The 56472-nt window shown below is 74.9% G+C and carries 48 protein-coding genes, 1 tRNA gene and 1 pseudogene (1 of these 50 cut by a window edge); 20 read left to right on the top strand and 30 right to left on the bottom strand.

The annotated features are described in order from the left end of the window. Nucleotides 1–103 precede the first annotated feature (103 nt). Nucleotides 104–4113, top strand: a pseudogene (locus ACTSKS_RS06015) (Pls/PosA family non-ribosomal peptide synthetase). After that, complete coding sequence (locus ACTSKS_RS06010; RefSeq protein WP_036337490.1) at nt 4110–5450, top strand: M1 family metallopeptidase; 1341 nt, start codon at nt 4110–4112, stop codon at nt 5448–5450. The pseudogene ACTSKS_RS06015 and the gene ACTSKS_RS06010 overlap by 4 nt, the downstream one beginning before the upstream one ends. Before the next feature lie 18 nt (nt 5451–5468). On the opposite strand, the gene ACTSKS_RS06005 is transcribed toward ACTSKS_RS06010, so the two are convergent. From ACTSKS_RS06005 to pheS, 3 genes are read right to left on the bottom strand one after another with little or no spacing between them, the layout of a single operon-like run. Further along, complete coding sequence (locus ACTSKS_RS06005) at nt 5469–6089, bottom strand: 4'-phosphopantetheinyl transferase family protein (protein ID WP_036337488.1); 621 nt, start codon at nt 6087–6089, stop codon at nt 5469–5471. A 2-nt stretch (nt 6090–6091) separates the two neighbouring features. Further along, a complete protein-coding gene (gene pheT / locus ACTSKS_RS06000; RefSeq protein ID WP_442927366.1) occupies nt 6092–8671 on the bottom strand; it encodes a phenylalanine--tRNA ligase subunit beta in 2580 nt (859 codons plus the stop codon). Between the two features lie 3 nt (nt 8672–8674). Next, the gene (gene pheS, locus ACTSKS_RS05995) at nt 8675–9757 is read right to left on the bottom strand and encodes a phenylalanine--tRNA ligase subunit alpha (protein ID WP_012750956.1); all 1083 of its coding nucleotides are present in this window, start codon (nt 9755–9757) and stop codon (nt 8675–8677) included. Between the two features lie 86 nt (nt 9758–9843). Here pheS and ACTSKS_RS05990 point away from each other — a divergent pair, with 86 nt between their 5' ends. Together ACTSKS_RS05990 and ACTSKS_RS05985 are read left to right on the top strand one after the other, a co-directional pair. Next, nucleotides 9844–10251, top strand: coding sequence for a CHY zinc finger protein (locus ACTSKS_RS05990; RefSeq protein WP_073117126.1), 408 nt, complete (start codon nt 9844–9846; stop codon nt 10249–10251). Further along, complete coding sequence (locus ACTSKS_RS05985) at nt 10248–10697, top strand: hypothetical protein (RefSeq protein ID WP_073117125.1); 450 nt, start codon at nt 10248–10250, stop codon at nt 10695–10697. Before ACTSKS_RS05990 ends, ACTSKS_RS05985 begins: the two co-directional genes overlap by 4 nt. A 12-nt stretch (nt 10698–10709) precedes the next feature. On the opposite strand, the gene ACTSKS_RS05980 is transcribed toward ACTSKS_RS05985, so the two are convergent. Then, complete coding sequence (locus tag ACTSKS_RS05980; protein WP_228062965.1) at nt 10710–11372, bottom strand: pyroglutamyl-peptidase I family protein; 663 nt, start codon at nt 11370–11372, stop codon at nt 10710–10712. Between the two features lie 92 nt (nt 11373–11464). On the opposite strand from ACTSKS_RS05980, the gene ACTSKS_RS05975 reads away from it, so the two are divergent. Then, nucleotides 11465–12538: an Rv2578c family radical SAM protein gene (locus ACTSKS_RS05975; protein WP_041104195.1), complete on the top strand. Its 1074-nt coding sequence runs from the start codon at nt 11465–11467 to the stop codon at nt 12536–12538. A 34-nt stretch (nt 12539–12572) separates the two neighbouring features. Here the strand turns inward: ACTSKS_RS05975 and ACTSKS_RS05970 are convergent, their stop codons facing one another. Beyond that, nucleotides 12573–13085: an NUDIX domain-containing protein gene (locus tag ACTSKS_RS05970; RefSeq protein ID WP_442927365.1), complete on the bottom strand. Its 513-nt coding sequence runs from the start codon at nt 13083–13085 to the stop codon at nt 12573–12575. Nucleotides 13086–13135: 50 nt separating this feature from the next. Here ACTSKS_RS05970 and ACTSKS_RS05965 point away from each other — a divergent pair, with 50 nt between their 5' ends. Both ACTSKS_RS05965 and ACTSKS_RS05960 read left to right on the top strand, forming a co-directional pair. Continuing rightward, nucleotides 13136–14458: an MFS transporter gene (locus tag ACTSKS_RS05965; RefSeq protein WP_044659789.1), complete on the top strand. Its 1323-nt coding sequence runs from the start codon at nt 13136–13138 to the stop codon at nt 14456–14458. Between the two features lie 141 nt (nt 14459–14599). Further along, on the top strand, nt 14600–14872 hold the full coding sequence (locus ACTSKS_RS05960; protein WP_036315639.1) for a GlsB/YeaQ/YmgE family stress response membrane protein: 273 nt from the start codon (nt 14600–14602) through the stop codon (nt 14870–14872). Between the two features lie 88 nt (nt 14873–14960). On the opposite strand, the gene ACTSKS_RS05955 is transcribed toward ACTSKS_RS05960, so the two are convergent. The 4 genes from ACTSKS_RS05955 to infC form a co-directional block, all read right to left on the bottom strand. Continuing rightward, nucleotides 14961–15857, bottom strand: coding sequence for a TrmH family RNA methyltransferase (locus ACTSKS_RS05955; protein ID WP_041104199.1), 897 nt, complete (start codon nt 15855–15857; stop codon nt 14961–14963). A 138-nt stretch (nt 15858–15995) separates the two neighbouring features. Then, nucleotides 15996–16382 (bottom strand): 50S ribosomal protein L20, encoded by a 387-nt coding sequence (gene rplT / locus ACTSKS_RS05950; RefSeq protein WP_041105250.1) that lies wholly within the window; start codon nt 16380–16382, stop codon nt 15996–15998. Between the two features lie 89 nt (nt 16383–16471). Continuing rightward, on the bottom strand, nt 16472–16666 hold the full coding sequence (rpmI, locus tag ACTSKS_RS05945; RefSeq protein WP_002853699.1) for a 50S ribosomal protein L35: 195 nt from the start codon (nt 16664–16666) through the stop codon (nt 16472–16474). 104 nt (nt 16667–16770) lie between these two features. Further along, complete coding sequence (gene infC / locus ACTSKS_RS05940) at nt 16771–17745, bottom strand: translation initiation factor IF-3 (protein WP_220482387.1); 975 nt, start codon at nt 17743–17745, stop codon at nt 16771–16773. Between the two features lie 376 nt (nt 17746–18121). On the opposite strand from infC, the gene ACTSKS_RS05935 reads away from it, so the two are divergent. Beyond that, nucleotides 18122–18493, top strand: a complete 372-nt coding sequence (locus tag ACTSKS_RS05935) for a DUF1844 domain-containing protein (protein ID WP_036313345.1) — start codon at nt 18122–18124, stop codon at nt 18491–18493. Between the two features lie 68 nt (nt 18494–18561). On the opposite strand, the gene ACTSKS_RS05930 is transcribed toward ACTSKS_RS05935, so the two are convergent. Continuing rightward, a complete protein-coding gene (locus tag ACTSKS_RS05930) occupies nt 18562–19038 on the bottom strand; it encodes a hypothetical protein (protein ID WP_134377024.1) in 477 nt (158 codons plus the stop codon). A 367-nt stretch (nt 19039–19405) separates the two neighbouring features. Between ACTSKS_RS05930 and ACTSKS_RS05925 the strand changes: the two genes are divergently transcribed. Further along, on the top strand, nt 19406–19654 hold the full coding sequence (locus tag ACTSKS_RS05925) for a WhiB family transcriptional regulator (protein ID WP_002854852.1): 249 nt from the start codon (nt 19406–19408) through the stop codon (nt 19652–19654). Between the two features lie 62 nt (nt 19655–19716). Here ACTSKS_RS05925 and ACTSKS_RS05920 read toward each other — a convergent pair whose 3' ends face one another. Genes ACTSKS_RS05920 through ACTSKS_RS05910 form a run of 3 tightly spaced genes read right to left on the bottom strand, consistent with a single transcriptional unit; the run spans nt 19717 to nt 23428 of the window. Then, a complete protein-coding gene (locus tag ACTSKS_RS05920; RefSeq protein ID WP_134415753.1) occupies nt 19717–21225 on the bottom strand; it encodes a sensor histidine kinase in 1509 nt (502 codons plus the stop codon). Then, the gene (locus tag ACTSKS_RS05915) at nt 21195–22778 is read right to left on the bottom strand and encodes a tyrosine-protein kinase family protein (protein ID WP_123244130.1); all 1584 of its coding nucleotides are present in this window, start codon (nt 22776–22778) and stop codon (nt 21195–21197) included. The genes ACTSKS_RS05920 and ACTSKS_RS05915 overlap by 31 nt, the downstream gene beginning before the upstream one ends. A 2-nt stretch (nt 22779–22780) precedes the next feature. Continuing rightward, nucleotides 22781–23428 carry an SAF domain-containing protein gene (locus tag ACTSKS_RS05910; protein ID WP_123244131.1) on the bottom strand — a complete coding sequence of 216 codons (648 nt, stop codon included), beginning with the start codon at nt 23426–23428 and terminating at the stop codon, nt 22781–22783. 225 nt (nt 23429–23653) lie between these two features. On the opposite strand from ACTSKS_RS05910, the gene ACTSKS_RS05905 reads away from it, so the two are divergent. Continuing rightward, nucleotides 23654–23878 (top strand): helix-turn-helix domain-containing protein, encoded by a 225-nt coding sequence (locus tag ACTSKS_RS05905; protein WP_123244132.1) that lies wholly within the window; start codon nt 23654–23656, stop codon nt 23876–23878. 15 nt (nt 23879–23893) lie between these two features. Here ACTSKS_RS05905 and ACTSKS_RS05900 read toward each other — a convergent pair whose 3' ends face one another. Continuing rightward, nucleotides 23894–24451, bottom strand: a complete 558-nt coding sequence (locus ACTSKS_RS05900; protein WP_036383497.1) for a hypothetical protein — start codon at nt 24449–24451, stop codon at nt 23894–23896. A gap of 156 nt (nt 24452–24607) precedes the next feature. On the opposite strand from ACTSKS_RS05900, the gene ACTSKS_RS05895 reads away from it, so the two are divergent. Both ACTSKS_RS05895 and ACTSKS_RS05890 read left to right on the top strand, forming a co-directional pair. Further along, a complete protein-coding gene (locus ACTSKS_RS05895) occupies nt 24608–25360 on the top strand; it encodes a LysM peptidoglycan-binding domain-containing protein (protein WP_044659782.1) in 753 nt (250 codons plus the stop codon). Between the two features lie 50 nt (nt 25361–25410). Next, entirely contained in the window at nt 25411–25923 is a 513-nt protein-coding gene (locus ACTSKS_RS05890) for an Rv3235 family protein (RefSeq protein ID WP_052833459.1), read from the top strand. Nucleotides 25924–26010: 87 nt separating this feature from the next. On the opposite strand, the gene secA is transcribed toward ACTSKS_RS05890, so the two are convergent. From secA to ACTSKS_RS05830, 12 genes are all read right to left on the bottom strand, one after another. After that, complete coding sequence (gene secA, locus ACTSKS_RS05885) at nt 26011–28746, bottom strand: preprotein translocase subunit SecA (protein WP_225348556.1); 2736 nt, start codon at nt 28744–28746, stop codon at nt 26011–26013. A 174-nt stretch (nt 28747–28920) separates the two neighbouring features. Continuing rightward, nucleotides 28921–29598, bottom strand: coding sequence for a ribosome hibernation-promoting factor, HPF/YfiA family (gene hpf, locus ACTSKS_RS05880; protein ID WP_225348557.1), 678 nt, complete (start codon nt 29596–29598; stop codon nt 28921–28923). Between the two features lie 149 nt (nt 29599–29747). Then, entirely contained in the window at nt 29748–30545 is a 798-nt protein-coding gene (locus ACTSKS_RS05875; RefSeq protein WP_182488667.1) for a ComF family protein, read from the bottom strand. Nucleotides 30546–30654: 109 nt separating this feature from the next. Next, nucleotides 30655–32400: an LpqB family beta-propeller domain-containing protein gene (locus tag ACTSKS_RS05870; protein ID WP_442927362.1), complete on the bottom strand. Its 1746-nt coding sequence runs from the start codon at nt 32398–32400 to the stop codon at nt 30655–30657. Then, nucleotides 32397–34331: an MtrAB system histidine kinase MtrB gene (mtrB, locus tag ACTSKS_RS05865; RefSeq protein ID WP_442927361.1), complete on the bottom strand. Its 1935-nt coding sequence runs from the start codon at nt 34329–34331 to the stop codon at nt 32397–32399. The genes ACTSKS_RS05870 and mtrB overlap by 4 nt, the downstream gene beginning before the upstream one ends. Before the next feature lie 4 nt (nt 34332–34335). After that, nucleotides 34336–35016, bottom strand: a complete 681-nt coding sequence (gene mtrA / locus ACTSKS_RS05860) for an MtrAB system response regulator MtrA (RefSeq protein ID WP_069942056.1) — start codon at nt 35014–35016, stop codon at nt 34336–34338. Nucleotides 35017–35168: 152 nt separating this feature from the next. Next, the gene (locus ACTSKS_RS05855; protein WP_095353697.1) at nt 35169–36284 is read right to left on the bottom strand and encodes a hypothetical protein; all 1116 of its coding nucleotides are present in this window, start codon (nt 36282–36284) and stop codon (nt 35169–35171) included. Continuing rightward, nucleotides 36277–36666, bottom strand: coding sequence for a chorismate mutase (locus ACTSKS_RS05850; protein WP_060974202.1), 390 nt, complete (start codon nt 36664–36666; stop codon nt 36277–36279). The genes ACTSKS_RS05855 and ACTSKS_RS05850 overlap by 8 nt, the downstream gene beginning before the upstream one ends. A gap of 9 nt (nt 36667–36675) precedes the next feature. Then, the gene (mnmA, locus tag ACTSKS_RS05845; RefSeq protein WP_069942006.1) at nt 36676–37812 is read right to left on the bottom strand and encodes a tRNA 2-thiouridine(34) synthase MnmA; all 1137 of its coding nucleotides are present in this window, start codon (nt 37810–37812) and stop codon (nt 36676–36678) included. Between the two features lie 39 nt (nt 37813–37851). After that, the gene (locus ACTSKS_RS05840; RefSeq protein WP_061873071.1) at nt 37852–39054 is read right to left on the bottom strand and encodes a cysteine desulfurase family protein; all 1203 of its coding nucleotides are present in this window, start codon (nt 39052–39054) and stop codon (nt 37852–37854) included. Between the two features lie 37 nt (nt 39055–39091). Next, entirely contained in the window at nt 39092–39781 is a 690-nt protein-coding gene (locus tag ACTSKS_RS05835) for a potassium channel family protein (RefSeq protein WP_063189522.1), read from the bottom strand. Beyond that, nucleotides 39774–41132 (bottom strand): TrkH family potassium uptake protein, encoded by a 1359-nt coding sequence (locus ACTSKS_RS05830; protein ID WP_166437547.1) that lies wholly within the window; start codon nt 41130–41132, stop codon nt 39774–39776. Before ACTSKS_RS05830 ends, ACTSKS_RS05835 begins: the two co-directional genes overlap by 8 nt. 65 nt (nt 41133–41197) lie before the next feature. Here ACTSKS_RS05830 and folP point away from each other — a divergent pair, with 65 nt between their 5' ends. The 5 genes from folP to ACTSKS_RS05805 are packed head-to-tail and all read left to right on the top strand — an operon-like array spanning nt 41198 to nt 45967. Beyond that, entirely contained in the window at nt 41198–42190 is a 993-nt protein-coding gene (gene folP, locus ACTSKS_RS05825; RefSeq protein WP_061867008.1) for a dihydropteroate synthase, read from the top strand. Beyond that, nucleotides 42187–42978: a dihydrofolate reductase family protein gene (locus ACTSKS_RS05820; RefSeq protein WP_061867009.1), complete on the top strand. Its 792-nt coding sequence runs from the start codon at nt 42187–42189 to the stop codon at nt 42976–42978. Before folP ends, ACTSKS_RS05820 begins: the two co-directional genes overlap by 4 nt. Beyond that, a complete protein-coding gene (locus ACTSKS_RS05815; RefSeq protein ID WP_061867010.1) occupies nt 42975–43928 on the top strand; it encodes a J domain-containing protein in 954 nt (317 codons plus the stop codon). Before ACTSKS_RS05820 ends, ACTSKS_RS05815 begins: the two co-directional genes overlap by 4 nt. A gap of 40 nt (nt 43929–43968) precedes the next feature. Continuing rightward, nucleotides 43969–44529 carry a tRNA (cytidine(34)-2'-O)-methyltransferase gene (locus ACTSKS_RS05810; protein ID WP_061867011.1) on the top strand — a complete coding sequence of 187 codons (561 nt, stop codon included), beginning with the start codon at nt 43969–43971 and terminating at the stop codon, nt 44527–44529. 7 nt (nt 44530–44536) lie between these two features. Then, on the top strand, nt 44537–45967 hold the full coding sequence (locus ACTSKS_RS05805; protein ID WP_442927359.1) for an anti-sigma factor domain-containing protein: 1431 nt from the start codon (nt 44537–44539) through the stop codon (nt 45965–45967). 63 nt (nt 45968–46030) lie between these two features. Here the strand turns inward: ACTSKS_RS05805 and ACTSKS_RS05800 are convergent, their stop codons facing one another. After that, nucleotides 46031–46810 (bottom strand): PIG-L deacetylase family protein, encoded by a 780-nt coding sequence (locus ACTSKS_RS05800; RefSeq protein ID WP_061867174.1) that lies wholly within the window; start codon nt 46808–46810, stop codon nt 46031–46033. Further along, nucleotides 46807–48087, bottom strand: a complete 1281-nt coding sequence (locus ACTSKS_RS05795; protein WP_061867013.1) for a S1C family serine protease — start codon at nt 48085–48087, stop codon at nt 46807–46809. Before ACTSKS_RS05795 ends, ACTSKS_RS05800 begins: the two co-directional genes overlap by 4 nt. A 258-nt stretch (nt 48088–48345) precedes the next feature. On the opposite strand from ACTSKS_RS05795, the gene ACTSKS_RS05790 reads away from it, so the two are divergent. From ACTSKS_RS05790 to ACTSKS_RS05780, 3 genes are all read left to right on the top strand, one after another. Beyond that, nucleotides 48346–50478, top strand: a complete 2133-nt coding sequence (locus ACTSKS_RS05790; protein WP_063189530.1) for a TPM domain-containing protein — start codon at nt 48346–48348, stop codon at nt 50476–50478. Nucleotides 50479–50594: 116 nt separating this feature from the next. Further along, nucleotides 50595–51413, top strand: coding sequence for a PspA/IM30 family protein (locus ACTSKS_RS05785; RefSeq protein WP_036341166.1), 819 nt, complete (start codon nt 50595–50597; stop codon nt 51411–51413). 179 nt (nt 51414–51592) lie between these two features. After that, nucleotides 51593–52993, top strand: coding sequence for a sodium/glutamate symporter (locus ACTSKS_RS05780; RefSeq protein WP_036314362.1), 1401 nt, complete (start codon nt 51593–51595; stop codon nt 52991–52993). A gap of 125 nt (nt 52994–53118) precedes the next feature. Here ACTSKS_RS05780 and ACTSKS_RS05775 read toward each other — a convergent pair. Together ACTSKS_RS05775 and ACTSKS_RS05770 are read right to left on the bottom strand one after the other, a co-directional pair. Then, nucleotides 53119–53192: transfer RNA gene (locus ACTSKS_RS05775), tRNA-Met, on the bottom strand. Between the two features lie 176 nt (nt 53193–53368). After that, a protein-coding gene (locus tag ACTSKS_RS05770) for a UPF0182 family membrane protein (protein WP_095694745.1) crosses the window boundary here: on the bottom strand, nt 53369–56472 show its 3' portion. It continues 40 nt past the right edge of the window; the window shows 3104 of its 3144 coding nt (coding positions 41–3144); its start codon lies beyond the right edge, outside the window; its stop codon occupies nt 53369–53371.

The raw sequence follows: 56472 nt of genomic DNA, 5'->3' as shown, positions 1-56472 counted from the left end.
CTTCCAGGCGCCCCGCGCGGCCGCGGGCGGGGCATAGAATGTCCCGCTGCGGCCTGGTCCGCGTCCGACCCTCGGTTTGCCGCTCACACCCCCGGAGGCCCCTGTGTCCCTTTCGTCCGCCGCGCCCACCCCGCCCTCCGTCCCCCTCGACCCCGCGGGCGCGCCGCATCGGCCGCAGCTGCCCGGCTCCGAGCGCACCCCGCCCGCCCGGACGCTCGTGGAGCTCTTCGACGCCACGGCGCGCGAGCACCCGGACGCGACCGCCCTGGACGACGGCGTCGAGCCGCTGACGTACGCGGAGCTGCGGGAGCGCGTCGACGAGACCGCCCGCCACCTGTGGGCCGCCGGCGTGCGGGCGGGAGACCGGGTCGGCGTGCGGATCGCCTCGGGCACGGCCGCGCTGTACGTCTCGATCCTCGGCGTGCTCGCCGCCGGCGCGGCCTACGTCCCCGTGGACGCGGACGATCCGGAGGAGCGCGCCCGCCTCGTGTTCGGCGAGGCGAAGGTGGCCGGCGTCCTCACCGACGAGCGGGTCTACGCCCCGCACCCCGAGCACACCGCGGACCCGGCCGCGGAGGCCCGCGCCCCCGGGCTCGAGGACGACGCGTGGATCATCTTCACCTCTGGCTCGACGGGCACCCCCAAGGGCGTGGCGGTGAGCCACCGCTCGGCCGCGGCCTTCGTGGACGCCGAGGCGCGGATCTTCCTGGCGGACGATCCGCTCGCCCCGGGCGACCGCGTGCTGGCGGGACTGTCCGTCGCGTTCGACGCCTCGTGCGAGGAGATGTGGCTCGCCTGTGGCGTCACGGTGCGTGCCTGGTCCCGGCCCCCCGCTCGCTCGTGCGCTCCGGCATGGACCTCGGCCCGTGGCTCGCCGAGCGGCGCATCACCGCCGTGTCCACCGTGCCGACCCTCGCCGCGATGTGGCCCACCGAGGCCATGGACAACGTCCGGCTGCTGATCTTCGGCGGCGAGGCCTGCCCGCCCGAGCTCGCCGCGCGCCTGGCGGAGGACGGCCGCGAGGTCTGGAACACCTACGGCCCCACGGAGGCCACCGTCGTCGCGTGCGCGGCCCCGCTCACGGGTCTCGGCCCGGTCCGCATCGGCCTGCCCCTGGACGGCTGGGACCTGGCCGTCGTCGACCCGCAGACCACGCTGCCCGTGGCCGAGGGCGAGACGGGCGAGCTGATCATCGGCGGCGTCGGCCTGGCCCGCTACCTCGACCCGGCCAAGGACGCCGAGAAGTACGCCCCCATGCCCTCCCTCGGCTGGGAGCGTGCCTACCGCTCCGGTGACCTCGTGGTCTTCGAGCCGGAGGGCCTGCTGTTCGTCGGCCGCGCCGACGACCAGGTGAAGCTCGGCGGCCGCCGCATCGAGCTCGGCGAGGTGGACGCGGCCCTCCAGGCCCTGCCCGGCGTCCACGGCGGCGCCGCGGCCGTGCAGACCACCCCGGCGGGCCACCAGATCCTCGTCGGCTACCTCGTCCCCGCGGACCCCGAGGCCGAGCTCGACCTGCACATGGCCCGCGAGCACCTCGCGGCGGAGCTGCCGGCCGCCCTCGTGCCCCGGCTGGCCGTCGTGGACTCCCTGCCCACGAAGACCTCCGGCAAGGTGGACCGCCACGCGCTGCCGTGGCCCCTGCCCGGCGCCGAGGTGGACGAGGACGCGCCCCAGCCGAACGAGGACACCGCCGACGGCTGGGTGCTGCGCCAGTGGGCGGACGTGCTCGGCGCGCCCCCCAAGGACGCCGACACCGACTTCTTCGAGGCCGGCGGCGGCTCGCTCGCCGCTGCCCAGCTCGTGGCCCGCCTGCGCCTGCGCCACCCGGCCGTGACCGTCCAGGACGTCTACCGCAACCCCACCGCCGGGGCCCTCGTGGCCGCCGTCGTGGGCGACGACGGCCCCCGCGGCATCGAGGTGCACGACCGGCACGTCGACCGCACCCGCCACCGCACCCAGTGGGTCCAGACCCTCGTGGGACTGCCCGTGTTCGTCCTGCCCGCCCTGCGCCTGGGCGTGTGGACCGGCCTGGCCCTGAACCTGCTGACGCTCTCCGGGCTCGCGCCCGGGCTGCCCACCGTGCCGTGGTGGGTGCTGATCGTGGCCGGTCTGCTGGTGGTGACCGTGCCCGGCCGCATGCTGCTCACCGCCGCGACGGCCCGGCTGCTGCTGCGCGGCGTGAGCCCCGGGTCCTACCCGCGCGGTGGCCGCGTCCACCTGCGCCTGTGGCTCGCCCAGCAGATCAGCGACCTCGTGGACCCCTACTCGCTGGCCGGCGCCACGTGGGTGCCCGCCTACGCGCGACTGCTGGGCAACCGGATCGGCAAGGACGTGGACATGCACACCGTGCCACCGGTCACCGGCATGCTCACGGTCGAGGAGGGCGCCGCGATCGAGCCTGAGGTGGACCTGTCCGGCTACTGGGTCGACGGCGACGTCGTCCGGCTCGGCGAGGTGCGCATCGGCGCGGACGCCGTCGTGGGCGCCCGCTCCACGCTCCTGCCGGGCGCCCAGGTCGGCGCCGGGGCGCACGTCGAGGCCGGGTCCACCGTCGCCGGGCGGGTGCGCGGCGGCCAGCGCCACGCCGGCTCCCCCGCCGTCAAGGTGGGCAAGGTGAAGTCCCGCGGCCCCGCCGAGGCGCCGCGGGAGACCCCGGGCTGGCGCCTGATGGCGACCGTCCTCTCGACCCTCATCTCCCTCCTTCCGCTCGTCTCCGCCGCCGCGGCGGCCGCGGTGGCCGCGTGGTCGCTGACCTGGTGGCCGCCGGCCCCGGAGGCGGGGCCGCTGGCCGCCGTCGGGACCACCGCGGCGCGCCTGCTGGCCGCAAGCCCCCTGGTGGCCGGCGTCTGGTTCCTGACCCAGATGCTGCTCGTGCTCGTCACCGTGCGCCTGCTCGCGCTCGGCATCACGGAGGGGCACCACCCCGTGCGCTCCCGGGTCGGCTGGCAGGTGTGGGCCACCGAGCGCGTCCTCGACGCCGCCCGCGACCAGCTGTTCCCGATCTACGCCTCCCGCTTCACGCCGACGTGGCTGCGCCTGCTGGGCGCCGAGGTGGGCCGCGGCGTCGAGGCCTCCACCGTGGTGCTCCTGCCCTGCATGACCCGCGTGGGCGACGGCGCGTTCCTCGCCGACGACACGATGGTCTCCTCCTACTCCCTCGACGGCGGGTGGATGCACGTGGCCCCCGCGAAGGTCGGCAAGCGCTCGTTCGTGGGCAACTCCGGCATGGTGCCCGGCGGCCGCACCCTGCGCCGCGACTCGCTCGTGGCGGTGCTGTCCACCACCCCGGCCAAGACCAAGGCGGGCACGTCCTGGATGGGCTCCCCGCCCGTGCGCCTGCGCCGCAACGAGGTCACCGCAGACGCCGCCCTCACCTACGACCCGCCGGCCCGACTCAAGGCCGCCCGCACCGCCTGGGAGCTGCTGCGCGCGATCCCGGTGTGGCTGCACGTGGCCCTGTCCCTCGCCGTCGGCGCGACGCTGGCCGCCCTCATCGCGGTCGGCACGTGGGCGCTGGCCTTCGTCCTGGGCGGCGTCGTCCTGCTCGCGGCCGGCGCGGTCGCGGCGAGCCTGACCGTGCTCGCCAAGCGGGTCTTCGTCGGCCGGATCCGCGCGGGCGAGCACCCGCTGTGGTCCTCGTTCATCTGGCGCAACGAGGTCGCGGACACCTTCACCGAGTTCCTCGCCGCCCCGTGGTTCAGCCGGGCCGCGGCCGGCACCCCCGCCCTGGTCTGGTTCCTGCGCGCGATGGGCGCCCGCATCGGCCACGGCGCCTGGGTCGAGTCCTACTGGCTGCCCGAGGCCGACCTCGTGGAGCTCGGCGACGGCGCCACCGTGAACCGCGGCTGCGTCGTCCAGACCCACCTGTTCCACGACCGCGTGATGTCCCTGGACGCCGTCGTCCTGGAGGACGGCGCCACCCTCGGCCCCCACTCCGTGGTGCTGCCCGCCGCCCGCCTGGGCCGCGGCACCACCGTCGGTGCCGGGTCCCTCGTGATGCGCGGCGAGGAGCTGCCCGCCGGCACGTGGTGGCTCGGCAACCCGGTCTCCCCGTGGCGTCGTCCCGACGGCGACCCCGCCGCCGCGGCCACCCCCTCCCGAGAGGAAGCATGAGCACCGATCCCTACGTCCCGGGCGTCGGCACCGACGCCGCCACCGTCGAGCACATCGCACTGGACCTCGACGTGCGCCTGGCCGCGAACCGGGTCTCCGGCACCGCCGTCCTGCGCGTGCGCCTGACGAAGCAGAGCCGCCGCATCGAGCTGGACCTGTACCGGCTGCGCGTGTCCCGGGTGGACGCCGTCGTCGACGGCCGCGCCGTCGCCTCCTCGTTCACCCAGCCGGGCCGCGCCCCGAGCCGCCTCGTCGTCGACCTGGACGAGAGCCGGCCGGAGGGCACGCTCGTGGAGCTGACCGTGGTCTACGCGGGCACGCCCACGCTGCGGCGCAGCCCGTGGGGCACGATCGGCTGGGAGGAGCTCACGGACGGCGTGCTCGTGGCCGGGCAGCCCCACGGCGCCTCCACGTGGCTGCCGTGCGTGGACTCCCCCACCTCCCGCTCGACGGCGGAGATCACCCTCACCTGCGACGCGGGCTACCTGCCCGTCGCCAACGGCGTGGGCGCGCCCGTGCGCACGCGCGGCTCGCGGGTCACGTGGCGGTGGCGGCTCGACCAGCCCGTGCCCGCCTACCTGCTCAGCGTGCAGATCGGCCGCTACCGGCTCGTGGACGCCGCCCCTCCCGCCGAGGGCCTGCCGCCGCTGCGCCTCGTGGTCTCCCCGCGGACCGAGCAGCGGGCCCTCCGGGCCCTTGCCCCCCAGCCGGCCATGATGGCCACGTTCATCGACGCCTACGGGCCATACCCATTCGAGGACTACACCGCGGTCGTGGCCGACGAGGAGCTCGAGATCCCGCTCGAGGCCGCGAGCATGTCGCTGTTCGGCACCAACCACCTGGACGGCTCGTGGGAGTCCGAGCGGCTGATCGCCCACGAGATGTCCCACCAGTGGTTCGGCAACGCCGTGACCCTGGGCCGCTGGTCCGACCTGTGGCTGCACGAGGGCTTCGCCTGCTGGTCCGAGTGGCTGTGGGCCGAGGCCTCGGGGCGGTCCAGCATCACCTCGATGGCGCGGCGGGCCTGGCAGAAGCTGGCCGCGCACCCGGTGGAGCAGGCGCTGGCCGAGCCCGGGCCGGAGGAGATGTTCGAGGACTGGGTGTACAAGCGCGGCGCGCTCACCGTGGAGGCGCTGCGGCACCTGCTGGGCACGGACCTCTTCGGCTCCATGCTGCGCGCCTGGGTGCGGGAGCACCGGTTCGGCACCGTCGACTCCCTGGGGCTGCGCACGCACGTGCACGCGTGGGCCCCGCACGCCGGGGTGAGCCGAGCGCAGGTGGACGAGCTCTTCGACGCGTGGACGCTGCGGCCCGAGCTGCCGCCGTTCCCGGGCTGAGGCGCCCGCGCGGTCGACTCAGCGGCCCCGCAGCGCCAGCGCCCCGAGGAGACCGCCCGGCAGCCGGTCGGTGAGGTCCACCAGCACGACGTCGGCCGGCACGGTCAGTGCGTCGACGGCGGCGGGGTCGCCCGTGAAGCCGGTGCCGGCGGCCTTCACGAGCGCCTCCTTCCGCGTCCACAGCCGGGCCCGCGCGGCGGGCCTCTCGGGGGCGGGAAGCTCCCGCACCCGGGCGCGCTCCGCCGTCGAGAAGCCCACCCCGCCCAGGCCGTCCTCGTCCGCGAAGGCCGCGGCGTCCGCCCGCTCGACGTCCACCCCGAGGCCGAGCCCGTCGGCGGGCCGTGCCGGCGCCCACCACGCCCCGATCCGAGCCCGGTCCTCAGTGCCGGGCATCCGGACGCGCGTGAACGAGACGAGGGCGACCCGGCCGGGGGGCAGGCCGGTCAGCGCGGGGACGCCGTGCGCGGCCGAGCCGCAGCGCGGGCAGGCGTGCCGGAGCCCGAGCGGCCCCACCGGCACGCCCCAGGCCGCCGTCAGGGCGGTGCGCACCTGACCGAGCAGCGCGGAGACGGCGTCGGCCGCCCCCGCCGAGGCGGGGACGGCCGAGGTCAGGCCCCACGGGCCGGTCGCGACGGACACGGTCAGCGCTGGACCGCCCCGTGCCGCTGCGCCGCGAGCGCGGTGGCCGCGGCGCGGGCCTCGGAGACCTCCTCCGCGGTGAGCGTGCGGTCAGGGGCGCGGAAGCGCAGGGAGAACGCGAGGGACTTCCGCCCCTCCGGCACGCCCGCGCCCCGGTAGACGTCGAACAGCTCGACGGCCTTGAGCAGCTCCCCGGCACCCTCGGCGAGGGTCGCGCGCACGTCCCCGGCCACGACGGCCTCGTCCACCACGAGCGCCACGTCCTGCGTGCTCACGGGGAACGTGGACAGCGGTGCGGCGACCACGATCTCGGGGGCCGCGGCGCACAGCGCGTCCAGGTCCAGCTCCCACACGCTCGTGCGGGCGGGCAGGTCCTCGGCCTCGAGCCACTGCGGGTGCAGCTCGCCGGCGACGCCCACCACCCGGTCCCCGTGCTCGGTCACGACGACGAGCTCGGCCACCCGGCCCGGGTGGAACGCGTGGTGCCGGCCCTGCCGGACGGTCAGCTCGACGCCGAGGACGTCGGCCACGTCGAGGGCCCCGGCGATCGCGTCCTGCCAGTCCACCGGGCGGGGGTCGTGGTCCGGCCCGGGCGCCGAGTCGTGCCCGGCGTACAGACCGGCCACGTGCCACGGCTGAGCGGGGATGCCGGCCTCGAGGTCGGCGAGGACCTCGGCGGAGGGGTGGACCGCGCGCGGGGGGATCGTCGCCGAGCCCAGCTGCGCGCCGGGCAGGAAGACCAGCCCCATCTCGTACAGCGCCAGATCGCGGAAGCCGCGTCCGAGGTTGCGGCGCGCGGTCTCGACGAGGCCCGGCAGCAGCGACAGGCGCAGGTACCGGTACTGGGAGGCGATCGGATTGGCCAGGGCCACCATCGCCAGGGCCTGGCCCTGCGCGTCCGAGTCCGCCCCGAAACGCCGGTTCTGCTCCTCGGAGACGAACGGGTAGGCGAGCACCTCGGTGAGTCCCGCGGCCGCGAGCGCGGCCGACACGCGGCGACGCTGGGCCTGGCGGCGGGTGAAGCCGCGGCCCGGCGGGGCCACGGGCACCACGGAGGGGATCGCGTCGTAGCCGCGCAGGCGCGCGACCTCCTCGGCGAGGTCCTCGGGGATGCGCAGGTCCGTGCGCCACGACGGCGCGGTCACGGTCAGCCGCGGGGCGACGTCGGCGGCGGCCTCGGCGACGGTCACCTCGGCCCCCAGGGCCCCCAGCGTCACCACGACCTCGTCGGTCGTGTACGCCACGCCCACCAGGGCGGAGGGGAAGTCGGCGGCCATCTCGACGACGGCCGGCTGCGGCCGCGTCCCGACGTCGGTGACCCCGGGCTCGGCGGTGCCGCCGGCGAGCTCGACGAGCATCTGGACGGCCCGCTCGGCCGCCTCGTCGGCGATCTCCCAGTCGACGCCGCGCTCGTTGCGCTTCGACGCCTCCGAGGGCAGGCGGTGCCGGCGCCGCGTACGCGCGATCGACACGGGGTCGAAGTTCGCGGACTCGACCACGATCGTGGTGGTGGCGTCCGTGACCTCGGTGGCGGCCCCGCCCATGACGCCCGCCAGGCCGATGGGGCCGGAGTCGTCCGTGATGAGCAGGTCCTCCGCGTCGAGCTCGCGCTCCTTGCCGTCGAGGGTGGTCAGAGTCTCTCCGGCCCGCGCGCGGCGCACCACGATCTCGCCGGAGAGCGTGTCCGCGTCGTAGAAGTGCAGGGGCTGGCCCAGCTCCCACATGACGTAGTTGGAGATGTCCACCGGCAGGGAGATGGTGCGGATGCCGGCCAGGCGCAGGCGCGCGGCCAGCCACGGCGGGGTCGGGCGGGTCGCGTCCACGCCGGAGACCGTGCGGGCCACGAAGCGGGTGGCCCCGGGCTCGCCGTGGATCGGCGCGTCGTCGTCGATGCGGACGGCCGGGCCGGCGTCGTCGGCCGCGGGCGGGTGGACGGCGGCGGCCGGGTCCGTGAAGGGCACGCCGGTGGCGTGCGCGTACTCGCGCGCGACGCCGCGCATCGAGAACGCGTAGCCGCGGTCGGGCGTCACGTTGATCTCGGCGGCCTCGCCGTGCAGGTCCAGGACGTCCCGGGCGTCGGTGCCCGGCTCGGGGTCGAGCCCGAGGTCGCCGAGCACGATGATCCCGTCCGTGCCGTCGTCGCCCATGCCCAGCTCCGTGCTGGAGGCGATCATGCCGGCCGAGACGTGGCCGTAGGTCTTGCGGGGGCTGATGCGGAAGTCGCCGGGCAGCACCGCGCCGGGCAGGGCCACGACGACCTTGTCCCCGACCTCGAAGTTGTGGGCGCCGCACACGATGCCCTGCACGCCGGAGGACTCGATCCCCTCGCCGGTGAGCGGCTGGGCGGCGCCCTCGGGAACCACCCGCACGGAGCACCAGTTGATGGTCTTGCCGTTCTTCTGCGGCTCGGGCTCCTTGGAGAGCACCTGCCCGACGACGATCGGGCCCTGCAGCTCGGCGGCCGGACGGTGGACGTCCTCCTCCTCGAGGCCGACGCGGACGAGGTCGGCCATCACGTCCTCGGCACGGTGCTCCGCGGGCACGGGGACGAACTCCCGCAGCCAGTCCAGGGGGATGCGCATGGATCAGACCTCCATTCCGAAGTGCTGGGAGAAGCGGACGTCGCCCTCGATCATGTCGTGCATGTCCGGGACCTCGTTGCGGAACATGAGCGTGCGCTCCACGCCCATGCCGAACGCGAACCCGGAGTACTCCTCCGGGTCCAGGCCCGCGGCGCGCAGCACATTCGGGTGCACCATGCCGCAGCCGCCCCACTCGATCCAGCGGGGCCCGCCCTTGGCGCCGGGGTGCCAGATGTCCAGCTCGGCGCTGGGCTCGGTGAACGGGAAGAAGTTCGGGCGCAGGCGGATGGCCGCCTCGGCCCCGAACATCTGGCGGGCGAAGTACTCGAGGGTGCCGCGCAGGTGGGCCATGGTCAGGCCCTTGTCCACGGCCAGGCCCTCGAACTGGTGGAACACCGGGGTGTGCGTGGCGTCCAGCTCGTCCGTGCGGAAGGTGCGACCCGGGCACAGCACGTAGGTGGGGGCGCCCCGCTCGAGCAGGGAGCGCATCTGCACCGGGGAGGTGTGGGTGCGCAGCAGCAGGTGGGCCTCGGCCGGGGCCACGAAGAAGGTGTCCTGCATCTCGCGGGCCGGATGGTCCGGCGCGAAGTTGAGGGAGTCGAAGTTGAACCACTCGGACTCGAGCTCGGGGCCCTCCGCGATCTCCCAGCCCATGCCGACGAAGATCTCCGAGACGCGGTCCATCGTCAGCGAGAGCGGGTGACGGGCGCCGACGCGGCGGCGACGGACCGCGGTGGTCACGTCCACCGTCTCCTCGCGCAGGATCCGCGCGGCCTGCTCCGCCTCGAGCACCTCGGTGCGGGCGGCCAGGGCCTTGCCCAGGCGGCCGCGTGCGGCGCCCATGAGCTTGCCGGCCTCCGCCTTGCGCTCCTTGGGCAGGGCGCCGATCGCCTTGTTCGCGAGAGTCAGGGGGGCCCGGTCGCCGGTGTGGGCCAGGCGGGCGGCCTTGAGCTCATCGAGGTCCGCCGCGGCCTCGTACGCGGCGAGCGCGGCCTGCACGGCGGCCTCCACCGCCTCCGCGTCCACGGGGGAGATCTCCGCCACGGGCGCGGTGGGCTCCGCGCCGGTCTCGGGGCTGGGTGTCATCAGGGCAACGACCTTCGCATGGGGGACGGTGGGACGCCCGTCAGTCTAGTGTCCGCCCCGGGCGCGCTCGGCCTAGGCTGAGGCGCATGACCGCCCCGGACTCCCTCGACGGCACCGACCCGCTGCTGCGGGGCGTGGGCCTGGACGCGCAGACCCGCTGCGCCCATTACGCCACGGCGCGGGACGTCGTCGCCCTGCGCTTCGCCTGCTGCCCCGCGTACTGGTCCTGCCACCGCTGCCACGCGGAGCTCACCGACCACCCGGCCGTGCCGGTGCCCGCCGACGACTTCGACCGGCCGCATGTGCTGTGCGGGGTGTGCCGCACCGAGCTGAGCGTGACCGCGTACCTCTCCCTCGAGGCCACCGCCGATCCCGCGTGCCCGGCCTGCGGGGCGCCGTTCAACCCGGGCTGCGCCGCCCATGCCCCGCTCTACTTCGACGTCCCCGCGTCTGGGTCCCCCGCCTGTGGCACCGGACCCACGGCGCGGCCATGACCGCGGCCCCCTCCCGGCCGTCGCCTCCGGCGCACGTGCGGGCGCGCGGGCTGTGGAACCTGGTGAACCTGGCGACGCCGCTGGGGCTGGTGGGCGCCGTCGTCGCCGGCTGCGCGCTGCAGCCCGGGCCGCACGGGCTGGTCGAGGCCCGCGGCTGGACGCACCGGTTCCCGGGCGGGGCCGCGTTCACGGTCGGCGACGTCGTGTTCACCCGCCCCGGCCTGCGCATGACGCCCGCGCTGTGGCGGCACGAGGCCGGCCATGCGGACCAGTACGCCCTCCTGCTGGGTCTGCCCTTCCTGCCGGCGTACGCGCTGGCGGCGGCGTGGTCGACGTGGCGGACCGGGGACCCGGCGTCGCGCAACGTCTTCGAACGACGCGCGGGCCTGGCCCTGGGCGGCTACGTCGAGCGGCCCGTGGTCCGCGGCCTGCGGCGCCGCCGCTGACGGGTCCGGGGGTCAGTGCAGGGTGCCGCCGGGGACGTCGAGGTCGGGGCCGCCGGCCAGCGCCGTCAGGGCGGCCTCGGCCACCGCGCGCGCCAGGTCGGCCGCGGGCAGGGCCGGGGTGTCCGGCGTCGGGCGGTGCTCGGCGTCCCACGGCACGTGGATGAAACCGGCGGCCCGGGCGGTGCCGGGGGCGTCGAGGAGCGAGTACATGACGTGGTTGCACACGAACGCGCCCGCGGACAGGGACGGCTCCGCGGCGACGCCGGCCGCCCGGATCGCGGCGACGGCACGCTTGGCGGGCAGGGTGGCGAACAGGGCCGCGGGCCCGTCGGCGCGCACGGGCCGGTCCACGGGCTGGTCCCCCGCGTTGTCCGGGATCCGGGCGTCCTGCAGGTTCACGGCCACCCGCTCGACCCGCACCGCCGCCGTGCCGCCTGCCAGCCCGACGGCGATCGCCACCTCCGGCCGGACCCGGTCGAGGGCCGCGGTCAGGGCAGGCCCGGCCGCGCCGAACGCGCACGGCAGCTCGACCGCCTCGGCCGTCACACCCCGGTCCGCCAGGATGCCCACGGCGTCCCGTGCGGCGGCGGTCGACGGGTTGTGGACATCCCCGCCGAAGGGCTCGAAGCCCGTGAGCAGGACGCGGGTTACCGGGGCGGGTGCAGGGGAGGTCATGGCGACCACGGTAGGCGCGTCTGGGCGCCCGCGCCACGCCCGGACTCGAACACGCTTGCGGGTCGATTCGAACATGTGTTCTACTTCTGGCCATGCGATGGGAAGCGCAGACCCTGCGGTCCGAGGGCGGAGCCCAGCGGGCGACGGCCGGCACACCGGCCGGCTCCGCCGCCCTGCTGCCGCTCTCGGACCTGCAGCGGAGTGTCACCACCCCGGAGTTCGCGGGCGTCACCTTCCATGAGGTGGTCGCCAAGACCGCACTGAACTCGGTGCCGTCCGCCTCGGCCATGCCGTTCCGCTGGACCGTGAACCCGTACCGCGGCTGCACCCACGCCTGCCGGTACTGCTACGCCCGCAGCACCCACACCTTCCTCGAGCTCGATGCCGGGGCCGACTTCGACCGGCAGATCGTCGTGAAGGTCAACGTCGCCGAGGTGCTGCGCGCCGAGCTCGCCCGGCCCACGTGGGGCCGCGAGGCGGTGGCGTTGGGGACCAACACGGACCCGTACCAGCGGGCCGAGGGCCGCTACGCGCTGATGCCCGGGATCATCCGCGCCCTGGCGGATTCCGGCACCCCGTTCTCCGTGCTGACCAAGGGGACCCTGCTCGCGCGGGATGTGCCCCTGCTGCAGGCGGCCTCGCGTCAGGTGCCCGTGCAGGTCTCGCTGTCCCTGGCGATGCTCGATCCCGCCATCGCCGCCGCGGTCGAGCCGGGCACGCCGTCGCCGACCGCACGCCTGCGCCTGATCGAGCGGCTCGCCGCCGCGGGTGCGGACGTCACCGTCATGGCCATGCCTCTGCTGCCGTGGCTCACGGACGGGGACCGCGAGATCGACGCCCTCATGCGCGCGCTGGCGGACGCCGGAGCCGCGCGCGTCATGCCGGGCGCCCTGCACCTGCGGCCGGGCGCGAAGGAGTGGTACCTGGACTGGATCCGCCGTGAGCACCCGGATCTGCTGGCCGGCTACGAGCAGATGTACGCCCGGTCCGCCTACGCGCCCGAGTCGTACCGTCGCATGCTCACCCGGGTGGCCGGGGAGGCCGCCGCACGGCACGGCCTGGCCCGCGGCGGCGCCCACGGCATCCGGCGCGAGGACGGTCCCACGGCCCGGCGCACCCCGGCACCCCGGCCCTCCGCTCCGGCGGCGCAGCCCGCGCTGTTCTGACCGGTCCGCGGGGCGCGGCCGGCCGCGTGTCGACTCAGCGCCCCGCGGAGAACGCCGTGGCGGCGCCACGGAGCACCTCGGCCACGATCGGCCGGTCCGCCGGGATCCAGTCCAGGTGCCGCACGCCCGGCCCGGCGAGCGGCAGCCACGCCAGCAGATCGTGGTCCTGCAGGGCTCGGGGCCTCGCCCCCTCCTCCGCCAGGACGCCCCAGAACACCCGCATCCGGGCGCCGTTGGCCAGCTCCCACCCGGCCGGCTCCGGCGCCGCCACCTCGGGGCCGAGCCGCACGGCGACCCCGAGCTCCTCCCGACACTCCCGCAGCAGCGCCTCCTGGGCACCCTCCTCCGGCTCGACCTTGCCCCCGGGGAACTCCCAGAGTCCCCGCAGCGCGGCGGGCGCGCTGCGGCGGGCCGCCAGCAGGCGGGTCGGCGCGGCCGCATCGTCGAGCAGCGCGAGCCCCACGACCAGCCGCGGTCGCGCACCGTCCCGGGGCGACGTCGTCGGGCTGGCAGGGAGCACGGGGCGAGCAGGTGTGGCGGAGGTCATGAGCCCAGGCTAGCGAGGCCCCCGCAGACCGGAGTCCGTAGGCTGGGTCGGTGCCCACCCCCACTCCCGCCGCCGACGGCGCCCACGACCGTTCCCCCCGCGCCCCGCGTCCGACGCGCCCGGACCCGTCCATCCCACCGACCGCGCCGACGGGCCCCGGCGCGCTGCTGGGCGGCCGCCGCGTGCGTCTGCTGCCGGCCATCCTCGCGCTGGCCCTGGGCAGCTTCGCGATCGGCACCACGGAGTTCGCGATCATGGGGCTGCTCCCCCAGGCCGTGGCGGACCTGGGCATCGGGCTGGAGGCCGGCGGCGTGCTCATCTCGATGTACGCCCTCGGCGTGGTCGTCGGCGCCCCGCTGCTGGCGGCCGCCTTCGCCCGGGTGGACCGACGACTCACCAGCATCGTGCTGATGCTGCTCTTCCTCGCGGGCCACGTGGCCGCCTTCCTCGCCCCGGACGCGGCCACCATGATGGCCGCCCGCTTCATCTGCGGCCTGCCCCACGGGGCCTACTTCTCGGCGGCCGCCCTGGCCGCCGCGGACCTGGCCGGGCCCGCCCGCCGTGGCCAGGCCGTCGCATGGGTGATGGCGGGCCTGTCGGTGGCCAACGTGCTCGGCGTCCCGGCCGCCACCGCCCTGGGCCAGAGCGCGGGCTGGCGCTGGATGTTCGTCATCGTGGCGACGTGCGCGGCCCTGTGCGTGGCCGCCACCGCATGGCTCGTGCCGCCGGTCCCGGCGCCCGAGGGGGCGTCCGTGCGCCGCGAGCTGCGCGGCCTGGCGTCCGGGCGCCTGTGGGCCACGGTGGCCGTCGGCGTCCTCGGCTTCGCCGGCATGTTCGCCCTCTACACCTACATCGCCCCCCTGCTGACCACGGTGTCCGGCCTCGATGAGCGGTGGGTGCCCGCCGTCCTGGCCCTCTACGGGGTGGGCATGGTCGTCGGCACGCTCGTCGGCGGCGCCCTCACGGACCGCGACCCGGTGCGCACGCTGCGTCTGAGCTTCGCACTCAGCGCCGTCTTCCTTCTGGGCGTCGGCCTGACCGCGCAGTGGGCGCCCGTGATGGTGGTCTTCCTCTTCCTGGTGGCCGTCAGCGGCTCCGGGATCGCCCCGTCCCTGCAGGTGCTGCTGGTGGACTCCGCCCCCACCGCGCCGCAGTTGGCGGGCTCCCTGAACCACTCCGCACTGAACATGGCCAACGCCATGGGGGCCTGGGTCGGCGCGGCCGCGATCGGCGCCGGAGCCTCCCTGAGGACCCCGCCGCTCATCGGTGCCGCCATTGCCCTCGGCGGCCTCGTCCTCGCGCTCCTGCTGGTCCGACGCACCCCCGCCGTCGGCGCCGTCCCGCACGACGGCCCCTCCGCCGCCACCGTGTGAATCGCGTGCGGCGCGCTCGGTCCACGGGCGGCTGACCTCGCGATCGAGGGGTAGCGGGCCGTCAGAGGTGGCACAGGTGGAATCGGCTTGGCTAAGCTCCTTTCCGTACGTCATCATCCGCAACTCGAAAGGAACATCAGCATGTTCACCATCATCGCTTGGATCATTATCGGCCTCATCGCCGGTGCCATCGCTCGCCTGATTCTTCCGGGGCGACAGGGCTCCGGCTGGCTGGGTGCCCTCATCACGGGCCTCCTGGGTGCCGTTCTCGGTGGCTGGATCTCCACCCTGCTCGGCGGGGAAGGGCTCGGCGACGCGTTCAGCTGGCAGACGCTCATCTGGTCTGTGATCGGCGGCGTCATCGTGGCCTTCATCTGGCAGGCCATCACCAGCCGCCGCGGCACCCGCGTCTGAGCTGACATCGGCTGACCCGGCACCCGCCGGGTCGACCCCAGAAGGGGCGGGGATCCTCACGGATCCCCGCCCCTTCTGGCGTGTGCGTTCAGTCCCGCGTGGTCGGCGAGGCCATCGCCGAGGCGTAGAGGCACACCGTGGCCGCCGTGCCCACGTTCAGGGACTCCGCGGCGCCGTAGAGGGGCACGGCCACCCGGCGCTCCGCCAGGGCCAGCTCCGCCTCGTCCAGGCCCTGGGCCTCATTGCCGAACAGCCAGGCGGTGCGCGCCCCCAGCGACGCCGGGGACAGGGCGTCCAGTCGATCGGACCCGTGGCCGTCGGCGGCCCACACCTGTAGACCCGCCGCCCGGGCAGCCACCGCCACGTCCTCCGCCTGCACCCCCGCGAGCACGGGCAGGTGGAACAGGGACCCGGCGGTGGAGCGGACCACCTTCGGATTGAACGGGTCCACCGATCCGGCGGTGAGCACCACCGCGTCCGCGCCCGCGGCGTCCGCCGCGCGCAGCACCGTCCCCGCGTTGCCCGGGTCCTGCACGCGGCACAGCACGGCCGCCAGCGCCGCACCGTCGAACGCGTCCTCCAGGGCGGGCTGATCCGGGACGCGGGCCACGGCCACGACGCCCTGGCCCGTCACCGCGTCCGCCATGGCCGTCAGGACCTCGTCCGAGGCCTCCCGCACGAACACCCGCTCGCCGCCGTCGGGCCCGTCGGCGGCCACCCGCTCCACGAGGGCCGCCAGCTCCGAGTCCCGGTCGGCGAGCCCGGCGGAGACGTAGACCTGGGTGAGGACGCGACCGGCCGGCCACTGCCGCGCCGCGCCCGCCGGCCCCTCCCCCAGGTGCGCGCGCAGCGCCTCGCGGCACGCCTGCGGGCCCTCCACCAGGAACGTGCCGGTCCGGCGTCGCGCGGGCCGGCCGGCCAGGGCGGCGACGGCGCGGACGCGCTCGGCGCGGGGGTGGGTCAGCGGCTCGGCGGGCGGGGTCATGGGCTCTCCTGGTCGGGTTCGGCGGGGCGCGGGTGCGCAGACGCCGACGGGGCGGGCCTCGGTGGAGGACCCGCCCCGTCGGCGGTGGTGCTCACGCCTGGGGCGTGGTGGTGGGGCTCTCAGGGCCCCGGAGCCGGCTCAGCGGGAGACGGCGGGGGCGTTCACGTCCGCGGGCAGCGCCTCGCGGGCGGTCTTCACCAGCACGGCGAAGGTCGCGGCGTCGGAGACGGCGATCTCGGCCAGCATGCGGCGGTCCACCTCGACGCCGGCCAGCTTGAGGCCCTGCATGAAGCGGTTGTAGGTCATGCCGTTGGCGCGGGCGGCCGCGTTGATGCGGGTGATCCACAGGCGACGGAAGTCACCCTTGCGCTTGTGGCGGTGCTGGTAGTTGTAGGTGAACGAGTGGAGCATCTGCTCCTTCGCCTTGCGGTACAGGCGAGACCGCTGGCCGCGGTAGCCGGAGGCGCGCTCCAGCATGGTCCGACGCTTCTTGTGGGCGTTCACTGCCCGCTTCACACGTGCCACGTGCGTACTCCAATCTGTGTGGTCCCCGGGGCGCGCACTGGCGCGTCACGGCCGAGGAGGAAGGGGTTCCGGCGAGGCCGGAGGGGGTGTCAGATGCCGAGCATCCGCTTGATCTGCTTGATGCTGCCCTTGGAGACGAGCTGGTCGCCCTTGAGACGGCGGGTCAGGCGCGAGGACTTGTGCTCCAGGTAGTGGCGGCGGTTCGCCTGCTGGCGCATGATCTTGCCGGAGCCGGTCACGCGGAAGCGCTTCTTGGCACCGCTGTGGGTCTTCATCTTCGGCATGGCTGCCGTTCTCCTTCACTCATCGCTGCCGTGCGCGGCGCGCACGGCAGTGCTGGTCACCCCGGTCCGTCCGGACCGGGCTGGTCTGTGGCGACCCCGGGGGGTCAGGCCCGAGGACCGGGCTTGGGGGCACCGCCGCGGGGGGCGGCGGGCTTGGGCGGGGCCGGCATCGGCTTGGCCGCCGGCTTCGGAGCCGACGACGGCGCGGCCGGCTTGGCGGCGGACCGCGGCTTCGGCGTGGCAGCCGGCGCAGCCGAGGACTGCGGCTTCGGCGTCGCGGCCGGCTTCGGGGACGATGCGGGCGTGGCGCTGGAGGCCGGCTTCGCAGCCGGGGCGGCCGTGGCCGGGCGGGGAGCCGCCGGGGCCGGGGTCTTCGGCGCCTGCTTCGTCTCGGCCGGGGCCGCGGAGGCGTTCTCCTGCGTCCGGGCGGCCATGGCCTTCAGCTGCTCGGGGAACGCGTCCCCGACCGAATTCCGCACCGGGGCGGAGTCGGACGCCGCCTTCTGCGCGGCGCGCTCCTTGGCCTCGCGGGCGGCCTGGTCGCGACGCGAACCGCCGCCCTGACGCTCGCGGTGGCTCTCGGCCGAGTTCTTGCGCTGGTCCGCGCGCGCATCGGCCTTGGTGCGCAGCGGGCCGACCACCATCACCATGTTGCGGCCGTCCTGGCGCGGCTGCGATTCGACGGTGCCCAGCTCGGCGACGTCCTCGGCGAACTGCTGCAGCAGCTTGATGCCGAGCTCGGGACGCTGCTGCTCACGGCCGCGGAACTGGATGATGGCCTTGACCTTGTCGCCCTGGCTCAGGAACTTCTTGGCGTGGCCGGTCTTGGTCTCGTAGTCGTGCTTGTCGATCTTCAGGCGGAAGCGGACCTCCTTGAGGACCGTGTTCACCTGGTTCTTGCGCGACTCACGGGCCTTCACCGCGGCCTCGTACTTGTACTTGCCGAAATCCATCAGCTTGCACACCGGAGGCTTGGCCGTGGGGGCCACCTCCACGAGATCCAGGTCCGCCTCGGCGGCGAGCCGGAGGGCGTCCTCGACGCGGACGATGCCGACCTGTTCGCCGTTCGGGCCGACCAGGCGGACTTCCGGAACGCGGATACGCTCGTTGATGCGGGGATCGCTGATGGTGGTACTCCTCTGTGCGAGACGACGGGTGATCCCGCGCCCACCGGAGGGACCCTCGGAAACGAGGAAGGCCTCCCCTGCGCGGACGCAGACGGAGGCCTCGACACGATCCCGTCGGACGGGACCCTCGGTGCGGGCTGCGCGCCACGACGCGGCGGTCCCGACCGGCGACCCGGCAACTCGGCCCGGGGCGAACCGGACATCCTGCTGACGCGGGTGGGAGAGAGGCCTCCACTTTGCTGCTCCTGGCCCGTGCACGCCTGCTCCGGGGTCACCGGATGACGAGGACGTGCGCGGACCACGAGTGGTCTATGGGAAGCTTACCACCATGACAGACGAACGTCAGGCCCAGGACGCCACCCCCATGGACGCCCCCGCCGAGATCCGCGACATCCACGAGGTCCCCGCCGTCGAGGTCATCACGACCACCGCCGTGCACCTGATGACCGCCGCCGCCGTCAAGTGCGGCCTGGCCGACTCCCCCGACGCCCGCGAGCTCATCGATCTCGACGAGGCCCGCAAGCTCATCACGGCCCTCGCCGGGCTGGTCACGGCCGCGGCCCCCGAGATCGGCAGCCAGCACGCCGGCCCGCTGCGCGACGGCCTGCGCTCGCTGCAGCTGGCGTTCCGTGAGGCCTCCCCGTTCCCGGACGCCCCGGGCAAGGGCCCCGGCGAGAAGTTCACCGGCCCGGTGAACTGACCACGCCCCCCGATGACGACGACGGCGCGCCCCCGACCGGGGGCGCGCCGTCGTCGTCGGAGCCGGGCTCAGGCGTCCGTCGAGGCCTCCGGGGCGGGGGTGAGATGCCGGGTGACCGGCGTCGTGAAGAGGGTGAGCAGCGCGACGCCGGAGACCGCGAGCAGCGGCCCACCCAGAGCGGCGGCGTCCACGCTGAAGAGCCACGAGGACAGGAGCACACCGAAGAGCTGGATCGCGACGGCGGCGCCGCGGCTCCACGCCCGACCGCGCAGCAGGGCGACGGAGGTCGCGAGGATCCACAGGGTGAGCAGCGCGTAGATGACGACCAGCATCACGCGGGCGCCGGCCGGGAGCACCCCGTCCGCCGCATGCACCACCGCGTCCACGGCGAGCCAGAGGAGCGCGCCCGCCTCGACCACGAGCGCCGCGGCGACCACGAGGACGGCCGCCGGCAGGCCCCGGCCGGGGCGGGGCGGGACCGTCGTCGCGTCGGCGCCCGACGACTCGGACGGGGCGACGGGGTCGGGGCGGCGGGACTGTGTCATGGGGCCTCTCCTGCGGGACGGCTGCGGGGACGGACGTGTGCCCCACGGTACGCCGGGCGGTGCGCGGGCCAGGTTCGCGGCGACGCGCCGTCCCGGGCATGGGTGTGACCAAGGACTCACTGGGAGGCGCGGTGATGCACCTCATTCACCTCTTGTTCACTCGTGAGGGCCGTGCGAGGATGGCACGCGAGAGATTTCCGGGGGCCGCGTTCGTACGAAAGCGGTCCCCGTTGCAATGACCAGGGTCGCCCTCCGTATCGGTCGTGCCGCGCGTCGTCCGCGCAGGCCCCCGCGCCCGCCGCCGGCGGAGGCCGTGACCACCGGCGCCCGCGGGCTCCGGCTCTTCCGACAGAAAGTGAGCGGACCGATGGATTGGCGCAGTAAAGCAGCGTGCCTGGACAAGGACCCGGAGCTGTTCTTCCCCGTGGGCAACACCGGCCCCGCCCTCCTGCAGATCGAGGAGGCCAAGGCGGTGTGCCGCTCGTGTGAGGTCGTGGACACGTGCCTGAAGTGGGCCATGGAGTCCGGCCAGGACTCGGGCGTCTGGGGCGGCATGAGCGAGGACGAGCGGCGCGCCATGAAGCGCCGCGCCGCGCGTGCCCGCCGCGCCTCCTGACCCACCCGGACCACCGGCCCCGTCGACGACGTCGACGGGGCCGTCCTCAAGCCCGGCCGGGTTCACGTCAGGGGCAGTCGCAGCACGACGCGCGTGCCGCCGTCGTCGGACCGCTCCCAGCGCAGGGTGCCGCGCAGGTCCCCCTCCACGAGCGAGTGCACGATGCGCAGGCCGAGCCCCGATCCCTCGCCCGCGCGGGGAGACTCCCCCGGCACCCATCCGTCGGGGGCGGCGGGGCCGCCGTCCGTCACGGACACGACCAGCACCGTTCCCGCGGGGGTCGACTCGCGGTCGGCGTGCAGGCCCACGCAGCCACCGCCCGGCGCCGTGCCGTGCTCGACGGCGTTGGCCGCCAGCTCATTGAGCACCAGCGCCAGCGGCGTGGTCACGTGGGAGGGCAGTTCACCGAACTCGCCCGTGACCGCGACCTGCAGCGGCCGCCCGTCCCCGGCCACCTCGACGGCCAGGCGGAACTGCCGCTGCAGCAGACCGTCCACGGGGACCTGGTCCTCGATCTCCTCGCTCAGCGTCTGGTGGACGAGGGCGATCGTGTCCACCCGCTGCATCGCCTGACGCAGCGCACGCTCCGCCTCGGGCGAGGACGTGCGCCGCGCCTGCATGCGCAGCAGCGATCCCACGGTCTGCAGGTTGTTCTTGACGCGGTGGTGGATCTCGCGGATGGTCGCGTCCTTGGTGAGCAGACGCTGCTCCTGGCGGCGCAGCTCGGTCACGTCGCGCAGCAGCAGCAGCGCCCCCTGCCAGCCGTCCGGACCGAGCAGGGGGACGGAGCGCACCGTGAGGGACGCCCCGCCGGACTGCACCTCCCGCCGTCCGGCACGCAGCCCGGTGAGCACGGCCCACGTCCCCTCGTCGGTGGGCACACGGGCGGCGTCGGTGCTGGCCAGGACGTCGGTGAGCCGGTGCCCCTCGAGCGTTGAGGCGATGCCCAGCCGGCGCAGGGCGGAGACCGCGTTGGGACTGGTGAACTCGGCGACCGAGTCCGGCCCGAGCACGACGAGGCCGTCCCCCACCCGCGGCGTGCCGCCTGCCCAGAGGCCGGGAGGCTCCTCGGGCGCCGGCCAGCGGCCGTGCTGCATCATGTCCAGCAGGGTGCTGGCCGTCCGGCTGTAGTTCTCCTCGATCACCGAGCGCGCCGGCCGGCCGTTCGGGTCCGCGTGCGCGGAGACGACCGCGATGACCCTCCCGGCGCGGACCACCGGCCACAGACGCACCTGCAGCGTGCCTCCCGGGGCCTCGACGGGGCCGGCCCCCTCGGCCCGCTCCCCGCCATGCCACGTCTGCCCGACGACGGCCCGCAGGTCCGCGCGGGCGCGCGAGCCCACGATGTCGCGGTGGAAGAGGGTGGGAGCGGTGAAGGGCCGGACCTGGGCGAGCGCGACGAACCCTCCGGCCTCGTCGCGGCGGGGCACGGGGCACCAGAGCACGAGGTCCGCGAGCGCCAGGTCTGCCACGAGCTGCCAGTCCCCCACGAGCCGCTGCAGCCAGGCGCGGTCCTCGTCTCCGATGTCCGGGTGCGACGTCAGGGGGTCCTGCGCGAGCGAACTGACCATGGGATCAGGGTACGGCGACGTGCCGGGCGGCCCGTGTCCGTGGCGTCGCGGGCGGCGTCGGACGACACGGCGGCGATGGTCTGCGAGGGCCGTGCGCGGTGCCGTCCGCGGCGGGCGGGGCGGGCAGGGACACCGGCCAGCGTGGCGAGGGCGCGACGCAGCGGGCTGTTCGGAGCGGCCTCGGCGAGCACCTGGCCGGCGAGCAGCGCGGGGTCCGCGGCGGCCGGGTCCCACGGCAGGAACGCCTCCAGGGGCGTGGCCGGCGAGGCGTAGCGGTTCCAGACGGCCTCGACCTGCCCGCGCGGGGCGACGCCGGCGGCGGCGGGCCGGAGCCGGTTGACCACGACGCGCAGCCGTGCCGCCGGGGCCGCCTCCGCCAGCTCCTCGACCCCGCGGACCAGGCGGGGCAGGGCGACGGCGTCCGGCCCGCCGACCGCGATGACCTCGTCGGCCGCGGCGAGCGCCGCCAGGGTCGCACCGTTGCGCTGTGGGGCGGGCACGTCGAAGGACAACTCCTCGTCCTGCTCGAGACCGAACCCGACGTCGACGACCACGCGGTCCCAGTGTTCCCTGGCGGCCGCGATCAGCGCGGAGACGGCGGCGGGGCGCAGCTCGGGCCACCGGTCCACGCGGGTGAGCCCCGTCAGAACCGTCAGGTCCGCGCCGGCGACGCGGACGCGGACGCCCGCGGCCGCCAGGTCGGCGGCGCCCAGTCGGCCGTGGTCGGCCCGCCGCACGGCCCGCGACACGCCGGCCGACTCCTCCGTCAGCCCCAGGTGCACACCGACGGCGGGGCCGTACGTGTCCAGGTCGACCAGCAGCGTGTTCCGGCCGGCCACGGCGTGCTCGGCGGCGAGGTTCACGGCGACGGTGGTGCGTCCCGGGGCGCCGGTGGGACCCCACACCACGGTCACCAGGGACTCCCGCGCGGGTGCGGTCGGTTCGCCCTCCTCCGGAGAGGGTGCGGGGTCGGCTCCCTCGCCCGCGGTGGCGGGGCCGTCGTCGGGGGTGGCCGCGGCGGGGGCGGCGCCCGGCCCGGCGTCGTCGGGCTCGTCGGCGTCGCGCCAGGGGTCCGTGAGGCCGGGCACCTCGTCCGCGCCGAGCGTCTCCAGGGTGATCGGCAGGTCGTCGAGGTCCTCGGCGTGATCCCGGGCGTGGTCGGCGTCCTCCCCGTGCGAGGTCTCCGGCCGGCGGCCCTCCGCGGCGGCGCTCGCGGACTCCACGACGACGGCCGCGATCTGCTCGGGGTCGGCGTCGGCGCGCACGCAGGGCACCCCCATGCTGCGGAGACGACGCCGCTCGGCACGGACCTCGCTGAGCGCCGCCACGCCCACGGGTCGGGGCAGCCGGGCCGTCTCCTCCAGGAAGGCGGCGGTGAGGGACTCGGTGTCCCCGGCCACGAGGACCGCGTCCACGAGACCGGAGCGGGCGATGGCGAGCAGCTCGGCGATGTCCTCGGCCCGGCGGAGGACCGTGATGTCCGTCTGGTGCCGCTCGAGCGGGCCGATGTGGTCCAGGCCCGGCTGGACGGTGGTGGCCAGGGCGATGCGCACGGTCAGCGCACCCCGTGGGCCGGCACGAGGGTGACCCGCGCGTCCTTCACCTTCGCGTCCACGATGCGCGGCAGGGTCTCCTTTGGTGCCAGCAGCTGCACCCGGGTGGTGCCCGAGCCGCCGAAGCCGTTCTGCTCCGCCGTGACCTCGGAGATCTCGAGCGCCTCGGCCAGCCGGGCCGGGTCTGCATGGCCGCGGCCTCCCTCCGCCGGCATGGCCACCCAGACGTCCACGCGGTCTCCCACGCCCACGCCGGACGGCAGCGGCTCGTCCAGGGCCACCCCGACGGGACGACGGCCGTCCGGGTCCGCGTCCACCAGTGCCGCCGCCGGCAGCAGCTCACCGGCCCGGACCGTCCCGGAGACCATCCGCCCCTCGGGAGCCGGAGCATCGGCGCTGAGGTACCGCTCGCCGGCCTCGCTGAGGTTCACCTCCACGGGGCGCAGGTCCCCGGACGCGATGGGTGTGCCCGGGGGCAGGTCCTCCGCAGCCGTCCAGTACGCTGCGGTCCGCTGGGCGGAGGCGACCAGCGCCACGACGCCGGCGATCGAGGCGAGGACGAGCACGAGACCGACGAGGAGCCGGGGATCCCGCCAGCGGGGCCGGCGCAGACGGCCGCCCTCGGCGGACGCGGACATGGTCGTGGACACCGGATGTTCCCCCCTTCGGACCGGCCCCTCGGGCCGCCGCGGCCCCGGCACCCCGTCGGTGTCGGCCCCTCCGCGCTGCGCCCAGAGTAACCACAGGGGCCGTGGATCGCCGGATCCGCCGCGTACGCTGTGGAAAAGTGTCGCCTCCGGGTGTTCCCGGGGTTGAATGGGTCGACGTCGTGGGCCGCCCGCGACCGTCCTGGACGCCTCGACCGAAGGAGCACCGTGCAGCGCTTTCTCACCCTGACCGACGTCGCGGAGACCCTGAACATCTCCGGTCAGGCCGCCCGTGCCCTGGTCCGCTCGGGTGAGCTGCAGGCCATCCAGGTCGGGGGCCGCGGTCAGTGGCGCATCGAGCTGTCCTGGCTCGAGGACTACGTGGAACGTCAGAAGGAAGTGACGCGCGCCCGCGTCCGGGAGTGGACCGAGGCGGACGCGCAGGCCCGCTGAGCCCACACGGTCTGCTCAGGCGGGGCGCAGCGCGGTCCGGACCGTCCCCAGCGCCCCGAACGGGATGACGAGCCGCCCGCGGACGGCCGCGGCCCGCCGGGCCTCGTCCCGCGGGTGGCGGGCGATGTCGAGGTGGTCGCCGCCGACCCGGTCCACGGTGCCCTCCGCCAGCGCCGCGCCGAGGCGTCCCGTCACCGCCACCGGCTGGCGCGTCCGCGCGATGCCGCGCAGCACCGTCCCCCAGCCGGCCGCGGCGAGCTCGGGCGCGGCCACGGCCCGGGTCAGGTCGGCCTCCACGGCCGCCACGCAGTCCACCGCGACGATCGCCGATCCCGAGCCGTCGACGTGCACGCCGACCCAGCCCTGGCCCACCGTGTGCACCACGCCGTCCACGACCTCGCCCCAGGCCAGGTGGAGCCGGACCTGCCGCCCTCGGGCTCCGCGCAGGCGGTCGGCCAGGGACAGCGCCATCCACTCCGCTCGGGTCAGCTCCGCGGCCTCGGCCACCGTCTCCTGCCAGCCGAGGTCGGCCCAGTGCGCCTCCAGGTCGTCGAAGAGTCCGTTCCACCGCATGCGCTCAGCATAGGAGGCTCAGCGCCGGACATCGGTCGTCATCAAACATCATCAAACATCACTCTTGACACCTATCGGCCCGTGCAGTTCACTGTGATCATCATCACCGGCCTGATCGCGGGATCCCGGCCGGACGGACGCACAGGAGGGGAATCCATGGAGCGCTCGACATCACCGGCCGGCCCGGCCCCGACCCGTCCGGTCGACGCGGCGGACGCCGTCGGCCTCACCGTCCTGCTTCTGGCCGGTCCCGGTCTGCTCGCCTGTGCCGCGGCGCTGCTGCAGACGGGCACCAGCGCGCCCGGGGCGGAACTGACCCGCGTGCTGGGCCTCGGTGCCGGTCTCGCCGGGCTCGGACTGCTCGCATGGTGGGCGGTGGGCCTGATCGGGCTGGCGCTCGTCGCGCTGGGGCGCCGCGCGGGTCGGCCGGCCTGGGCCCGCCTGGGCCGGAGCCTCACTCCCGCCCTGCTCGGACGCGTGGCAGGCGCCGTCGTCGGTGCCCAGCTGCTCGCGGCACCGGCCGCGTGGGCGGACGCGGCTCATCCCGTGCCGGACGCCTCCTGGACCGTGGCTGCGGTGCCTGCGCACGCCACCGGCGTCGAGGCCCCGGCGCCGGACGCCGCGTGGACGCCCCGGCCCCCGGCGCCGGCCCCACCGGGCGCCGGCACCGGCCGTGCGGATCCGGACCACCCGACCGTCACCGTCCGGCGCGGCGACTGCCTGTGGCACCTCGCCGCCGCCGAGCTCGGCCCGGACGCGACCCCCCGAGAGATCGACGCCCGCTGGCGCCGCTGGTACGAGGCCAACCGACGGGTGATCGGCGACGACCCGCACCTGCTGCTGCCCGGCACCGTGCTGACCTCCCCCGTGTTCACCCCGCACGCCGGCGTGGACGGACCACGGCCATGACATCCACGACCCTGCACTCCCCCGCTTCGCCTCGTCCTCAGGAGACCGCCATGACCACCCTCGCCACCCGCCCCCGCGCCGCTTCCGACCGGCGCACCGCCGACACCCTCCTCCACGGGCCCGCCCACAGCCCCGCAGTCCTGCCCCGCGGTGAGGAGATCGCCCGGCGGGCCCGCACCGAACAGGGGCGCGAGGAGCTGCGCCGCGTCCGCTCGCTCGCCGCCGTGATCGCCGTCGCCTGCGTCGAGGTCGAGACGGGCCGCCGTGCCCTGCGGGACCTCTCCGGCTGGCTCTCGCCCGAGGTCCTGGACAAGTTGACCCGTCGCATGGAGCTGCTGGGCGCCGTCGCGCCGACCGGGCCCGGTCGACGGCCCTCCGCGGCCGTCCCGCCCCGGACGCCCAAGTCCGCACCCCGCCCGGTGGGTGCCCGCGTGTGCGAGGTCGCGCCCGGCCGGGTGGAGGCCAGCGCGACGGTGCTGTGGGAGGGCCGGGCCCGGGCCTTCGCGCTCCGACTCGAGCGGCGGCTCAGCCGGTGGAAGGTGACGTCGGTCGAGATCGGCTGAGCCGGATCGTCCCGTCGGACTGACGAGCGAGGGCCCGGAGACCTGGAGGTCTGCGGGCCCTCGTCCTGCGTCGTGGCAGGATGCCGGTCAGCCGCGGCGGCCGCGGCGCTCCGCCTGACGGCGGGAGCGGCGGTTCGTGCCCGCCGCGACCGTGGCGCCGGAGTCCGTGCCACTGCGGGTGACCGCGCTCTGCCCGTCCTCGGACGGACCGGTGAAACGCAGCTGCGCCGGCTGCTGCGGGGCGTCGATACCCTCCACGGAGATCTGCGGTGCCATCGTCACAGCGCGGGCGTCCTTGACGCCGGGCAGAGACGTCGGCGCGGGGGCCGCACTGATCTGCGCCTGGAACAGCGTGCGCACGGCGTCCTCGCGGATGGCGGCGAGCATGTTCTGGAACATCGTGTAGCCCTCGCGCTGGTACTCCACGAGGGGCTCGCGCTGGGCCATCGCGCGCAGCCCGATGCCCTCCTTGAGGTAGTCCATCTCGTAGAGATGCTCCTGCCAGCGGCGTCCGATGGTGGCGAGCACCACGCGACGCTCCGCCTCCCGCAGCGCCTCGGACCCCACCTGCGCCTCCCGGTCCTCGTACGCCAGGAGCGCATCGGAGACGAGTTCGCGCTTGAGGACCTCGGCCTTGAGCCGGCCCCGGCCGCCGACCTCGTCGAGGACGTCCTCCTGCGAGATGCCCACGGGGTAGAGCTCTGCCAGGTCCCGCCACAGCTGGTCGAGGTCCCAGTCGGTGGCGTGGCCCTCCTCGGTGGCCGCGTCCACGATGTTCCCGACGGCGTCCTCCACGAAGCGGCGCACCCGGTCCTGCAGGTCCTCCCCCTCGAGGATGGAACGGCGGTCCGTGTAGATGGCCTCGCGCTGGCGGTTCATCACGTCGTCGTACTGGAGCACGTTCTTGCGCTGCTCGGCGTTGCGCCCCTCGACCTGCGCCTGCGCGTTCTGGATCGCCTTCGAGACGAAGCCGAACTCGAGCGCCATGTCGTCCGGGATCGACGGGCTGTTCATGATCCGCTGGGCCACGCCCGGGTTGAAGTTGCGCATGAGCTCGTCCGTGAGGGAGAGGTAGAACCGGGACTCGCCCGGGTCGCCCTGACGGCCGGAACGACCGCGCAACTGGTTGTCGATACGGCGCGAGTCGTGGCGCTCCGTGCCCACCACGTACAGGCCGCCGGCCTCGATGACCGCGCGGTGCGCGTCCTCCACGGCGGCCTCGGCCTCCGCCAGCACCTCGGGCCAGCGGGCCTCGTACGCCTCCGGGTCCTCGGCGGCGTCGAGGCCCAGTTCCTGCATGCGGGCCACCGCCGTGAACTCGGCGTTGCCGCCGAGCATGATGTCGGTGCCGCGGCCGGCCATGTTGGTGGCCACGGTGACGGCGCCCGGGCGGCCCGCCTGCGCCACGATGGCGGCCTCGCGGGCGTGGTTCTTCGCGTTCAGGACCTCGTGGCGGACGCCGCGCTTGGCCAGCAGCGTGGAGAGGTACTCGGACTTCTCCACCGAGGTGGTGCCCACCAGGACCGGCTGGCCCTTCGCGTGCCGCTCGGCGATGTCGTCGACGACGGCGTCGAACTTGACCTTCTCGTTCTTGTACACCACGTCGTTGCGGTCCACGCGCTGTCGCTCCCGGTTCGGCGGGATCACGACGACGCCGAGGCCGTAGGTCGACGTGAACTCGGCGGCCTCCGTCTCGGCGGTGCCCGTCATGCCGGCGAGCTTCTCGTAGCCGCGGAAGTAGTTCTGCAGGGTCACCGTGGCCAGCGTCTGGTTCTCGGGCTTGACCTCCACGCCCTCCTTGGCCTCGATGGCCTGGTGGAGCCCCTCGTTGTAGCGGCGTCCCTTGAGCACGCGGCCCGTGTGCTCGTCGACGATCTGCACCTCGCCGTCGAGGACCACGTAGTCCTTGTCCCGCTTGAACAGCTCCTTGGCCTTGACCGCGTTGTTCAGGAACTGGATGAGCGTGGTGTTCTGCGTCTCGTACAGGTTCGTGATGCCGAGGTGGTCCTCGACCTTCTCGATGCCGGGGCCGAGGATGCCGACGGTGCGCTTCTTGTGGTCCACCTCGTAGTCCGTGTCCGCCTCGAGGCGGCGCACCAGCCGGGCGAACTCGCCGTACCACCGGTTGGCCTCGCCCTGGGCGGGGCCGGAGATGATCAGCGGGGTGCGGGCCTCGTCGATGAGGATCGAGTCCACCTCGTCGACGATCGCGTAGTGGTGCTCACGCTGCACGAGCTCGTCGAGGGACCACGCCATGTTGTCCCGGAGGAAGTCGAAGCCGAACTCGTTGTTCGTGCCGTAGGTGATGTCCGCGGCGTACTGCTCGCGCCGTACGGCCGGGGTCTGGCCCGCCACGATGACGCCCGTCTGCATGCCGAGGAAGCGGAACACGCGGCCCATGAGGTCGGCCTGGTAGGAGGCGAGGAAGTCGTTGACCGTCACCACGTGCACGCCCCTGCCGGACAGCGCGTTGAGGTAGGCCGGGGCGGTGGCCACGAGGGTCTTGCCCTCGCCGGTCTTCATCTCCGCGATGTTGCCCTGGTGCAACGCGATGCCGCCGAGCAGCTGGACGTCGTAGTGCCGCTGGCCGAGCGTGCGTCCCGCGGCCTCCCGGACCGCGGCGAACGCCTCCGGCAGGAGCAGGTCCAACGACTCGCCGTCCGCATGCCGGGCCCGGAGCGCGTCCGTCTCGGCACGCAGCTCCGCATCGCTGAGCGCCCGGAAGTCGTCCTCGAGGAGGTTCACGGCGTCCACCGTGGCCTGCATGCGCTTGAGGACGCGGTGGTCCGAGATCTTCAGGACGCGGTCGATGATCGAAGGCACTGGTTCTCTGCTCCCTTGCGGTGTGGCCGGGGCGGGACGGGATGCCCCTCGCGCTCGGCCGTGGCGCGGTCTCCGGGACAGTGTACGGGCCGAGTCCGGACGGGCCGCGGCGCCCGTCCCGGAGGGGACGGGCGCCGCGGCGTCAGCAGGTCGTGGTCGACGTCGGCGGGGCGGTCAGTCCTCCCGCGCCTGGTAGGCCCGCTCCCCCTCGGAGGCGGAGACGTGATCCTGCGGGAGGGACTCGTCCAGGCGGATCACGCCGTAGCTCCAGCCCCGGCGGCGGTAGACCACGGAGGGCACGCCGGTCTCGGCGTTCTGGAAGAGGAAGAAGTCATGACCCACCAGCTCCATCGCGTCCACGGCCTCGTCCACGCTCATGGGGGTCGCGGGGAACGCCTTCTGGCGGATGCGCACCGGGGTGCCCACCTCGGGGGCGTCCTGCTCGGCGGCCTCCTCCGCGGCCAGCGCGGCACCCGACGGCGGCAGCGGCGGCACGAATCCGACCTCGCCCGCACCGCGGGAGGCGCCGAGCTTGCCGTGACGGCGGTCCTTGCGGCGGTCGCGCATGCGCCGCAGGCGCTCGGCCAGTCGGGTGGCGGCCTGGTCGAAGGCGACCAGCTTGTCGTCCGCGTCGGCCTCGGCCCGCACGACGTCCCGCGGGCCGCGGACCGTCAGTTCCACGCGAACCGTCTCGTCCGAGTGCTTGTGGTGGGAGGACTTCGTCACGCGGACCTCGAGCGTGTCGGCGCCCTCGGCGAGCGGCTGGAGGCGCTCGGTGCGCTCGACGACGTGGTCGCGGAAGCTCTCCGAGAGGCTGATGTTGCGGGCGATGTAGCTGACATCCATGGTCATGGCGTCCTCCTGGTCCGACTCTCACGGGTCCGGCCTCGGGAGGGGAGGTGCGCCTCGGTGTCGCGTCCGCAGGGCGGCGGCGGGTCCGAGGGTGCGACCTCCTTCCAGCCGTCGGCAGGACGGGAACCGTAGGGGCGATTCCGTGCCGTTCACCCTACCCGGGGGCGTGGCCGGGGGCCAGGCTCGGCGGGGTCCCGCGGCGGGGCCACGGCCGCGAGCACGACGGCCCCGACGGGGTGCCCGCCGGCGCGGCGCACCGCCTCCGCGAGCGCGGCGAGGGTGGCGCCGGTGGTGAGGACGTCGTCCACGAGCAGGACGGGCGCGCCGGCCGGCAGCCGCCCGGCGACGACGCGCCAGTCCCGGGCCCGCCGGCGGCGCTGGCCCGCCCCGGCGCCCGCGTGGGACGGGCCGCCGCCCCGGAGCGTGCTCGCGCGGGGCAGCAGGCGCGCACGGACGGCGTCGGAGACCAGCCACGGCGCCGGCAGCGCCCGGGTGAGCTCGGCGAGCGGGTCGTAGCCACGCCGTCGGAATCCGGCCGCGCCGCCCGGGACCGGGACGAGCAGGGCGTGCGGCGCCCCGGGCAGGTCCGGCTCGAGGCGCGCCGCGGCGACGGCCCGGCACAGGGCCTCGCCCAGCACGCCGCGCAGGTGCAGCGCGTGATGGTCCTTGAACGCGAGCACGGCGGCCGCCAGCGGGTCTGCGTAGCGCCCGGCCGCCATCACCGGCAGGGGAGCGCCGCCGGGGCCCAAGGGCAAAGCCGGGGCGTCCTGCTCCGCCCGGAAGGGCCGGGACAGGACGGCGGTCAGTCCCTCCGCGCAGGCCGGGCAGAGCCGGTGACCCGGCGCGGCGCACACCGCGCACTCGGCGGGCAGGACCAGGTCGGCCAGGGCCCGACCGAGGGTGCCGAACACCGACGGCGGGGACGGGGAGGACGGCGGGGAACGCATGCGACGAGTCCACCGCACGCCGCCGCCGTCCGGGCGCCGGGGCGAGCCGCTGTGCGGGCCGGGGCGGCTGTGCAGGAGTGGACGACGGGGCGGCGGGCGCGGGCTCGGCTCAGTCGGGGAACGAGAGGTCGCGCACCCTGCGGTCGAGCTCCTGCGCCCGCCACGAGGAGCCCACCAGCAGGAACACGAGCTCCTCCGTCTCCGCGTAGTAGGCGCCGTCGTCGCCGGCGGAGATCCCCCGCAGACCGCCCAGCGGGTTGAGCTCCCGGACGGTGCCGTCGATCGAGACGATCCGCGGCACCACGCGCTCGTCGGGCTTCTCGGCGTACGCCGAGACGAGCAGGTTCGTGTCTCCGGCCCACTCCACCGAGTCCTCGGAGCCGGAGGAGGGCAGCAGGATCGGCTCGGTCAGGGCGTTCGGCACCCCGTCCGAGCCGCGCACGACGCCGGACACGCGCAGGGTGGTCCGCTGGCCGTCGTCGACGAGCATCGCGGCCCGGGCCCCGCTCCGGGCCAACCGCAGGTCGACGATCCGCTCGCCGGGGCGCAGCCAGGTGGCCGTCACGATGCGCTCCTGCCCGCCGGGCTGGGCCGGGACGGCGCGGATCCGCGAGGTCGTGCCCCTGTCGGCCGCCCACACCCAGCCCAGGAGGTCCAGTGACGGGACGGTGAGCCCGGTGCCGCGCAGCACCTCCCGCAGGGTGCCGTCCGTGCCGGCGACGTGGACCGCCGTCCGGTCACGGGTGACGAACACGAAGCGGCTGCGGTCGCCGGACATGGTCGGGCGGACCGGATCGAGCGCGGTGACGTCCGGGGCGCCGCCCACCGGCGTGACGCTGGTCCCCTGCACGTACACGAGTCCGCCCGTCGCCGTGTCGATGCCCACCTGGACTGAGCCGACGGCGGGGTCGGTCTGGACCGGGGCGGGGCCGTCGTCTCCCGACGTGGACAGCTGGGCGCCGGCGACGGTCACCTCGACCTCCTTGACCGATTGGAGGCCCGTCAGGGTCAGCTCCAGCTGCTCCCGCATGCGGTGCCGCCGGTCGGCGTCGGCCCCCTCGGCGGCCGCCTGGGTGAGGTCGACGTGGGCCACGCCGTCGTCGTCGACGGGCACCGTGGGTGCGGCCAGGTCGGTGCCGGTGCGCAGCGGGAAGGCCGTCTCCACCGCCCCGGCCAGATACGGTGCCGGCCCGCGCAGCAGCGCTCGCGTCACCGCGGTCACCGTGGTGCCCCGATTGACGAACCACCGCACGTCCGGCACGACGTAGCGCTTCGCGGTGTCGTAGAAGGCGAGCTCGTGCGGGGCGAACAGCTGTCCGAACTGCGCCTGGGAGAGCAGCGTGCCGTTCTCCGTGGACGTGATCCGCATGCCCTGGGGCCGTTCCTGCACGGTGACCGCCCAGGCCCGTGTGGTCCCCGGCGGCGCGACGGTCCGCAGGCCGTACTCGTCGATCTCCGAGTCGACCTCGACCTGGATCTGGTAGTCCCCGTCGCCGTCGCCCCGGGTGATGCGCGGCTCCGCCGAGTACACGAGGGTGCGCTGCCCGGGCGTCCACTGGGTGGCCGCGGGGCCGTCGAGGAACTCGCGCGCCACCGCGTAGTCGTCCTGCGGGCTCGTGCCCGCGAGCAGGAAGCCCCGGATGGCCTCCTCCGCCGTGTCCGACTCGGCGGGTCCCGGCGGATGGAACTGCGGCGCGTCGGCGGCCGCGCTGGCCCCGTCGACCGGGTCGGCGCTGCGCACTTCGGAGCTCTGGGGGATCTGGGTGCAGCCGCTGAGGGCGAGCACCAGGGCGACGATCACCGCGACGACGGCGACACGCGGCGGACGGGGCGGCTGCGGATCCACGGTGGTCATCGGGCCTCCTCTGCCGCATCCTCGCCGGTCGGGTCCCCGGGGGCCGGCCCGTGGGCGGGATCCCCCGGAGGGACCCTGCGCACCGGCCGGGTCGGTGCGGTCAGGGCCTGCTCGTCCTGGCGCGCGCACGGCGGGGCGTCCGCGGCCGTGGCGGCGACGTCCGCGACCGTGCCGACGGCGTCGGCGTCCGCCTCCTGCGGGACGGGTCGGGACAGGTCATCGGCGTACCGGCGGTCCGCCGTGCTGTAGCGGGGCGGAATGGGCAGCACGGAGCGGCCGATCGGCTCGGGGGCCTCGGCGCCCTGCGTGGCCGGGCGCGGCGCCCGCGGCAGGGTCACCATGAAGGTGGACCCCTCCCCCAGCTCGCCCCACGCCTCGAGCCGACCGCCGTGCAGCCGGGTGTCCTCGGTGGCGATCGCCAGACCCAGTCCGGACCCGCCGGTGGTGCGCTTGCGTGCGGGGTCGGCGCGCCAGAACCGGTCGAACACGCGCTGCACCTGCTCGGGGCTCATGCCGATGCCGTGGTCCACGACGGCGAACGTGACGGCCTCCTCGTCGGCCGCCACGAGCACGTCCACCGGCCGGCCCTCGGCGTGCTCGATCGCGTTGTTCACCAGGTTGCGCAGGATCCGTTCGATCCGCCGCGGGTCGACGTGGGCGACGTGGCCGTCGGCGCGGTCCCGGTCCATGGGCACCATGTACACGGGCACGCCGATCTGATCGGCCAGCGGCTGAGAGGTGAGCACGACGTCGCGGGCCAGCTCGAGCATGTCCGTGGCCTCGAGGGCCGGGGTGGCGGCGCCGGCGTCGAACCGGGTGATCTCCAGCAGGTCCGCGAGCATGGCCTGGAAGCGGTCGACCTGGTGGTAGAGCAGCTCGGTCGAGCGTCGGCTGACCGGGTCGAAGTCCTCGCGTGAGCCGTGCAGCACGTCGGCCGCCATCCGCACGGTCGTCAGCGGCGTGCGCAGCTCATGGGAGACGTCCGAGACGAACCGCTGCTGCATCTGGGACAGCTGGGCGAGTTGGCCGATCTGGTCCTGGATGCTGTCCGCCATCCGGTTGAAGGACATGCCCAGGCGGGCCATCTCGTCCTCACCGTCGACCGGCATCCGCACGGCCAGGTTGCCGCTCGAGAGGGACTCGGCCGCCCGGGCCGCCTGCTGCACGGGCAGGGTCACACGCCGCGAGACCCACCACGAGACCAGCACGTTGATCACCAGGAAGCCGACGCCGAACACCAGCAGCACCCTGAGCACCGAGTCGAGCGAGCTCTGGACGTCCGCGAGGTCGTAGACGAGGTAGAGCCCGTAGGTGGCACCCGGGGGCAGCACCATCTGGGCGCCGAACACGAGGCCGGGCCGGGTGCCACCGCCGGGGTTCGGCAGCGCCACGCTCGCGTCGTACACGCCCGGCCCGGAGGCGACCGCGTCCTGCAGCTCCTGGGGGATCACTGCGGGATCGAGCCCGGCGGAGGAGATCGTCCCCACGTACGCGGATTCGGAGTCCGGCAGCGGGGCGAGGTGATAGCGGCGGCGGATCGTCGTGCCGGAGTCGCCTTCGAGGGCGCGCAGGGTCTGGGTCACCAGCACGTCCGTGCTCTGCGCGTCCGTGGCGGTGGTCTGCGCGAACGTCTCGCGCACCTGGCTCAGGCCACGGCGTGCCTCGGACTGGACCTGCTCGTAGCGGGCCTCGAAGAGGGCCTGGGTGATCTGCTGCGTGAGGAACGCGGCGACCACGAGGCCCGCGAGGATCGAGAGCAGGGCCGCGAGCACCGCCGTGCGCAGCCGCAGGGACCGACGCCACCGGCGGCGCAGCGCACGCCACGCGGGGCCGGGGCCCCACGACCGTGGGCGGGCGGCGGCGGGCTCGACCGGCTCGGCACCGGACTCGGCCGCCGGGGCCGCGCTCACATCCGGGCCGGACACGGTCATGCGCTCAGCCCTGGCCGGCCTTGTACCCGACGCCGCGGACGGTCAGCACGACGCACGGGTTCTCGGGATCCGGCTCGACCTTGGAGCGCAGGCGCTGGACGTGGACGTTCACGAGCCGGGTGTCGGCCTGGTGCCGGTAGCCCCAGACCTCCTCCAGGAGCATCTCGCGAGTGAAGACGTGGCGCGGCCGCCGGGCGAGGGCCACGAGGAGATCGAACTCCAGCGGGGTGAGGGCGATGCCGACGCCGCCGCGGGTGACCTGGTGGCCCGCCACATCGATCTCGAGGTCCCCGATGTGCAGGACCTCCGCCGGCTTGGCCTCCCCCTCACGCAGGCGCGCCCGGACGCGAGCCACGAGCTCGGCGGGCTTGAACGGCTTGGGCACGTAGTCGTCCGCACCCGACTCGAGGCCGCGCACCACATCCGCCGTGTCCGACTTGGCCGTGAGCATCACGATCGGCACGTCCGACTCGGCTCGGATGAGCTTGCAGACCTCGATGCCGTCGATGCCGGGGAGCATGAGGTCCAGCAGCACCAGATCAGGGCGCTCGCGGTGGAACGCGGGCAGTGCGGAGGTGCCGTCCGCCGCGAACGTCGGCTCGAAGCCGTCGTTGCGCAGGACGATGCCGATCATCTCGGCCAGCGCCTCGTCGTCGTCCACCACCAGGATCTTGGCCTTGCCCATCCTGACCTCCTCGTCAGCGCTCCCCCCGGCGCCGCGGGCGGGACCGGCCCCGGGCACAGGACATTTTCAGGATCAGCCCGATGATACCCGCCGGGCGGGCCCGTCCCCGGCGGACGACGCCGGAGGTCGCCCCGGTCCGTCGGGGCGCCGGCTCAGCCGCGCAGCTCGGCGAGCCGCGCGGCCAGCTCCTCCGCGTCCCGCCGCAGAGTACGGAGCACGGCGGGGTCGTGCGACCCCGCCGCCGTGAGGTCGACGTCGCCCACCCGCCCGGGGTCCACCCCCAGCCGTTCCCACGTGCGGACGACGTCGACCAGACGCACGCCCGGCTCGGGGGCCAGCGTCAGCCCGCGCCCGATGTCGGCCCAGCCGGCCGCCGCCTCCCACGCCTCGCGGGTGCCGGGCGTGCCGTCCGCGCCGTCGTCGAGGGCGCCCACGCCCACCACGAGCGAGACCGGGGCCGGGGCGGGCGCGTCCGCGGCTGCGTCGGGCCTGGGCAGGGACTCTCCCGTCAGCGTCGCCAGCGCGGCGGGCCCGGGCAGCTCGGCCCCCGGGGAGGCGGCCCGGCGGCCCGGTGCGAGCCACACCCGGGCGACGTCGGGCAGGGCGGTGAACCCGTCGAGGGCGGCGCGCCACAACCCGCGGGCCTCCTCGCGCGGCAGCGACCGGACGGTGCGGTACCCGCTCGCGGTGGGCAGGGTCCCGGCGAGGACGGCCGCCGCCCACGGCTCGTCGACGACGACGCCGAGGCGTCCCGCGCCGGTGGCCCTCCGGAGGCGGGGCAGGGCGTCCTGCAGCCCCTCGAGATAGGACTCGGCGACGTCGCGGCGCGCGCCGTGGTCGCCGAGGACGCGCTCTCCCCCGGGCAGCCAGAGGCCGGCGAGCAGGCTGAGCGGGCCGCGCACCCGCACGGCCAGACGTTCGACGACGGCGCCCTCGGCCCCCGCGGTGTCCGCCCAGCGGTGCGCGTCCTCGTGCCAGAGGGAGACGGCGCGGCGTCGGTCGCGGCCGGAGCCGGCGGCCCCGGGCGGGCTGACCCGCCAGCCGTGCGGCTGCAGGTCGACGGCCAGCTCCTGCAGGAGGGCGGCCGAGCGGCCGGTGGCGTCGGCGCCGGGTCCGCGATCGGGCAGCTCGGGGAGCACCGGCCAGTGGTCCGCGCCGAGCTCGCCGAGCGTGACGCGCTGCGCCTCGGCGACGTCGGTGCCGCGCCACGGCGTGCCGCCGAGGGCGACGGGGCCGGTGGCGCCGTCGTCGTGGGCGGCCTCAGTCATCCGCGTCCCCGGGGCTCTCCCCCGGCTCCGCCTCGGCGTCCGGCCGGCCCTCGGCCGCCAGCGCGCGGTGGTGGCGGATGACCTCGGCGATGATGAAGTTCAGGAACTTCTCGGCGAACGCGGGCTCGAGGTCCGCCTCGAGCGCGAGCCGGTGCAGCCGCGCGATCTGGGCGGCCTCACGCCCGGGGTCCGAGGGCGGCAGGTCGTGCCGGGCCTTGAGCGCGCCGACCCGCTGCGTGAACTTGAACCGCTCGGCCAGCAGGTAGACGAGCGAGGCGTCGATGTTGTCGATGCTGCCGCGGATCGCGAAGAGCTCGTCGAGGACCGCCGGGTCCGCGGTGCCGGGCAGCGAGCTGGCGTGGGGGTCGTAGTCCGGGCTCATGGCCGAAGCCTACGCATCCGCGGGGGCCGACAACCGGGCATTGCGGGCGGTGTCGATGGTGGCCTGGCCGAGCACGCGGGTGCCCCGGTACAGGACGGCCGTCTGACCGGGAGCCACGCCGCGCAGGGGGCGCCCCGGCTCGATCTCCCACCCCGGATGCCCCGCCGCGTCGGCGCGCTGGCGGGCGCGGGCCTCGACGATCTCGCCGTGGGCCCGGAACTGCAGCGCGCAGTCGAACCAGGCGCCCGTGCGGGCTTCGGGCACCGGGGCGCCGGCCCACGACGGGCGGATGCCGGTGATGCGGTCGACGTCGAGCAGCTCGCGGCCGCCGACGACCACGGTGTTCTCCTTCGGCCGCACCTCGAGCACGAACCGGGGCTTGCCGTCGGGCGCGGGACGGCCGATGGCCAGGCCCTTGCGCTGGCCGACCGTGAACGCCTGGGCGCCCGCGTGGGTGCCGAGCTCCTGCCCCTCCGGGTCGACGATGGGGCCGGGGGCGAGGTCGATGCGCTCGGCGAGCCAGCCGCGGGTGTCGCCGTCGGGGATGAAGCAGATGTCGTGGGAGTCCGGCTTCGCCGCCACGGACAGGCCGCGCTCGGCCGCCTCGGCGCGCACGAGCTCCTTGGACGGCGTGTCCGCGAGCGGGAAGAGGCAGTGGGCGAGCTGATCCGCGGTGAGCACGCCGAGCACGTAGGACTGGTCCTTCGCGTCGTCCGCAGCGCGGTGCAGCTCCAGCGAGCCGTCCGGACCGGGCCGCACGGCGGCGTAGTGGCCGGTGCAGACGGCGTCGAAGCCCAGCTCGAGGGCGCGCTCGAGCAGCGCCGCGAACTTGATGCGCTCATTGCAGCGCATGCACGGGTTCGGCGTGCGGCCGGCCTCGTACTCGGCCACGAAGTCGTCCACGACGTCCTCCGCGAACCGCTCGGAGAAGTCCCACGTGTAGAAGGGGATGCCGAGCCGCTCGCACGCGCGCCACGCGTCCGAGGCGTCCTCGATGGTGCAGCAGCCGCGCGAGCCGGTGCGCAGGGTGCCGGGCATGCGGGACAGGGCCAGGTGGACGCCGACGACGTCGTGCCCGGCGTCCACGGCACGCGCCGCGGCGACGGCGGAGTCGACTCCCCCGGACATGGCGGCCAGGACCTTCACGGGCGTACTCCTCTCTCGACGACGGACGGGCGGTCCAGTCTAGACGCCCGGCCCCAGCAGCGCCCGCAGCGCGTCGATGAGCGCGGCTGCCTCGGCCGGCGTCGTCGTCCGGCCGAGGGTGAACCGCTGGGTGGCCCGCGCGTCGGCCTCCGTCCGCCCCGGCAGGGCGGCGACCACGTGCGACGGTTCCGCCACCCCGGCGGTGCACGCCGACCCGGACGAGGTGTCCAGTCCGGCCATGTCGAAGGAGAACAGCAGCGCGTCCGCCGTCCGGCCCGGCACGGTGATGTGGACGTTGCCGGGCAGTCGGCGCGTCCCCGGCGACAGCACCTGCCCCGTCGCCGGGTCGAGGTCTCGCGGCCCGGTCAGGCGCACCCCGTCCAGGGCGTCGACGGCGGCGATCACCTCGTCCCGCAGCCCGCCCAGGCGGGCGGCCTCGGCGGGCTGCTCCCCGACGGCCTCCGCCACGGCGGCCGCCAGCGCTGCGGCCAGGGCCACCGACACCGTGCCCGAGCGCAGGCGACGTTCCTGGCCGCCGCCGTGCACGACGGCCTCCAGCGTGACGTCCCGGCGCACGAGCAGGGCGCCGACACCCACGGGGGCGCCGACCTTGTGCCCCGAGACGACCAGGGTCGCGGCCCCGGACGCGGCGAAGTCCACGGGCACCGCCCCGAGGGCCTGGACGGCGTCGGTGTGCAACGGGACCCCGTGGTCGGCAGCGAGCCGGGCGGCCTCGGCCACGGGCTGGACCGTGCCGATCTCGTTGTTGGCCCACATCAGCGTGGCCAGGGCGGTCCGCTCGGGCGCGGTCGCCAGCGCGGCCTCCCATGCGACGAGGTCGACCCGCCCGTCGTCGTCGACCGGGACGAGCACCGGCTCGGCACCCTCGTGTGCGGCGAGCCAGTCCACCACGTCGAGGACCGCGTGGTGCTCGATGCCGGTCAGCACGATCCGGGTGCGCTCCGGCGCGGCCGCGCGGCGGGCCCGGTACAGCCCCTGGACGGCGAGGTTGTCCGCCTCGGTGCCCCCGGACGTGAGGATCACCTCGGTGGGGTGCGCCCCGAGCGCCGCGGCGATGCGCTCCCGCGCTTCCTCGAGGCGCAGCTTGGCCCGGCGGCCCGAGGCGTGGAGGGAGGCCGGGTTGCCCGGCAGCGCGGCCGCCTCGGCCAGGGCCGCGAGCGCGGTGGGGCGCACCGTCGTGGTGGCGGCGTGGTCCAGGTGCACGCGGTCCGGGGTGGTCACCCGGCCAGTCTAGGAGCCGCCCCGGATGTGCCCCGGCTCAGTCCCGGGCGAGGAACCGCTCGACGTCGCGGGTCGGGCCCACCAGGAGGATCGTGTCCTCGGGCTCGAGCACGTAGTGACTCGGCGGGTAGAGCCACGTGCCGCGGCTGCGGACCGCGACCACGCGCATGCCCCGCTCCCCCGCGAGCCCGGTGGCTCGCAGGTCCCTGCCCAGCAGGCGCGACGGCGGCGCGGCCCGGACCATGGCCAGGCCCGGCTCGACCTCGACGAAGTCCTGGAAGGACGTGCTGACCAGGTGCGCCACGCGGCGGCCCATGTCCCGCTCCGGGTGGACCACGTGCTCCACGCCGAGCTGACGCAGGATCTCGCCGTGGCGGTCGTCATTGGCCTTGGCCCAGAGCTGGTGCGTCCCGAACCGCCGCATCAGCGAGACGGTGAGGATCGAGTCGGCGAGGTCGCCGCCGATGGCGACGACGACGTGGTCCATCTCGTGGACCGAGAGCTGGCGCATCGCCTCCTCGTCCGTGCTGTCCGCGCGGACGACGTGGGTCAGCCGGCCGTTGAGCGCCTGGACGGCCTCGGCATCGGCGTCGACCCCCAGCACGTGGCAGTCGGACTCCATGAGCTCGAGGGCGACCCCGGAGCCGAACCGGCCGAGCCCGAGGACGGCCACGGTGGGGCGGTCGCCCCGGCGGGGGGCGAACAGGGAACGGGTGAGATCAGCCAATGAGGGGCCTCTCCTTCGGGTACTCGAAGTGGCGGGTGCGGTCGGTCAGGGCCAGGCTGCCGGCGACGGTGGCGGGGCCGATGCGGCCGACGAACATGAGGAGCATCAGGATGCCCTGCGCGGCCGGCGGCAGCTGGGCGGTGATGCCGGTGGACAGGCCCACCGTGCCGAACGCGGACACGCACTCGAACAGGATCTGGTCGGTCGTGAACGAGGACAGGCCCATGAGCGCCATCGTGGCGACGGCGATCGCGGTCGCGGAGAGCATGATCACGGTGATCGCCTCGCGGTGCGTGGTCCGGGAGAGCCGGCGGCCGAACGCATGGACGGCGCCCTCCCCCCGGATCTCCGCGAGCACGATGAACAGCAGGACGCTCGCCGTCGTGATCTTCACGCCCGAGGCGGTGCCGGCGGGGCCGCCGCCGATGAACATGAGCACGTCGGTGGCGAAGAGCGTCACGGGGTGCATCTGCCCGTAGTCCAGGGTGTTGAAGCCGGCGGTGCGGGTCGTGACGGACTGGAAGAACGCCGCGAGCACGCGCGAGGCCGGGTCCAGACCGCCCAGGGTCCGCGGGTTGGACCACTCGAGGACGAGGTACATGAGCGTGCCGCCCACCAGCAGCACCGCGGTGCCCACGAGCACGAGCCGGACCGTGAGGTTCCACCGCTCGGGTCGGCGCAGGTCTCGCCGCAGGGTCAGCACGACCGGCAGGCCCAGGCCGCCCAAGATGATCGCCGCCGCGATCGGCAGGCAGATGAACGGGTCCGAGACGAAGCCCATGAGGTTGTCGCTGAACAGCGCGAACCCGGCGTTGTTGAATGCGGAGACCGCGTGGAAGACCCCCTGCCACAGTGCCTGGCCCGGGGACATTCCCGCGCCCAGCCAGAAGCGCAGGCTCAGCAGCAGCGCCACCGAGGCCTCGACGGCCGTGGAGTACAGGATCAGGGCCCGCAGCACCCGGGGCAGGTCCCCGATCCCCTCGGCCCGGGTGGAGGCCGCGGCGTCGAGGCGCTGGGTGAGGCCGAGCCGCCGGAGGATCACCAGCCCCAGCAGCGACGTGAACGTCATGACGCCCAGGCCACCGAGCTTGATGAGCGTGAGGATCACGAGCTGACCCAGGGGTGTCCAGAACGTCTGGGTGTCCACGACGCCGAGGCCCGTCACCGTGGTGGCGCTGGTCGCCGTGAACGCGGCCTCCAGCGGGGTGGGCGCGCGGCCCTGATACGAGGCGGGCAGCAGCAGTGCGCCGGTGCCCGTCACGATGGCGACGAGGAAGGACCCGACCACGAGCTGGGTCGGACGGATGCGGGGCCGGCGCGGGCCGACCCGCGGCGACGAGGTAAATGTCACGGGAGGGAAACATAGTCCTTCCGGGGCGCACTGTCACCGTGCGGCGCCGGTGGTTGAATGGCCGGGTGCCGACCCCCTCCGTCCCGCTCGTCCACCCGGTGCACCGGTTCGCCCACCACGAGATCGACTTCCGCCGCCGGATCGTCACGATGGCCGTGGTCAACCGCACCCCGGACTCCTTCTATGACGACGGCGCCGGCGCCGTCCTCGAGGACGCCCTCGCCCAGGCCCACGCCGCGGCGGACGCCGGAGCCGAGTGGGTCGACGTCGGCGGCGTGCCGTTCGCGCCCGGGGCGGAGCTCGACCCGGCCGAGGAGGCGGCGCGGGTGGTCCCCCTGATCGCGGCCCTGCGGAGCGGGGACGGGGCCGGGTCGTCCGAGGCGTCACGCCGGCTGATCCTCTCGGCGGACACGTTCCAGCCGGCCGTGGCCGAGGCGGCCCTGGCCGCGGGGGCGGACGTCGTCAACGACACCACGGGGCTGTTCCACGCGGACCTGGGCCGGGTGGTGGCCGCCGCGGGCGCGCACCTCGTGGTCACCCACTCCCTCGCCCACGTGCGCGGACCCCGGGCCGTGGTCCCCCGGCCGACCTATGGCGACGTCGTCACGGAGGTCCGCGACCACCTGCGGCGCACCGTCGACCGGGCCGTGGCGCTCGGCGTCCCCGAGGAGAGGATCGTCGTGGACCCCGGCCACGATCTGAACAAGAACACCCGGCACACCCTCGAGATCACGCGGCGGCTGGACGAGATCGCCGCCCTGGGGCTGCCCGTGCTGGCCGCGGTCTCGAACAAGGACTTCATCGGCGAGAGCCTGGACCGGCACCGGCACGAGCGCCTGCCCGGCTCGCTGGCCGCGGCTGCGGCCTGCGTGTACGGCGGCGCCCGGATCCTGCGCATGCACGACGCCGACGCCTCCGTCTCGGCGGCCCGCATGCTCGAGTGCGTGTTCGGGTGGCGTCAGCCGGCGCGCCTGGTCCACAACATGGGCGCGGAGAACCCGCCGCCGGACCGCAGCACCCTGGCCGGACACCGCGCCCACCGCGGGGGGCGGGCATGAGACGGCTGACCGAGACCGGCCCCGAGCTGGACGACGACGCCCTCCGCGCCGCCCTCGCCGCGCCCCCGGCCGAGGACACCGGCCCCGGACCCTGGGTCCGCGTCGTGTTCATCGCCTCCGCCGACGGCGCGGCCACCCTGGACGGCCGTGCCGGCGGGCTCGGCTCCCCCGCCGATCAGCGGCTGCTGTCCCTGTCCCGGCACGACGCCGACGTCGTCCTCGTGGGGGCCGGGACCATCCGCGCCGAAGGCTACGAGGGACCGCTCCTCTCCGAGGAGGACCGGCGTCGACGCGCGGCGGCCGACCGGCCTGCCGACCCGCCCGTGGCCGTGGTCAGCGGCAGCCTGGACCTGGACCCGGAGTCCGCGTTCTTCACGGCCGCCCCGGTCCGCCCCTGGATCCTCACGTCCCGGGCTGCCCTCGCGGCCGAGCCGGAGCGGGCGGCGGCGCTGGCCGCGCGCGCGGACGTGCTGGCGGTCGGCGAGGAGCACGTGGACCCCCAGACCGTGGTGGCGACCCTGCACGCGCGCGGCGCCCGCGTCGTCCACTGCGAGGGCGGACCGCGCCTGTTCGGCAGCCTCGCGGCGGCCGGCCTCGTGGACGAGGTGCACCTCACCGTGGCGCCGCTGCTGGCCGGACCCGCCGCCGGCCGCGTCCTGACAGGCGAGGACGGCCCCGGCTTCCCCGCCCGGCTGCAGCTGGTCCAGGTGCTCCACGACGACGGCATGCTGTTCCTGCGCCTGCACCACGAGCGGCGCGCCTCCCCCGGCCCGGACGCCACGCCGTGAGCGCGGCCGAGGAGCACCGCACCGCCTACGAGGTCCTGGGCGTGCCCCGCGACGCGACCGCCGAGGAGGTCCGGCGGGCCTACCGCCGCGCGGCCCGGGCCGCGCACCCCGACGTCGGTGGCGACCCCGCCGCCTTCCGGGCCGTGACGCGGGCGTGGGACCTGCTCGGCGACGCCGAGGCCCGGCGCCGGTACGACCTCTCGCTGCCCGACCCGGACGTCGGTGCCCGCGGCCCCCACGCGACGGCCGGATCAGGGCGGGCGAGACCGTCGGGACGGTCCGGACCCGGCGGACGTGCCGCCCGCCCCGTGCGCTACGAGCCCCCGCCCGGCGAGGCGGAGACGGACCCGACCGTGCTGGACCTGCCGCGATCGAGCCAACGCGTCCACGGGGCGCCGCGGCCGCGCGGGATCCTGCCGGACGAGCACCGGGTGCTGCGGCAGGCCCGCACCCTCGACGTGCTGCTGCGCCACGTGGCGGACGCGCTGCCGGCCGCCCGGGTCCTGACCGGGCTGCGGCTGGGCGGGCGCTGGGGACGGCACCTCGACGTGGACCACGCGGTGCTGTGCGGCCATCGCCTGGCGCTGATCGGCTCCGTCATGGTCCCGGAGGGGACCTACACCTGGGACGGGGCGGACCTGCGCTCCCGGGGCCGTCCCGTGGCCCCGCCGCTGCTCGGCCCCGCGATGATGGCGTGGCAGCAGGCCCTGCCCCAAGTCACCGTCGGCGGATTCGTGCACGTGATGACGGACCGCGACGCGCGGCACGCACCCGTGATCCGCCACACGCGCGGCGCCGACGCACCGGAGGCGCAGGCCGACCTGCTCACCGCCCCGCCCGCGCCCGGGATCGCGTTCGCGCGCGAGGTCGCGCTCTTCCTGGGCACCGGCACGGACCCGGATCTCGTGGACCGGCGCGCGCTCGGCGCGCTGGTCGGCCGGCTCCACTGAGGCACGTCCCCGCCCGGCGGCGCCCCACTAGGCTGGGCGCGTGCCCGACTCCCCCACCCCACCCCGCCCGAACCCGCACGAGGGCGCCGACCGCGCCCCGGCGCCCGGCACCCCCGGCTTCCGGATCCTGCTGCTCACCCCGGAGATCCCCGGCAACACCGGCAACGCGATCCGGCTCGCCGCCCTCACGGGGGCCGAGCTGCACCTCGTGGAGCCGCTGGGCTTCGGGTTCGAGGACGCCCACCTGCGCCGCGCCGGTCTGGACTACCACGACCTCGCGGTGGTGACGGTGCACCCGGACCTCGACGCGGCCCTCGCGGCCCTCGCCCCCGCCCGTGTGCTGGCCTTCACCGCGCGCGGGTCCGTGCGGCACGACCGGGTCGCCTACCGGCCCGGCGACGTGCTGCTCTTCGGCCGCGAGTCCACCGGCCTGCCCGAGGAGGTGCTGGCCGATCCGCGGGTCACCGAGACCGTCGGCCTGCCCATGCAGCCGGCCCGTCGGTCCCTGAACCTGGCGAACGCCGTCTCCATCGCCGTGTACGAGGCCTGGCGCCAGCACGACTTCGCCGGGTCCGCGGCCCGTCCCGATTCCCTAGACTGAGGCCACCATGCAGACTCCTGACGCGCCCGAGCCCCACGTCGACCGCCCCGATGACGCCGGCCAGCCCGCCCTGGACACCCTCCTGCGCCGCAGCGCCGAGGGTGACCGGGCCGCGTTCTCCGCGTTCTACGACGCCACGGTCCCGTGGGTGCACGGCCTGGCCGAAGCGATGTTCGGCCCCGGCGACGACGCCGCCGCGGCCACGGTCCGCACCTACCTGACGGCGTGGGAGGAGGCCTCCGAGGCCGGGCTCGACCTGAGCGAGCGTGACGACGCGACCCACCGCGAACGCCAGGTGTTCACGTGGCTCGAGGTCCTCGCCCACCGCGTGATGACCTCGCTGCGCCGCGCCGGTGGCTCCGCGGCGGAACGTGGGCGTCGTCCCGGCCCGGCCGGGCCCGCGCCGCTGCCCGAGGACCTCGTCGGCCGCGTGGCCCCGGACGCCTACGAGGCCGTGCGACTGGCGTGGCTGGGCGGCTGCACCGACCGGGAGGTCGCCGATCGGCTCGGTCTGCCGGCCGACCGGGCCCGCACCCTGCTGCGTGACGGCGTGCGGCAGGTCGTGGCGGCCCGCCGCGACCTCACGCAGGACGCCGCCCGTCCGTCCGCGCCGGCCCCGGCGACCGGCCCGGCACTCGGCGCGGACGTGCGCGAGGACGTGGACGCCGGCCGCACACTCGAGCTGGCCGACCTCTCGGCCGTGCACGCGCTCGACACGGCCGGGCACACCGCGGCCTTCTCCGCCGTGCAGCGGCGGGGCGGCGAGCTGGCCCGGTGGCGCTCCCGGGTGGACGGTGCGCGCCAGGCGGTGGCCTGGGCGTTCCGGTCCGTGACGGCCGAGCCGCCGTCGGCCCTGCTCGACGAGGTCCTGCGTCGCCTGCCCGCCCAGGACGTGGGCATGGACCTGATCGGCGACGAGTCCGCCCCCGCCGGCCCGCCGCGGGACCGCCTGCGCTGGCTCAAGGTGACCGCCCTCCTGCTGCTCGCGGCCCTCGTGCTCGGCGTCGGCGGGTGGACGGTGTGGAGCCAGTTCACACGGCCGGGCATCGTGCACCGCATCGACCAGTCGAAGGACCTGTTCACGACCTCGGAGTACCCGGCCCAGGACGGCGGCACGGTCCAGGCGTTCCTGTCCCGGGAGCAGAACAGCGGCTACCTGACGATCAGCGGGATGCCCCAGCTGCCGGAGGGTCAGTCCTACCAGCTGTGGCTCTACCCCTCGGACGGCACGGCCCCGGCCTCGCTCGGCACGTACGACGCCAACGGCTTCGGCGAGCCCATCACCTTCCGGGGGCTGGACCGCTTCGCGGCGATGGGCATCTCCGTGGAGCCCAGCTCGGGCTCGGAGGTGCCGACGTCGGAGCCCGTCGTCGGCGTGGACCTCGACCCCACCGCGCAGACCGGCCCGCGCTACGGCGGGCGACCGAGCACCAACTGAGAGGTCCCGCAGGGGGAGGGCCGACGACGCGTCCCGTCGTCGGCCCTCCCCTGCGGGCACGGTTCAGAACCCGGCGATGGTGCCCGGGCCGTTGACCGTGACCAGGTGGAACGCCTCGGCGTGGCCCGGCCCGGCGGCCGGGCCGGCGGCGTGCCGGTGGTGCTCGGCCATCTGGGCGAGCACGTGCCGCCGCATCGCGTCGACGTCCGGGTGCTGGGAGAGGTGGGCGTCGAGGGCGCGCAGCTTCTGCTCCGCCAGGCCCGTGACGTCCACGACCGTGTTCCGGCGTGCGGCGGGGGCGGCGTACAGCAGCAGGTTCCGGATCTTGAACGCCTCCAGCCCCTCCGCCGCGAGCTCCGGGTACGCGTACGGGTTCTCGACCGCCGGGTACGCGGCGCGCACCACGGCCTCGCCGCAGGCGAGGTGGTCCGGGTGTGCGGCCTGCATCCGCTCCCAGTCCCGCTCGGGGTGAGTGCTGAGGACGACGTCCGGGCGGACGCGGCGCATCAGGGCCACGAGCTTGCGGCGCACGCCGTGGTCCGGCTCGAGGTGTCCGTCGCGCTCGCCGAGGAAGTGGACCTCGGCGGCACCGACGACGGCGGCGGCCGCGCGCTGTTCGGCGTGCCGGCGGGCGGTCATCGCCTCGGCACCCTCCGAGTCGAAGCCGCCGGCGTCCCCGTCCGTCACGATGCACAGCTCGATGTGCAGCCCGGCCGCGCTGAATCCGGCCAGGGTGGCGGCGGCCCCGAAGTCGAGGTCGTCCGGATGGGCGCCGACGGCCAAGACCCGGCGCCAGCCGTGGTGGGCGGCGAGCTCAGCGGGGGTGGTGAGTGTGGTGGTCAGGATTGGGTGTCCTCCGTGAACGTCACCTCGGTCTTCTGCTCCGCGCCGTCGCGGAGGTAGGTGACGTCCACCGAGTCTCCCACGCGGTACTCGCGGACGACGGCGGTGAGGGACTCGGAGTCGATCACCGCGCGGTCGCCGACGGCGGTGATCACGTCGCCCTCCTTCAGCCCGGCCGCGTCGGCCGCCGACCCTCCCACGACCTGCTGGACGCGGGCGCCGTCGCTGAACACGGTCTGAGCGTTCTCGCCGCCGCCCTGCACCTCGGCGGGCTCCGGGGTGACGCTCACGCCGAGCATGGCATGCGTGGCCTTGCCGTGGTCGATCAGGTCCTGCGCGACCCGCTGGGCGTAGTCCACGGGGATGGCGAAGCCGACCCCGATGTTGCCCGCCTCGCTCGGGTCCTGGCCGGCCGAGGCGATCGCGACGTTCACGCCCACCAGGCGACCCTCGGCGTCGACGAGCGCGCCTCCGGAGTTGCCGGGGTTGATGGCCGCGTCGGTCTGCAGCACGTTGATGTACACCTCGCCCCGGGTGCCCTGCGGGGTGCCCGGCAGCTGGAAACGGTACTGGTCGGAGCCGGAGGACGAGCCGGAGCTCTCGCCCTGCGGCTCGGGCGCCTCGGAGGACGCCACCGCGATGGTCCGGTCCAGGGTGGAGATGATCCCGTCGGTCACGGTGTTCGGCAGGCCCAGGGGGGCGCCGATGGCGACGGCCTCGTCCCCGACCTTCAAATCCCCGGACCGGCCGATCTGGATGGGGGTGAGGTCCGGGGCGTCGATCTTGATGACGGCCAGGTCGGACAGCGGGTCGGTGCCCACGACGGTGGCAGCGTAGACCTCCCCGTCCGAGGTGCGCACCGTCAGCTCGGCGTCGTTGGCCTGGCCGCCGAGGGTGACCACGTGGGTGTTCGTGAGGATGTGCCCCTCCGTGTCCAGGATCGACCCGGACCCGGAACCGGAGGCGGAGCTCGACGTCGCGGAGATGGTCACCACGGAGGGCAGCGCGGTCCTCGCGGCGTCCCCCACGGCGGTGTCCGCCACGGGCTGTCCCCCGGCCTCGGCCGAGGTGTCCGTCGCCTGCGAGGACGAGGAGCTCGCGGCCTCGGACGCGGCCTCGCCGCCGTCCTCCGCGACCGCGCAACCGGAGAGCCCCACCATGAGCACGGCCGCGGCGAGCAGGCCCGCCCCGGCACGGGCGCGGGACTGGGGCCGGGGACGCGCGACGGTGCGGGCCGTCGGCACGGGGGGCTGGGTGGGGGCGGCGGTCTGGTCCACGGGGTCCTCGCTTCGGGTCGGGCCCCGGGCGGTCGACACGGACGCCCGTCGTCTTGCGGACGCGCGCCCCGGGGCACGTCCACGCTAGCGTGCATGACTGAACGCCGCCTAGAGGTCGGCCGAACGTCCGCTCCTCCCACGGTTCCGGCCGCGCCGGATCCCTGGTGCCCGATTCCCACGCCGCCCTACACTCAACCCCAGGATCCGGCGGGTCCGCCCGGTGCGGCGGCTCGCCTCCGCCGTCGAAGGAGACCCCACATGACCGTGCTCACCCGCCCCGCCGATGTCGGCCGTCTGGCGCGTGCCGTGACCGCCGCGGGCCTGGGAGGTCTGGGCCTCCTGGTGGCGGCACCCACCGCGCAGGCCGTGGCGGTGCCGCCGGGCGTGTACGTGGTGGACGAGGCCGGTGTGCTCTCGACCTCGGATGAGCAGCGCCTGACCCAGGAGATCCAGGACCTACGCCGGGACACCGGGCAGGGGCTGTACGTCGTCTACGTGGATGAGTTCAGCACGGACGCCCAGACGCTGGCCCAGGACGTGGCGCGCCAGCGCGGGCTCGGGACGAACGACTCGGTCCTGGCGATCGCGGTCGAGGAGCGCGCCTATGGGCTGGACAGCGGCGGGGACGCGAACCTGCAGAACCAGGTGACGCGCACCTACGTGGGCCCGCAGCTGTCCAAGATCGGCACGGACCCCGGCTCGGCGGAATGGCTCGCGGTGGGCATCGCCGCGGTGCAGGGGCTCGACGACGCCGCCGACGGCACGCTCGACGGCACGGGGGCCAGCGGGGCCGAGTACGATCCGGCCGGCGCCCTGCCGGCCGGCACCACGGGCGGCGGGAGCACGGCCCAGGGCGCCTCCGACGGCGGTGGGGCCCTGACGGCGGTCCTCGGCGCAGGTGCGGTGGCCGCGGCCGTGGGCGGCGGCGTGCTCGTGGCCCGCAGCCGGAGGCGCACGCAGGGTGGCGCCGTCGAACGGGGCCGCACCGAGGAGGCCCGCCGCGACCCCCTCGACGAGCTCAGCGTGGAGCAGCTGCGCACCCAGGCCGGCTCGAAGCTCGTGGCCGCGGACGACGCCATCCGCTCCTCGGAACAGGAGCTGGGCTTCGCCGAGGCGTCCTACGGGGAGAAGTCCGTGGCGACGTTCCGCCAGGACATCGACCAGGCCAAGGAGCACATGCGGGCCTCGTTCCAGCTCCAGCACCAGCTCGACGACGAGATCCCGGACACCGAGGCCGAGCAGCGCGCCTGGCTCAAGGAGATCATCCAGCGCAGCGAGGCCGTGGGTGCGTCCCTGGCGGCGCACAAGAAGGAGTTCGACTCCCTGCGCGACCTCGAGAACCAGGTGCCCGAGGCCCTCGAGCGTCTCGAAGCCCGCCTGCCCGAGGCCCGGTCCCGGGTGCAGGACTCCGAGTCGGCGATCACCGCGCTGCACGGCCAGTACGCGGAGTCCGCCCTCGCCGAGGTCGCGGACAACGCGGCGCAGGCCCGGGAGAGGCTCGAGTTCGTGGAGACCGCCCTCGCGAAGTCGCGGAGCGCGTGGGAAGCCCAGGACCGCTCCACGGCGGCGCTGGCCGTGCGTGCCGCCGAGGAGGCGCTCAGCCAGGTGGACACGCTCACCGAGGCGGTCGGCAAGGCCGAAGGGTCCCTGCGGGCCATGCTGGGCAACCTGCAGACGGGCCTCGCCCAGTCCGAGCAGGACGTGGCCGAGGCCGAAGCGCTCGTGGCCAACGGATCGCACCCCGAGCTGGCCGGCCCGGTGGCGGGGATGAAGACCGCCGTGAACGCTGTGCGCCAGGCCCTCGCGGCCGGCCGCCCGGATCCCCTGGAGCTGCTCCACCAGCTCGAGGCCGCGCACCGCCAGCTCAACACCCCCCTTGCCGGCGTCCGCGACGCTCGCGAGCAGGCCCGCCAGGCCTCCCAGGTGCTCACCTCCACGATCGCCCAGGCACAGGCGCAGATCGACGGCACGGCCGACTTCATCGGCGCCCGACGCGGTGCCGTGGGCTCGGAGGCCCGGACCCGGCTCGCGGAGGCCGACCACACGCTGCGTTCGGCGATCAGCCTCGGCCGCACCGACCCCGTGGCCGCCCTCCAGCAGGCGCAGCGCGCCTCCCAGCTGGCCGAGCGCGCGAGCGAGCTGGCCCGCGCGGACGTCGAGGGCTTCGGCTACGGCCCAGGCATGGGCAGCAGGTACGGCACGCGCCCGCGCGCCGGAGTGGGCGGCAGCTTCGGCGGTGGCCTCGGCGGCGCGCTGCTCGGCGGCATCCTGATGAACTCGATCCTGAACAGCGGCCACGGTGACAGCTGGGGCGGCGGCGGCTTCGGCGGGTTCGACGGCGGCGGCCTCGGCGGCGGCGACTTCGGCGACATCTCCGGCGGCGGCTTCTGACCGCCGCCCCATGAACTCCGGCGCCTCGGGCGCCGGCCCGGCCCGCAGGAGCGGGACGGGGTGGACGCAGGCCGACGGTCTGCGCTGACGTGAAAGACCGACGAAAGGCAGACACCATGGTCAAGCAGTCCATCTTCGGCCGCATCAGCACGCTGGCGAAGGCCAACATCAACGCGATGCTGGACAAGGCCGAGGACCCCCAGAAGATGCTGGACCAGATGGTCCGCGACTACACGAACAACATCGCCGAGGCCGAGGCCGCCGTCGCCCAGACGATCGGCAACCTGCGGATGATCGAGGACGACTACCGCGAGGACCAGGACGCGTCCCGCAGCTGGGGCCAGAAGGCGCTGGCCGCCTCCCAGAAGGCCGACGACTTCCGCGCCAAGGGCGACACCGCCTCGGCGGACAAGTTCGACAACCTCGCCAAGGTGGCCATCGAGCGCCAGATGGACTTCGAGCGCCAGGCGAAGTCCGCGGAGCCGACCATCGCCTCGCAGCGCGAGATCGTCGAGCGCCTGAAGACCGGTCTGGACCAGATGAAGGTCAAGCGTCAGCAGCTGGTCGCCAAGCGCGACGAGCTGACCGCCCGCGCCAAGTCCGCCCACGCCCAGTCCGCGGTGGCCGACGCCGTGAAGTCGATCGACCTGCTGGACCCGACCTCGGAGGTCTCCCGCTTCGAGGAGAAGGTCCGTCGCGAGGAGGCCCGCGTGCGCGGCCAGCAGGAGATCGCCGCCTCCTCCCTCGACGCCCAGTTCGAGTCCCTCGAGGACCTCGGCGAGAAGACCGAGGTGGAGGCCCGCCTCGCCGCCCTCAAGGCCGGCGGCGCCGGCCAGGCCGCCCTCACCTCGGGCGACGTCGACGCCGACGAGACCCTCACCCTCGACTACGCGGCCGAGGGGACCGCCGAGGAGACCGGCACCGCGCGCGGCTGACCCCGCCCCTCCCCACGGCCCGTCGCCCGGCCCACGCCGGCGCGGCGGGCCGTCCTCGTGCGCCCCGGCCCGGTGCCCCTCCCGGACGCGCCCCGGCCCCCGCGCTCCTTTGGTACTGTCCCGGGGTCCCTCGGCACGCTCCGTGGGACACCCCCGTCCCCGCACAGAGGAAGAACCCCATGCAAGAGCAGTTCACGGCCTGGTCCGTGCTGGTCGACGCCGGCCTCATCGGCGCGCTCCTGGCCGTGGGCACGCTGGCCCGTGCCGTCATCACGCCCCTCCAGACCCTGATGATCCCGGCCTCCGTCATCGCGGGCATCCTGGGCCTGGCCCTCGGCCCGAACGGCCTGGGCTGGCTGCCGTTCAGCCCCCAGCTGGGCACGTACGGCTCGATCCTGATCGTCATCGTGTTCGTGTGCATCGCGCTCACCGACGACTTCGACGTCCGCAAGATCGGCCGCCCCGTGGGCGCGTTCGCGTCCTACGGCGTGCTGATCTACTCCTCCCAGGTGGCCATCGGCGCCCTCGTCACGCTGGTCCTCCTGCAGCCGCTGTTCGACGCGCCCGACTCGTTCGCCGCCCTGCTGTTCGCCGGCTGGGCGGGAGGCTTCGGCTCCGCGGCCGCCGTGGGCCAGGCGTACGCGGCCAACGGTGATGCGACCGTCACCTCGCTGGCCTACACCTCGGCCACCGTCGGCATGATCGTCGGCGTGGTGGGTGGCATCATCCAGGCCAAGATCGGCGCGCAGCGCGGCCACGCGCGGGAGTTCGCGGGCCTGACCTCCATCCCGGAGGAGCTGCGCACCGGGGTGCTGAACCAGGTGGAGGAACGCCCGGTCATCGGCCGGCACACCTTCTCGGCGGCCTCGGTGGAGTCGCTGGCCTTCCAGGTCGGCGTGGTCGCGATGATCGCGGCGGCCGCGCACGGCGTGGTCTCCTGGATCACGGCCGTGTGGCCGAGCGTCGTGGGTGAGGACGGTCCCCAGCTGATCATCCCCGCGTTCGCGATCGCGTTCCTCCTCGGCCTGATCGCCCGCGTCCTGTTCCAGGCCACGAAGACGGCGAAGTTCCTCGACCCGGGCTCGCTGAACTCGGTGTCCGGCACCGCCACGGACATCCTCATCGTCTGTGGCATCGCCGCGATCGCCCCGACCGTGGTCGTGGACTACTGGCAGCCGCTGCTGCTCCTGTTCGTGATCGGCCTCGCGCTGGCCCTGTTCCTGGGGATCGTCGTGGCGCCGCGCGTCATGACCGACGCGTGGTTCGAGAAGCAGCTGTTCACGTGGGGCTGGGCCACCGGCGCCGTCGCCACGGGCGTGGCCATGCTGCGCATCGTGGACCCGAAGCTGAAGTCCGGGACCATGGAGCAGTTCGGCGTGGCCTACATCCCGGTGGTGCCCGTGGAGATCGCGGCCGTGTCCTTCGTGCCGCTGCTGCTCATCGCGGGCCTGTCCTGGGCCGTGGTCGGCATCTGGGGCGCCATCGCGATCATCGCGATCATCGCTGCCGTCTGGCTGCGCCGCACCGATCCGGGCCGCCGCACCCCGGCCCAGCAGGCGGTCCGGGCCTCGAGCCGCTGACGCTCCCCCACCGATCGCCCGAGGGCGGTCAGCTCGCCCGCCGGCACCGTGCCGGCGGGCCGGGGCGACCGGGCCCGGGCATGCGAGAAGGCCCCCAGCAGATGCTGGGGGCCTTCTCCTTCTCGTTGCGGGGGCAGGATTTGAACCTGCGACCTCCGGGTTATGAGCCCGGCGAGCTACCGAACTGCTCCACCCCGCGGCGACTTCTAGAACTATACACACCCGTCCCGTCGAGTTCAAATCGGCGTCAGCGTCCCGCCATCCGGCGGCCATGCGGCGGCCACTTGCCCCGAGACGGCGGCGGCCCCGACCACGCGCGGTGCGTGGCCGGGGCCGCCGTCGACGGTCCGGCGGGCCCGGCCCGCCGGCGCCGGCTCAGCCGCTCGGCGTCGGGCTGGGGCTCGACGACGGCGCGGGGCTCGCCTCGGCCGGGGCCTGGTCCTGGGCGGGCGCGTCGCCGCCCAGGGCGTCGTCGGCGGCGGTGGCACGCTTCAGGGCCTCGTTGAGACGCTTCTGCTGCTCGCCGTAGCCGGCCCAGTCGCCCTCGGCCAGACGCTCCTGGCCCTGGGTCAGGGCGTCCTGCGCCTCCTCGAGGGCCGCCGAGAGCTCCTCCTCGACCGTGCCCGGAGCCGACGGCTCCTCGCCCGGTGCGGGCGCCTCCGCCTGGTTCTCCTCCGGGGTGACCGCGCCCGAGTCGCCGTCGAACACCTGGTCCAGGGCCTCCTGGAGGGTGTCCGCGAAGCCGACCTTGTCGCCGAACGAGACGAGCACCTTGCGCAGCGTCGGGTAGGTGGTGCCGCCCGAGGAGCGGACGTACACCGGCTGGACGTAGAGGATGCCGCCGGCCACCGGCAGGGTGATCATGTTGCCGTTGAGCACCTCGGACGCGCCCTGGCGCAGCAGGTTCAGCTCCCGCGAGACGTCCGCGTTCGAGTCGAAGTTGGCCTGCGCCTGGCCCGGGCCGGGCACCGTGGTGGACCGCGGCAGCTCGAGCAGTCGGAGCTGCCCGTAGCCCTCGGCCTTCACGCCGTCCTCCCCCGTGCCGGCGTCGCCGGCGGCGGAGAGGAACCCGTAGAGCACGTTGCGCTGCTGGGCACCGTCCGTGATCTGCGGTATGTAGCTGCTGGTGAGGGAGAACGCCGGCTCGTCCTGGCCGGGCATCTGCAGCGTCATGTAGTACGGCGGCTGCTTGACGTCCTCCTCGCGCGTGGGGTCCGACGGCACGGACCACGCGTCGTTGTTCTCGTAGAAGTCGTCCGCGTCGGTCACGTGGTAGCGGCCGAGCAGCTCGCGCTGGACCTTGAACATGTCCTCCGGGTAGCGGACGTGGTCCAGGAGTCCGGCGCTCATCTCCGAGTACGGGCGCAGCGAGGACGGGTAGACGTTCTGCCAGGCCTGCAGCAGCGGATCCTGGTCGTCCCACGCGTAGAGAGACACCGAGCCGTCGTACGCGTCCACCGTCGCCTTCACCGAGTTGCGGATGTAGTTCACCCGGCCCTGGAGCGCCGGGTTCTGGCCCTGGCTCAGGGAGTCCACCGTGACCTCGCCCAGCTGCTGCGCGGTGGAGTACGGGAACTGGTCCGAGGTCGTGTAGGCGTCCACGATCCACTGCACGCGGCCGTCGACGATCGCCGGGTAGGGGGCGGTGTCCACCGTCAGGTAGGGCGCGACCTTGCGGACGCGCTCGGCCGGGTCGCGGTCGTAGAGGATCTGCGAGGCCTCGTTCACGTCCGAGGACAGCACCAGCTCGGGCGAGCCGAACTTCACCGCGTACGCGAGCCGGTTGAACAGGTTGCCCACCGAGGGGCCGCCGTCGCCGGAGAAGGTGTACGCCGTGTCCTCCTGGGAGTCGGCCGTCTGCGGCCGGTCGCGTTCGACGGCCGGCGCGCCCTCGGGCGCACCCACCACCGAGTACGAGGGCGAGTTGAGCCCGAAGTAGATGCGCGGCTCGTAGTCCTGGTCGGAGGCCAGCGGCCCGCGCGTCGGGATCTCGGAGAGCAGCCACTGGGGCCGGCCGCCGGCCGCGACCTCGGAGGCGTCGGCCACGACCATGCCGTAGCCGTGCGTGTAGATGGTGTGGCGGTTCACCCACGACTGCATGTCGTCCACGTTGACGTCACGGGCCGCCAGGATGGTGTCCCGCGTCTGGCCGTCCACCTCGTAGCGGTCCACGTGCAGCGTGGTGGGGAACGAGTAGTACGGACGGAACTGCTGGAGCTGCCCGAAGGTCTGGGAGATCAGGTTCGGGTCCATGAGACGGACGTTGGCCGTGTTGGCCTCCTCGCCCGCCAGGGCCCCGGCCTCGGGGTCCGTGGCGCCCTCATAGTTCGTCACCTCGACGTCGTCCAGGCCGTACGCCTCGCGCGTCATGGCGATGTTCCGCTCGATGTACTGGGATTCGAGCGTGCGCTCGGACGGCTTCACCTGGTACTCCTGCACGATGAAGGGGTACGCCGTGCCCACCACGAGCGCCGTGATGACCAGGACCGCGGTGCCGATCAGCGACAGCCGCCACCGGCCCGAGACCACCGTCCACACGAACAGGCCGGCCACGATCACGGCCGTGACCGCCAGGATCGCCGACGTCGGGATGACCGCGTTCACGTCCGTGTAGAGCGCGCCGGCCCAGTTGCCGGTCTGCGACTGCGTGGTGCGGTAGCGGTTGAGCCAGAAGTTGACGCCCTGCAGCAGCAGGAACACGGCCAGGGTGATGCCGATGTGGGCGCGCGCCGCCGGGGTGATCCGCACGCTGCCGCCCTCCTCCACGCGCACCGCGCCGTACAGGTAGTGCACGAGCAGACCGGTGATGCCGGAGACCAGGACCACCGAGATCAGGTACCCGACCATGAGCGTCAGGAACGGCAGGGTGGCCATGAAGAACATGAGGTCCAGGCCGAACTCCGGGTCCGCCTGGCCGTAGGGCACCTGGTTCAGGAACAGCAGGACCGTGTTCCAGCCGTTCATCGCGGTGGAGCCGGCGAACACGCCGAGCACGAGCGGGACACCCAGGAACACCAGGCGGCGGATGGGCTCGAGCTGGCGCTGGGCCTGGCTGAGCGAGTCCCGCGCGGCCGCGGACGCGTCCGCGGGACGGTGGCGCCAGGCCGTGCGGATCGCCAGCCACACGGCGAGGGCCATCCCGAGCCCGGCGATCAGGAACAGCGCGGCCTTGGCGAGGACCTCGGTCCAGAAGACCTCGGTGAAGCCCAGCTGCGAGAACCACAGCACGTCCGTGTAGACGTTCGTGAACACCACGAACAGCCCCACGAGCACGGCCACCGCGATGATGGTCAGCACGAGCGCGCTCGGCCGGCCCGGCCGGCCCCTGCCGCGCGCGGCGGAGGACCCGCCCCCGCCGAACGGGCCACCAGGACCGCGGTCGCCGTCGTCGCCCGGGCCGCGCGGGGCGCCGCCGAAGGGGCCGAACGCCCCGAACGGGCCGGACTGGCCCCCGGCGGTCCCGCCGCCGTCACGGGGCG

It is taken from the genome of Micrococcus sp. TCR-5 (genome assembly GCF_052220525.1).
GTDB classification, from domain to species: Bacteria; Actinomycetota; Actinomycetes; order Actinomycetales; family Micrococcaceae; genus Micrococcus; species Micrococcus luteus.
The sequence above is the reverse complement of the archived record's forward strand: the minus strand, read 5'-3'. Positions and strand labels throughout refer to the sequence as shown.

Bases quoted from the DNA above. Each gene is read 5' to 3' on its own strand.
- ACTSKS_RS06010 (WP_036337490.1), top strand. From the start codon at position 4,110: ATGAGCACCGATCCCTACGTCCCGGGCGTCGGCACCGACGCCGCCACC.
- pheT (WP_442927366.1), bottom strand. From the start codon at position 8,671: ATGCGCATCCCCCTGGACTGGCTGCGGGAGTTCGTCCCCGTGCCCGCG.
- pheS (WP_012750956.1), bottom strand. From the start codon at position 9,757: ATGACACCCAGCCCCGAGACCGGCGCGGAGCCCACCGCGCCCGTGGCG.
- ACTSKS_RS05990 (WP_073117126.1), top strand. From the start codon at position 9,844: ATGACCGCCCCGGACTCCCTCGACGGCACCGACCCGCTGCTGCGGGGC.
- ACTSKS_RS05985 (WP_073117125.1), top strand. From the start codon at position 10,248: ATGACCGCGGCCCCCTCCCGGCCGTCGCCTCCGGCGCACGTGCGGGCG.
- ACTSKS_RS05980 (WP_228062965.1), bottom strand. From the start codon at position 11,372: ATGACCTCCCCTGCACCCGCCCCGGTAACCCGCGTCCTGCTCACGGGC.
- ACTSKS_RS05975 (WP_041104195.1), top strand. From the start codon at position 11,465: ATGCGATGGGAAGCGCAGACCCTGCGGTCCGAGGGCGGAGCCCAGCGG.
- ACTSKS_RS05970 (WP_442927365.1), bottom strand. From the start codon at position 13,085: ATGACCTCCGCCACACCTGCTCGCCCCGTGCTCCCTGCCAGCCCGACG.
- ACTSKS_RS05960 (WP_036315639.1), top strand. From the start codon at position 14,600: ATGTTCACCATCATCGCTTGGATCATTATCGGCCTCATCGCCGGTGCC.
- ACTSKS_RS05955 (WP_041104199.1), bottom strand. From the start codon at position 15,857: ATGACCCCGCCCGCCGAGCCGCTGACCCACCCCCGCGCCGAGCGCGTC.
- rpmI (WP_002853699.1), bottom strand. From the start codon at position 16,666: ATGCCGAAGATGAAGACCCACAGCGGTGCCAAGAAGCGCTTCCGCGTG.
- ACTSKS_RS05935 (WP_036313345.1), top strand. From the start codon at position 18,122: ATGACAGACGAACGTCAGGCCCAGGACGCCACCCCCATGGACGCCCCC.
- ACTSKS_RS05930 (WP_134377024.1), bottom strand. From the start codon at position 19,038: ATGACACAGTCCCGCCGCCCCGACCCCGTCGCCCCGTCCGAGTCGTCG.
- ACTSKS_RS05925 (WP_002854852.1), top strand. From the start codon at position 19,406: ATGGATTGGCGCAGTAAAGCAGCGTGCCTGGACAAGGACCCGGAGCTG.
- ACTSKS_RS05920 (WP_134415753.1), bottom strand. From the start codon at position 21,225: ATGGTCAGTTCGCTCGCGCAGGACCCCCTGACGTCGCACCCGGACATC.
- ACTSKS_RS05900 (WP_036383497.1), bottom strand. From the start codon at position 24,451: ATGCGGTGGAACGGACTCTTCGACGACCTGGAGGCGCACTGGGCCGAC.
- ACTSKS_RS05895 (WP_044659782.1), top strand. From the start codon at position 24,608: ATGGAGCGCTCGACATCACCGGCCGGCCCGGCCCCGACCCGTCCGGTC.
- ACTSKS_RS05890 (WP_052833459.1), top strand. From the start codon at position 25,411: ATGACCACCCTCGCCACCCGCCCCCGCGCCGCTTCCGACCGGCGCACC.
- hpf (WP_225348557.1), bottom strand. From the start codon at position 29,598: ATGACCATGGATGTCAGCTACATCGCCCGCAACATCAGCCTCTCGGAG.
- ACTSKS_RS05875 (WP_182488667.1), bottom strand. From the start codon at position 30,545: ATGCGTTCCCCGCCGTCCTCCCCGTCCCCGCCGTCGGTGTTCGGCACC.
- ACTSKS_RS05870 (WP_442927362.1), bottom strand. From the start codon at position 32,400: ATGACCACCGTGGATCCGCAGCCGCCCCGTCCGCCGCGTGTCGCCGTC.
- mtrB (WP_442927361.1), bottom strand. From the start codon at position 34,331: ATGACCGTGTCCGGCCCGGATGTGAGCGCGGCCCCGGCGGCCGAGTCC.
- mtrA (WP_069942056.1), bottom strand. From the start codon at position 35,016: ATGGGCAAGGCCAAGATCCTGGTGGTGGACGACGACGAGGCGCTGGCC.
- ACTSKS_RS05855 (WP_095353697.1), bottom strand. From the start codon at position 36,284: ATGACTGAGGCCGCCCACGACGACGGCGCCACCGGCCCCGTCGCCCTC.
- ACTSKS_RS05850 (WP_060974202.1), bottom strand. From the start codon at position 36,666: ATGAGCCCGGACTACGACCCCCACGCCAGCTCGCTGCCCGGCACCGCG.
- ACTSKS_RS05820 (WP_061867009.1), top strand. From the start codon at position 42,187: ATGAGACGGCTGACCGAGACCGGCCCCGAGCTGGACGACGACGCCCTC.
- ACTSKS_RS05805 (WP_442927359.1), top strand. From the start codon at position 44,537: ATGCAGACTCCTGACGCGCCCGAGCCCCACGTCGACCGCCCCGATGAC.
- ACTSKS_RS05790 (WP_063189530.1), top strand. From the start codon at position 48,346: ATGACCGTGCTCACCCGCCCCGCCGATGTCGGCCGTCTGGCGCGTGCC.
- ACTSKS_RS05785 (WP_036341166.1), top strand. From the start codon at position 50,595: ATGGTCAAGCAGTCCATCTTCGGCCGCATCAGCACGCTGGCGAAGGCC.
- ACTSKS_RS05780 (WP_036314362.1), top strand. From the start codon at position 51,593: ATGCAAGAGCAGTTCACGGCCTGGTCCGTGCTGGTCGACGCCGGCCTC.